Origin of the sequence: Pseudomonas sp. TKO26, from assembly GCF_003225665.1 — a bacterium.
In the GTDB taxonomy this organism is placed as follows: domain Bacteria; phylum Pseudomonadota; class Gammaproteobacteria; order Pseudomonadales; family Pseudomonadaceae; genus Aquipseudomonas; species Aquipseudomonas saponiphila.
Window position 1 is genome coordinate 169,153 of record NZ_QKLN01000003.1, and the last position, 55,003, is coordinate 224,155.

The 55,003-nt window shown below is 63.2% G+C and carries 53 protein-coding genes and 1 tRNA gene (2 of these 54 running past the window's edge); 19 read left to right on the top strand and 35 right to left on the bottom strand.

Going from position 1 to position 55,003, the window contains the following annotated elements:
- Together DNK59_RS06060 and DNK59_RS06065 are read right to left on the bottom strand one after the other, a co-directional pair.
- Positions 1-518, bottom strand: partial view of an FdhF/YdeP family oxidoreductase gene (locus DNK59_RS06060; RefSeq protein ID WP_110722599.1) — the start only. The gene continues 1,831 nt to the left of window position 1, outside the view; only the first 518 of its 2,349 coding nucleotides appear in the window; its start codon is at positions 516-518; its stop codon lies beyond the left edge, outside the window.
- A 269-nt stretch (positions 519-787) separates the two neighbouring features.
- The gene (locus DNK59_RS06065; RefSeq protein ID WP_110722600.1) at positions 788-1,675 is read right to left on the bottom strand and encodes a LysR family transcriptional regulator; all 888 of its coding nucleotides are present in this window, start codon (positions 1,673-1,675) and stop codon (positions 788-790) included.
- A gap of 136 nt (positions 1,676-1,811) precedes the next feature.
- Here DNK59_RS06065 and lysM point away from each other — a divergent pair, with 136 nt between their 5' ends.
- Complete coding sequence (lysM, locus tag DNK59_RS06070; RefSeq protein WP_092318650.1) at positions 1,812-2,252, top strand: peptidoglycan-binding protein LysM; 441 nt, start codon at positions 1,812-1,814, stop codon at positions 2,250-2,252.
- A 72-nt stretch (positions 2,253-2,324) separates the two neighbouring features.
- On the opposite strand, the gene yrfG is transcribed toward lysM, so the two are convergent.
- Complete coding sequence (gene yrfG, locus DNK59_RS06075; RefSeq protein WP_092318652.1) at positions 2,325-2,987, bottom strand: GMP/IMP nucleotidase; 663 nt, start codon at positions 2,985-2,987, stop codon at positions 2,325-2,327.
- A gap of 65 nt (positions 2,988-3,052) precedes the next feature.
- On the opposite strand from yrfG, the gene nudE reads away from it, so the two are divergent.
- Both nudE and cysQ read left to right on the top strand, forming a co-directional pair.
- A complete protein-coding gene (nudE, locus tag DNK59_RS06080) occupies positions 3,053-3,619 on the top strand; it encodes an ADP compounds hydrolase NudE (RefSeq protein WP_060837055.1) in 567 nt (188 codons plus the stop codon).
- An 11-nt stretch (positions 3,620-3,630) separates the two neighbouring features.
- A complete protein-coding gene (gene cysQ / locus DNK59_RS06085; protein ID WP_110722716.1) occupies positions 3,631-4,458 on the top strand; it encodes a 3'(2'),5'-bisphosphate nucleotidase CysQ in 828 nt (275 codons plus the stop codon).
- 141 nt (positions 4,459-4,599) lie between these two features.
- Here the strand turns inward: cysQ and DNK59_RS06095 are convergent, their stop codons facing one another.
- From DNK59_RS06095 to rfbB, 7 genes are all read right to left on the bottom strand, one after another.
- Positions 4,600-5,055 (bottom strand): YiiD C-terminal domain-containing protein, encoded by a 456-nt coding sequence (locus DNK59_RS06095; RefSeq protein ID WP_110722601.1) that lies wholly within the window; start codon positions 5,053-5,055, stop codon positions 4,600-4,602.
- Between the two features lie 37 nt (positions 5,056-5,092).
- Positions 5,093-6,499: a sigma-54 dependent transcriptional regulator gene (locus DNK59_RS06100; protein ID WP_110722602.1), complete on the bottom strand. Its 1,407-nt coding sequence runs from the start codon at positions 6,497-6,499 to the stop codon at positions 5,093-5,095.
- 74 nt (positions 6,500-6,573) lie between these two features.
- A complete protein-coding gene (locus DNK59_RS06105) occupies positions 6,574-8,382 on the bottom strand; it encodes an ATP-binding protein (RefSeq protein WP_110722603.1) in 1,809 nt (602 codons plus the stop codon).
- A 34-nt stretch (positions 8,383-8,416) separates the two neighbouring features.
- A complete protein-coding gene (gene rfbD, locus DNK59_RS06110) occupies positions 8,417-9,298 on the bottom strand; it encodes a dTDP-4-dehydrorhamnose reductase (protein WP_110722604.1) in 882 nt (293 codons plus the stop codon).
- On the bottom strand, positions 9,295-9,840 hold the full coding sequence (gene rfbC, locus DNK59_RS06115; RefSeq protein ID WP_092318664.1) for a dTDP-4-dehydrorhamnose 3,5-epimerase: 546 nt from the start codon (positions 9,838-9,840) through the stop codon (positions 9,295-9,297). Before rfbC ends, rfbD begins: the two co-directional genes overlap by 4 nt.
- Positions 9,837-10,712: a glucose-1-phosphate thymidylyltransferase RfbA gene (gene rfbA, locus DNK59_RS06120; RefSeq protein WP_110722605.1), complete on the bottom strand. Its 876-nt coding sequence runs from the start codon at positions 10,710-10,712 to the stop codon at positions 9,837-9,839. The genes rfbC and rfbA overlap by 4 nt, the downstream gene beginning before the upstream one ends.
- On the bottom strand, positions 10,709-11,791 hold the full coding sequence (gene rfbB / locus DNK59_RS06125) for a dTDP-glucose 4,6-dehydratase (RefSeq protein WP_110722606.1): 1,083 nt from the start codon (positions 11,789-11,791) through the stop codon (positions 10,709-10,711). The genes rfbA and rfbB overlap by 4 nt, the downstream gene beginning before the upstream one ends.
- 239 nt (positions 11,792-12,030) lie before the next feature.
- Between rfbB and DNK59_RS06130 the strand changes: the two genes are divergently transcribed.
- The 4 genes from DNK59_RS06130 to DNK59_RS06145 all read left to right on the top strand — a co-directional run bounded on the left by DNK59_RS06130 (position 12,031) and on the right by DNK59_RS06145 (position 17,645).
- A complete protein-coding gene (locus DNK59_RS06130) occupies positions 12,031-14,949 on the top strand; it encodes an aminotransferase (protein WP_110722607.1) in 2,919 nt (972 codons plus the stop codon).
- Positions 14,950-15,215: 266 nt separating this feature from the next.
- Positions 15,216-16,094 carry an N-carbamoylputrescine amidase gene (gene aguB, locus DNK59_RS06135; RefSeq protein ID WP_110722608.1) on the top strand — a complete coding sequence of 293 codons (879 nt, stop codon included), beginning with the start codon at positions 15,216-15,218 and terminating at the stop codon, positions 16,092-16,094.
- Positions 16,095-16,099: 5 nt separating this feature from the next.
- The gene (gene aguA / locus DNK59_RS06140; protein WP_110722609.1) at positions 16,100-17,206 is read left to right on the top strand and encodes an agmatine deiminase; all 1,107 of its coding nucleotides are present in this window, start codon (positions 16,100-16,102) and stop codon (positions 17,204-17,206) included.
- A 238-nt stretch (positions 17,207-17,444) separates the two neighbouring features.
- Positions 17,445-17,645, top strand: a complete 201-nt coding sequence (locus DNK59_RS06145) for a hypothetical protein (RefSeq protein ID WP_092318676.1) — start codon at positions 17,445-17,447, stop codon at positions 17,643-17,645.
- Positions 17,646-17,705: 60 nt separating this feature from the next.
- Here DNK59_RS06145 and DNK59_RS06150 read toward each other — a convergent pair whose 3' ends face one another.
- Complete coding sequence (locus DNK59_RS06150) at positions 17,706-19,805, bottom strand: TonB-dependent siderophore receptor (protein WP_110722610.1); 2,100 nt, start codon at positions 19,803-19,805, stop codon at positions 17,706-17,708.
- A gap of 261 nt (positions 19,806-20,066) precedes the next feature.
- On the opposite strand from DNK59_RS06150, the gene DNK59_RS06155 reads away from it, so the two are divergent.
- From DNK59_RS06155 to DNK59_RS06165, 3 genes are all read left to right on the top strand, one after another.
- Complete coding sequence (locus tag DNK59_RS06155) at positions 20,067-20,762, top strand: DsbA family protein (RefSeq protein ID WP_110722611.1); 696 nt, start codon at positions 20,067-20,069, stop codon at positions 20,760-20,762.
- A gap of 27 nt (positions 20,763-20,789) precedes the next feature.
- Positions 20,790-21,179 carry a nuclear transport factor 2 family protein gene (locus tag DNK59_RS06160; protein WP_060842195.1) on the top strand — a complete coding sequence of 130 codons (390 nt, stop codon included), beginning with the start codon at positions 20,790-20,792 and terminating at the stop codon, positions 21,177-21,179.
- 238 nt (positions 21,180-21,417) lie between these two features.
- Complete coding sequence (locus tag DNK59_RS06165; RefSeq protein WP_092318682.1) at positions 21,418-22,707, top strand: OprD family porin; 1,290 nt, start codon at positions 21,418-21,420, stop codon at positions 22,705-22,707.
- 79 nt (positions 22,708-22,786) lie between these two features.
- On the opposite strand, the gene DNK59_RS06170 is transcribed toward DNK59_RS06165, so the two are convergent.
- On the bottom strand, positions 22,787-23,635 hold the full coding sequence (locus DNK59_RS06170) for a hypothetical protein (RefSeq protein WP_110722612.1): 849 nt from the start codon (positions 23,633-23,635) through the stop codon (positions 22,787-22,789).
- A 125-nt stretch (positions 23,636-23,760) separates the two neighbouring features.
- On the opposite strand from DNK59_RS06170, the gene DNK59_RS06175 reads away from it, so the two are divergent.
- Positions 23,761-23,997 carry a hypothetical protein gene (locus DNK59_RS06175; RefSeq protein ID WP_256596299.1) on the top strand — a complete coding sequence of 79 codons (237 nt, stop codon included), beginning with the start codon at positions 23,761-23,763 and terminating at the stop codon, positions 23,995-23,997.
- A gap of 46 nt (positions 23,998-24,043) precedes the next feature.
- On the opposite strand, the gene DNK59_RS06180 is transcribed toward DNK59_RS06175, so the two are convergent.
- Positions 24,044-25,174, bottom strand: a complete 1,131-nt coding sequence (locus DNK59_RS06180) for a lysozyme inhibitor LprI family protein (protein ID WP_110722613.1) — start codon at positions 25,172-25,174, stop codon at positions 24,044-24,046.
- Between the two features lie 31 nt (positions 25,175-25,205).
- Positions 25,206-25,592, bottom strand: a complete 387-nt coding sequence (locus DNK59_RS06185) for a cytochrome c family protein (RefSeq protein ID WP_092318690.1) — start codon at positions 25,590-25,592, stop codon at positions 25,206-25,208.
- On the opposite strand from DNK59_RS06185, the gene DNK59_RS06190 reads away from it, so the two are divergent.
- From DNK59_RS06190 to DNK59_RS06200, 3 genes are all read left to right on the top strand, one after another.
- On the top strand, positions 25,582-25,779 hold the full coding sequence (locus tag DNK59_RS06190) for a hypothetical protein (RefSeq protein WP_146249883.1): 198 nt from the start codon (positions 25,582-25,584) through the stop codon (positions 25,777-25,779). The genes DNK59_RS06185 and DNK59_RS06190 overlap by 11 nt on opposite strands.
- Before the next feature lie 139 nt (positions 25,780-25,918).
- Complete coding sequence (locus tag DNK59_RS06195) at positions 25,919-26,317, top strand: carboxymuconolactone decarboxylase family protein (protein ID WP_092318694.1); 399 nt, start codon at positions 25,919-25,921, stop codon at positions 26,315-26,317.
- A gap of 43 nt (positions 26,318-26,360) precedes the next feature.
- Entirely contained in the window at positions 26,361-26,609 is a 249-nt protein-coding gene (locus DNK59_RS06200; RefSeq protein WP_256596300.1) for a hypothetical protein, read from the top strand.
- A 211-nt stretch (positions 26,610-26,820) separates the two neighbouring features.
- On the opposite strand, the gene DNK59_RS06205 is transcribed toward DNK59_RS06200, so the two are convergent.
- Positions 26,821-26,896, bottom strand: a tRNA-Thr gene (locus DNK59_RS06205).
- A gap of 382 nt (positions 26,897-27,278) precedes the next feature.
- Between DNK59_RS06205 and DNK59_RS06210 the strand changes: the two genes are divergently transcribed.
- A complete protein-coding gene (locus tag DNK59_RS06210; RefSeq protein WP_092318696.1) occupies positions 27,279-27,548 on the top strand; it encodes a hypothetical protein in 270 nt (89 codons plus the stop codon).
- Between the two features lie 147 nt (positions 27,549-27,695).
- Here DNK59_RS06210 and DNK59_RS06215 read toward each other — a convergent pair whose 3' ends face one another.
- The 3 genes from DNK59_RS06215 to DNK59_RS06225 are packed head-to-tail and all read right to left on the bottom strand — an operon-like array spanning position 27,696 to position 30,972.
- Positions 27,696-29,249 carry an aldehyde dehydrogenase gene (locus DNK59_RS06215; RefSeq protein ID WP_110722616.1) on the bottom strand — a complete coding sequence of 518 codons (1,554 nt, stop codon included), beginning with the start codon at positions 29,247-29,249 and terminating at the stop codon, positions 27,696-27,698.
- A gap of 50 nt (positions 29,250-29,299) precedes the next feature.
- Positions 29,300-29,644: a cupin domain-containing protein gene (locus tag DNK59_RS06220; protein WP_092318700.1), complete on the bottom strand. Its 345-nt coding sequence runs from the start codon at positions 29,642-29,644 to the stop codon at positions 29,300-29,302.
- Complete coding sequence (locus tag DNK59_RS06225; protein WP_110722617.1) at positions 29,641-30,972, bottom strand: glycosyltransferase; 1,332 nt, start codon at positions 30,970-30,972, stop codon at positions 29,641-29,643. Before DNK59_RS06225 ends, DNK59_RS06220 begins: the two co-directional genes overlap by 4 nt.
- 505 nt (positions 30,973-31,477) lie before the next feature.
- Here DNK59_RS06225 and DNK59_RS06230 point away from each other — a divergent pair.
- The gene (locus DNK59_RS06230) at positions 31,478-32,122 is read left to right on the top strand and encodes an amidase (protein ID WP_110722618.1); all 645 of its coding nucleotides are present in this window, start codon (positions 31,478-31,480) and stop codon (positions 32,120-32,122) included.
- A 49-nt stretch (positions 32,123-32,171) separates the two neighbouring features.
- Here the strand turns inward: DNK59_RS06230 and DNK59_RS06235 are convergent, their stop codons facing one another.
- The 9 genes from DNK59_RS06235 to DNK59_RS06275 form a co-directional block, all read right to left on the bottom strand.
- Complete coding sequence (locus DNK59_RS06235) at positions 32,172-32,393, bottom strand: formate dehydrogenase subunit delta (protein ID WP_110722619.1); 222 nt, start codon at positions 32,391-32,393, stop codon at positions 32,172-32,174.
- Positions 32,390-35,287 carry a formate dehydrogenase subunit alpha gene (fdhF, locus tag DNK59_RS06240; protein ID WP_110722620.1) on the bottom strand — a complete coding sequence of 966 codons (2,898 nt, stop codon included), beginning with the start codon at positions 35,285-35,287 and terminating at the stop codon, positions 32,390-32,392. The genes DNK59_RS06235 and fdhF overlap by 4 nt, the downstream gene beginning before the upstream one ends.
- Positions 35,284-36,843, bottom strand: coding sequence for an NADH-quinone oxidoreductase subunit NuoF (locus tag DNK59_RS06245; protein ID WP_110722621.1), 1,560 nt, complete (start codon positions 36,841-36,843; stop codon positions 35,284-35,286). Before DNK59_RS06245 ends, fdhF begins: the two co-directional genes overlap by 4 nt.
- A complete protein-coding gene (locus DNK59_RS06250; protein ID WP_092318712.1) occupies positions 36,843-37,319 on the bottom strand; it encodes a formate dehydrogenase subunit gamma in 477 nt (158 codons plus the stop codon). The genes DNK59_RS06245 and DNK59_RS06250 overlap by 1 nt, the downstream gene beginning before the upstream one ends.
- A gap of 524 nt (positions 37,320-37,843) precedes the next feature.
- The gene (locus DNK59_RS06255) at positions 37,844-38,659 is read right to left on the bottom strand and encodes an ABC transporter permease (RefSeq protein ID WP_110722622.1); all 816 of its coding nucleotides are present in this window, start codon (positions 38,657-38,659) and stop codon (positions 37,844-37,846) included.
- Positions 38,660-38,666: 7 nt separating this feature from the next.
- On the bottom strand, positions 38,667-39,503 hold the full coding sequence (locus tag DNK59_RS06260) for an ABC transporter permease (protein WP_110722623.1): 837 nt from the start codon (positions 39,501-39,503) through the stop codon (positions 38,667-38,669).
- A gap of 10 nt (positions 39,504-39,513) precedes the next feature.
- Positions 39,514-40,626 (bottom strand): ABC transporter substrate-binding protein, encoded by a 1,113-nt coding sequence (locus tag DNK59_RS06265; protein ID WP_110722624.1) that lies wholly within the window; start codon positions 40,624-40,626, stop codon positions 39,514-39,516.
- A 91-nt stretch (positions 40,627-40,717) separates the two neighbouring features.
- Complete coding sequence (locus DNK59_RS06270) at positions 40,718-41,809, bottom strand: ABC transporter ATP-binding protein (protein WP_110722625.1); 1,092 nt, start codon at positions 41,807-41,809, stop codon at positions 40,718-40,720.
- A gap of 149 nt (positions 41,810-41,958) precedes the next feature.
- The gene (locus DNK59_RS06275) at positions 41,959-42,876 is read right to left on the bottom strand and encodes a LysR substrate-binding domain-containing protein (RefSeq protein WP_110722626.1); all 918 of its coding nucleotides are present in this window, start codon (positions 42,874-42,876) and stop codon (positions 41,959-41,961) included.
- A 293-nt stretch (positions 42,877-43,169) separates the two neighbouring features.
- Between DNK59_RS06275 and DNK59_RS06280 the strand changes: the two genes are divergently transcribed.
- Positions 43,170-44,753, top strand: coding sequence for an amidohydrolase (locus tag DNK59_RS06280; protein ID WP_110722627.1), 1,584 nt, complete (start codon positions 43,170-43,172; stop codon positions 44,751-44,753).
- A gap of 369 nt (positions 44,754-45,122) precedes the next feature.
- On the opposite strand, the gene DNK59_RS06285 is transcribed toward DNK59_RS06280, so the two are convergent.
- The 6 genes from DNK59_RS06285 to DNK59_RS06310 form a co-directional block, all read right to left on the bottom strand.
- Positions 45,123-46,754: an FAD-binding protein gene (locus DNK59_RS06285; RefSeq protein ID WP_110722628.1), complete on the bottom strand. Its 1,632-nt coding sequence runs from the start codon at positions 46,752-46,754 to the stop codon at positions 45,123-45,125.
- 192 nt (positions 46,755-46,946) lie between these two features.
- Complete coding sequence (locus DNK59_RS06290) at positions 46,947-48,158, bottom strand: methyltransferase (protein ID WP_110722629.1); 1,212 nt, start codon at positions 48,156-48,158, stop codon at positions 46,947-46,949.
- Positions 48,159-48,208: 50 nt separating this feature from the next.
- Positions 48,209-48,898 (bottom strand): ABC transporter permease, encoded by a 690-nt coding sequence (locus tag DNK59_RS06295; RefSeq protein ID WP_060837084.1) that lies wholly within the window; start codon positions 48,896-48,898, stop codon positions 48,209-48,211.
- On the bottom strand, positions 48,898-49,590 hold the full coding sequence (locus DNK59_RS06300; protein ID WP_092318718.1) for an ABC transporter permease: 693 nt from the start codon (positions 49,588-49,590) through the stop codon (positions 48,898-48,900). The genes DNK59_RS06295 and DNK59_RS06300 overlap by 1 nt, the downstream gene beginning before the upstream one ends.
- 65 nt (positions 49,591-49,655) lie before the next feature.
- Positions 49,656-50,408: an ABC transporter substrate-binding protein gene (locus DNK59_RS06305; protein ID WP_025128410.1), complete on the bottom strand. Its 753-nt coding sequence runs from the start codon at positions 50,406-50,408 to the stop codon at positions 49,656-49,658.
- A 13-nt stretch (positions 50,409-50,421) separates the two neighbouring features.
- Positions 50,422-51,195: an ABC transporter ATP-binding protein gene (locus tag DNK59_RS06310; protein ID WP_092318720.1), complete on the bottom strand. Its 774-nt coding sequence runs from the start codon at positions 51,193-51,195 to the stop codon at positions 50,422-50,424.
- A 565-nt stretch (positions 51,196-51,760) separates the two neighbouring features.
- Here DNK59_RS06310 and gabP point away from each other — a divergent pair.
- Positions 51,761-53,152 carry a GABA permease gene (gene gabP / locus DNK59_RS06315; protein WP_110722630.1) on the top strand — a complete coding sequence of 464 codons (1,392 nt, stop codon included), beginning with the start codon at positions 51,761-51,763 and terminating at the stop codon, positions 53,150-53,152.
- A 385-nt stretch (positions 53,153-53,537) separates the two neighbouring features.
- Positions 53,538-53,858 (top strand): hypothetical protein, encoded by a 321-nt coding sequence (locus DNK59_RS06320; RefSeq protein WP_092318725.1) that lies wholly within the window; start codon positions 53,538-53,540, stop codon positions 53,856-53,858.
- An 82-nt stretch (positions 53,859-53,940) separates the two neighbouring features.
- Here DNK59_RS06320 and DNK59_RS06325 read toward each other — a convergent pair whose 3' ends face one another.
- Both DNK59_RS06325 and DNK59_RS06330 read right to left on the bottom strand, forming a co-directional pair.
- Positions 53,941-54,351, bottom strand: coding sequence for a hypothetical protein (locus DNK59_RS06325; protein ID WP_092318727.1), 411 nt, complete (start codon positions 54,349-54,351; stop codon positions 53,941-53,943).
- A gap of 125 nt (positions 54,352-54,476) precedes the next feature.
- Positions 54,477-55,003, bottom strand: partial view of an alpha/beta fold hydrolase gene (locus DNK59_RS06330; protein WP_110722631.1) — the 3' portion only. The gene runs 442 nt beyond the window's last position; the window shows 527 of its 969 coding nt (coding positions 443-969); its start codon lies off the right edge, out of view — the gene reads right to left on this strand; its stop codon occupies positions 54,477-54,479.

Here is a 55,003-nt window from a genome sequence, read left to right on the forward strand (position 1 = left end):
TACAGGTAGGCCGCTTCGTTGCTGGCTCGGCCCGAGGTATAGAACTCGGCCATGTCCGGGCTGGGCAGGTTGTGCAGGTGTTTGGCGATCAGGCTGAAGGCGTTGTCCCAACTGATGGGCTGGTAGCGGTCGGTTTCGGCGTCGTAGCGCATCGGCTCGGTCAGCCGGCCCTGGTACTCCAGCCAGTAGTCGCTCTGCTCCAGCAGCGAGGTGACGCTGTGCTTGGCGAAGAAGGCCGCATCCACCCGGCGCTTGGTGGCTTCCCAGTTCACCGCCTTGGCGCCGTTCTCGCAGAACTTGACCATGCCGCTTTCCGGCGAGTCGCCCCAGGCGCAGCCCGGGCAGTCGAAGCCGCCGTTCTGGTTGGTCTTGAGCATCATGCGGATGTTCTTCAGCGCGTTGTCGCTGGTCAGCCAGGCCTGGGCCACGCTGATCAGGGCACCCCAGCCACCGGCCGGTCCCTTGTAGGGCTTGTAGCGGGCCACGGGTTTCTGATCGGCTTGGTTGTGTGTACTCACGGGCGACTCTCCATCGCGGGCTGTGGACCCGCAGCGCACTCTCAGGCGGCAGGTGGACAAGGTTGAGACGCTGTTGGCGCGGCCAGCCCATGGCCAGGCAAGCGCGGTGGCGTACTCGCGTTCGAAGGGTGTTGTGGGGCTGGCTGGCAGCGGGGCGGGTGCCCGTTTCGCCGAGGCTGGGCGACCAGTCGCGTAACGGCTCACAAGACTAAGCGCGGCAATCTGTCGCGTCTAATTGCTAGTGCCGATCCATTGATAGATGGCGTCGATCAACAACGGCTGAAGGACTGCTGGTAGAGGGCAAAGCAGGCTTGCGCCAGGGCCGAGCGTGGCGCGCTGCGGCGCATGATCAGGCCCAGTCGGGCCAGGGTCTGGGCGTCTTCGATGGGGTGCAGGCGCAGGTGTTCGGTGAGGGTTTCCAGGCTGCTGTCCAACGGCATCACCGCGCAGCACAGGCCGCCATGGACCATCTGCACCAGTTGGTGGACGGCGTCGGTCTGCAACACCGGTTGTGGTTGCAGGCCGCGAATGTGGAAATTGTGGTCGATGGACTGGCGAAAGTGCATGCCGCTGGTGAGCAGGCCCAGGGGCAGTTCGATCAGCGCCTCCCAGCTCAGAGGTTGCTCGCCGAAGCTGAAGTGTCGCTGGTCGTAGAGCAGACCCATGTAGGTGGGCTCCAGGGGCAGCGAGTCGAAGTGCTCGCCGTCCAGGCGCTCCAGATAGGAAACCCCCAGGTCCAGGCGGTTGCTCGCCAGTTGTTCGAGGATCTGCTCCGAACTCAATGACGACAGTTCGAAGCGCAGGTTCGGGTGTTCGGCGTGCAGGCGCTGCAGCAATGGCTGCGGATTGAAGCTCGACAGCGGCACGACGCCCATCCGCAGAGTGCCCACCAGGTTGCCGCGGCAGGCGGCGGCCTCGGCGAGCAACCCGTCATGGGCGGCCATGACCGTGCGGGCCCAGGCCAGGACCCGTTCACCGGGCGCGGTGAAGCCTTCGAAACGCTGGCCACGGTTGACCAGAGGCAGGTCGAGTTCTTCCTCCAGGCTGCGCAGGCGCATGGACAGGGGCGGCTGGGTGATGTGGCAGCGCGCGGCGGCCTGGCCGAAGTGGCGGGTTTCGTCGAGGGCGATGAGGAATTTCAGCTGCTTGAGGTCCATCTTCGCTCCTGAGCGGCAAAAGGCCGGGATTCTACCGCGCCGCTGCGCCCCCGGGTCACTGGTCGCCCGGGAACCTCACCCGGTCGTGCTGGTCTAGTCTTTCGCGTCTGGATCTATCAACCAAGGAGTGTGCGACATGAGCATTTTCAGCTTTGTGAAGGAAGCCGGAGAGAAACTGATCGACCTGTTGACCCCGGGTAACGCCAATGCCAGCGAGCAACTCAAGGAGCACATCGAAAAGGTCGGCCTGGGCAATCCCAACGTCCATGCCACGGTGGAAGGCGACAAGGTGATCGTCAGCGGTGAAGTGGCGAGCCAGGAAGAGAAGGAAAAAATCCTCCTGGCCCTGGGCAACATTGCCGGCGTCGGCAGTGTCGAGGACCAGATCACGGTGACCGGTCCAGTGGTGGTGTCCGCGGTGTTCGTCACCGTGAAGAAGGGCGACACCCTGAGCGCCATCGCCAAGGTGCAATACGGCGATGCCAGCAAGTACCACAAGATCTTCGAGGCCAACAAGCCGCTGCTGTCCCACCCGGACAAGATCTATCCAGGCCAGGTGCTGCGTATCCCTGAATGATCGAGGCTGTTCTTTCGCGGGCAAGCCCGCTCCTACGGGATGGTGTGGGAACGGGCTTGACCGTGAAGGGCCTCACAGCCCTTCGAGCAACGCCCGGTAATCTTCCAGGGCCGCGAACTCCGCAGTGTCCTTTGGTCCTTTGCGACTGTCCGGTCGGCTGACCGCCAGCAACTGCGCCACACCGAAATCCCGCGCACTGCGCAGGATCGGCAAGGTGTCGTCGATGAACAGGCTGCGGGCCGGATCGAACTGGATATCGGCCCGCAACGCGTCCCAGAACTGTGGATTTTCCTTGGGGAACCCGTAGTCGTGGGAGCTGATCAGGCGCTCGAAGTAAGGTGCCAGCTCGACCCGCTCCAGTTTCAGGGACAAGGAATCGCGATGAGCGTTAGTGATCAGGATCACCCGCTTGCCAGCGTTCCTGATGGCGGCGAGAAAGGTGTCGGCGTCCGGGCGCAGGGCAATCAGGTGGGCCGTTTCCAGCTTCAGCTCGCGTACCGGGAGCTTCAGTTCGGCACTCCAGAAGTCCAGGCAGTACCACTGCAGCTGCCCGGCATTGCGTTCGAACAGCGGTTGCAGCTCAAGCTCGGCCATGGCCCGGCTGACCCCATGCAATTCGGCGTAGCGCTGGGGCAAATGTTCCATCCAGAAGTGGTTGTCGTAGTGCAGATCCAGCAGGGTGCCGTCCATGTCCAGCAGGACGGTATCGATATCGCGCCAGGGCAGCAGGGCCATTGAACACTTCTCCAGCGGTAAGAAAACAGCCTGTATAGTAACCCGCTATCGCCAAGGAGCCCGCTATGCGCCAGAAACCCACTGTACTCGCCCGCGAGATCGTCGCCACCAGTCGTCTGTTCTGTGTCGAAGAGGTGCAGTTGCGGTTTTCCAATGGCGTGGAGCGCACCTATGAGCGCCTGGTGGGCAAGGGGGCGGGTTATGGCGCGGTGATGATCGTGGCCATGCTCGATGCCGAGCATGCGGTGCTGGTGGAGGAATATTGCGGCGGCACCGACGCCTACGAGTTGTCCCTGCCCAAGGGCCTGATCGAGCCGGGGGAAGATGTGCTGGCGGCGGCCGAGCGTGAACTCAAGGAAGAAGCCGGGTTTGGCGCGCGGCAACTGGAGCATCTGACCGAGCTGTCGTTGTCCCCGGGCTACATGAGCCAGAAGATCCAGGTGGTATTGGCCACCGATTTGTATGAAGAGCGCCTGGAGGGCGATGAGCCGGAACCGATGCGGGTCGACAAGATCAACCTGCGCGAGCTGGCCAGCCTGGCGCAAAATCCTCAGTTCAGCGAAGGCCGAGCCCTGGCCGCGCTGTACCTGACCCGCGACCTGCTGAGCCAGCGCGGAGCCTTTCCAGCATGAGCATGACCTCGATGAATTTCCCCCATCCTTTATTGGCCCCGGTGGCTGAGCTGGCCTTGCGCGCTGGCGAGGCGATCGTGCCGTTCTGGCGCACCGAAGTGGCGGTCAACCACAAGGCCGACGAGTCGCCGGTGACCGCCGCCGACCTCGCCGCCCACCACTTGATCGTCGCTGGACTCAGGGCCCTGGATCCCAGCATCCCGGTGCTCTCCGAGGAAGACGCCGACATCCCCCAGGACATCCGCGCCGGCTGGCAGCGCTGGTGGTTGGTGGATCCGCTGGACGGCACCAAGGAGTTCATCTCCGGCAGTGAAGAGTTCACCGTCAACATTGCCCTGATCGAACAGGGACGGGTGGTGTTTGGCGTGGTGTCGATGCCCACCAATGGCCGTTGCTATCTGGGTGGCGCTGGCCTGGGCGCCTGGCGCGTGGATCCGGGGCAGGCGCCGCAAGCGATCCGGGTGCGTGAGCAGCCGGCTGTTGGCGAGGCCTTTACCGTGGTGGCCAGCCGGCGCCATTCGAGTCCGGAGCAGGAGCGTCTGCTGGGTGGCTTGAGCGCGGCCCTGGGTGAGTTGCAATTGGCCAATATCGGCAGCTCGCTGAAATTCTGCCTGCTGGCCGAAGGCGCGGCCGATTGTTATCCGCGTCTGGCACCGACTTCCCAATGGGACACCGCTGCGGCCCAGGGCGTGCTCGAAGGGGCAGGTGGTGAAGTGCTGGACCTGTCCGGTGCGCCGTTCTGCTATCCACCTCGGGAGTCGTTGCTCAACGGCTTTTTTCTCGCACTACCGGCCAAGGCTGCATGGCGCGGCAAACTGTTGGAACTGGCACGCGCCTGATCGCCCTGTGGCGATTGCCTCTGCAACCTCTTGTGTAGGAGCCGGCTTGCCGGCGAAGGGACCCTTGAGCCCTGTGCAAGGGTTTCTGGCCTCTTCGCTGGCAAGCCAGCTCCTACAGATTTGCGCTGGTTCCGAAACGGGTCAGCGGTGCAGGACGTACTGGCCGGCAAAGCGGACCGCGTCCGCTTCGCTGCCGACGTTGACCACCCGGGTGTGCAAGGTCAGGCGGGCACGACCGTAGCGCTGGTACATCGAAAGGAATTTCTTCCAGACCTTGTCTTCCGGCGCCGGGCAGATGGCCACGGCATCGCCGGTGACCGGGAGCGGGTAGCTGATCTGGCCTTCCTGGATGACGATATGCCCGTCATCAATTCCTTCTTCCTTGAGCCGCAAATGCAGCCAGCCCCAACCGGCCAGTACCGCGCCGCAATACAGGCTGCCGCCGAACATGGTGCTCTTGTGGTTGACGTTGGCCTCCAGCGGCAGTTGCAGGCGCAGTTGTTGCGCCTGCCAGTCGAGCACCTTCAGGCCCATGTCCCGGGTCAGGGGAATGTCGTGGTGGAGGATGGATTCCAGGTATCGACTGTCGCGGTTCATGCACGGGCCTCTAGGGTGGAAGGGTGGCTGCTGCGGTTCATTCGGATTCATCGCCGGGCTGGCTGGCACCGTTGTCGGCGAAGCTCAGGCCGTGTTTGCGCAGCTTGTCGTGCAGGGTCTTGCGCGGAATGCCCAGGGCTTCGGCAAGGCTGCGCATCGAGCTGTGGGGCTGGGCCAATTCGGCGGCGATCAGGCTCTTTTCGAAGTGTTCCACCTGCTCGCTCAAGCCGCCGCTGATCAGTGTCGGGACGGCGACCGGGCCCTGTTCCGGCTCGTTGTTGTCCAGGGCCAGCTCCAGGCCCAGGGCAAAGCGCTCGGCGGCGTTCTGCAGCTCGCGCACGTTGCCCGGCCAAGGGTGTCTCAACAGCAGGGCACGATGCCCGGGTTGCAGTTCCTGGCGCGGCAGGCCGTGGCGAGTACTGGCCTCGTCGGCAAAGTGCTGGAACAGCATCAGTACGTCCTCGCCTCGTTCGCGCAGTGGTGGAATGCGCAACGGGGCGACGTTCAGGCGGTAGTAGAGGTCGGCGCGGAAGCGCCCCTGGTCCGCGGCCTGGCGCAGGTCTTCCTTGGTGGCGGCGATGATGCGGATATCCAGGGGGATCTGCTGGTTGCCGCCCAGGCGCTCGACCACCCGCTCCTGGAGCAGGCGCAGCAGCTTGACCTGGACATCCAGGCTCATGCTTTCGATTTCATCGAGGAACAGGGTGCCGCCGTTGGCGAATTCGAACTTGCCGATGCGGCGCTTCTGCGCGCCGGTAAAGGCCCCGGGTTCATGGCCGAACAGCTCGCTTTCCACCACCGACTCGGCCAGGGCCCCGGCATTGATCGCCACGAAGGGCCCGTTGCGCCGCGCGGAAAGGTCGTGCAGGGCGCGTGCCACCACTTCCTTGCCGGCGCCGGTCTCGCCGAGGATCAGCACATCGGCGCGGGTCGCCGCCAGCGCACCGATCTGCTGGCGCAGGCGCAGCATCGGCGCCGATTGGCCCACCAGCCGCGCACTCAGTTCCTGGCGGTCGCTGAGGGCCAGGCGCAGGCTGCGGTTGTCCAGCACCAGGCGCCGCCAGTCCAGGGCGCGGCGCACGCTGTCCAGCAGGGCGTCGCTGGCGAAGGGCTTTTCCAGAAAGTCATAGGCGCCGGCGCGCATCGCCTGCACAGCCAGGGGCACATCACCGTGGCCGGTGATCAGCAGCACCGGCAGTTCCGGGTCCTGGGCATGCAGCTGGTTGAGCAGTTCCAGGCCATCCATGCCGGGCATGCGGATGTCGCTGACCACCACCCCGGGCCAGTCTCGCTCAAGACGCGGCGCCAGGCCCTGGGCTTCGGCCAGGGACAGCACCTTGAGCCCGGCCAGGTCCAGGGTCTGGCTCAGGGCCTGGCGCAGGTGCGGATCGTCGTCGATCAACACCACTTGCAACTGAGGGTCGAGGCTGTCGGGACGGGTCATCGCTCACTTTCCAGGTCGTGTCGTGGCCGGCAACGCCGGGCCGGGCGTGGTTGCTAGGTGATTGCCGCTGCGCTTCATACCCCGCGATCCTCGGAGGGCTGCAGGCTGACTCCGGGGGCGCCGGCGCGCAGGCGCAGGGTGATCAGGGCGCCGCCTTCGCGGTGATTGGCGAACGACAGCTCACCGCCGAAGGCGCGCATCAGGGTGTCGCAGATCGCCAGCCCCAGGCCCAGGCCCTGGGTCCGTGTCTTGGTGGTGTAGAACGGCTCTCCGGCGCGGCCCAGGGCTTCCATGCAGAAGCCCGGGCCGTTGTCGCGGATGTACAGGTTGACGCCCGTGGCGGTGGATTCGGCACTCAGCCAGAGCTTGCGCGGCGGGCCTTTTTCGGTCAGGGCGTCCAGGGCGTTGGCCAGCAGGTTGCCCAGCACCTGGCGCAAGCGGGTTTCCCCGGCCTCGACCCACAGGGTGGCCGCCGGCAGGTCGCGGATCAGTTCCACTTCCATGGCCCGGCGCCGCTTGGCCAGCAGGGCCAGGGCGTCATCCAGGGCCGGCTGCAGGGCCACGCTCTCCGGGGCGTGATGATCGCGTCGGGCGAAGGCCCGCAGGTGGGCGATGATCGAGGCCATGCGCCCGGTCAGTTCGCTGATCAGTTTGAGATTGCCCCGGGCATCATCGGTGCGCTGATGGTCCAGCAGCACCTCGGCGTTTTCCGCGTAGCTGCGGATCGCCGCCAGGGGCTGGTTGAGTTCGTGGCTGATGCTCGCGGACATGGTGCCCAGGGCCGAGAGCTTGCCGGCCTGGACCAGATCGTCCTGGGCGCGTACCAGTTCCTGCTGGGCGGTTTCACGCTCCAGCACTTCCTGTTTCAGGCGCCGGTTGAGGCTTTCCAGGTCGCTGGTACGCTCGGCCACGCGCATTTCCAGTTCACGCCGGGCCTTGGCTTCGAAGGCGATCCGTTCCAGATAATGGCGGCGGCGCTGCATCATCAGCCCCAGCAGCAGCATCAGTACCAGCAGCGCCGCTGCGCCGACCGCCACCACGGTGCGCACCGGGCGATCGATCAGGGTGCGCGGAGCGAGGATGCTGACGCTCCAATGGGTTTCCTCGATCTGCTGGGTCTGGGTCAGCCAGGCATCGGGATTGAGGTTCAGCGGGCGTGGGTCCTGGGTCGGGTAGGGCTGGATGGCGACGATCGCCTGGCGTTCTTCATCGCTCAAGGGACGGGTCGCGCGAAAGCGCCATTCGGGGCGCGAAGTGATGATCACCACGCCATTGTGGTCGGTCAGCAGCAATTGCTCCGGGGTCCGGCCCCAGAGGCTTTCGGTGTGGTCCAGGTCGACCTTGACCACCAGCACGCCGAGAATCCGCTCACCGTCGCGCACCGCGGCGGCGAAGAAGTAGCCGCGTTTGGCCGAGGTGGTGCCCAGGCCGAAGAAACGTCCGAGGCGCCCGGCCATGGCTTCGCTGAAATACGGGCGGAAGGCGAAATTGCGGCCGACGAAGCTGTCGCGCTTGTCCCAGTTGGAGGCCGCCAGGGTCTTGCCGCTGGCGTCCATCAGGTACATGACTTCGGCCCCGGTCTGGGCGCTGATGTTTTTCAGCAGGCGGTTGGCGTTGCCCTGGGTCACGCCATCGTCGGGCGCGCCGAGCACGGCACGCAGGGCCGGCAGGTCGCCGAGAATCTGCGGCAGCACTTCGTAGCGGTGCAGGGTGCCCAGCAGGTTGGCCACGTACAGGTCGAGGGTCTGGCGATTCTGGCTGGTCAGCTCGTTGCGGTAGTAGCGTTCGGCCAAGTGTTGCAGCGGCCACAGCAGCGGCGCCAGGCACAGGGCCAGCAAGGCCAGGCTGCGCCAGCGGGGACGACGGGGAAGGGGTGCGGTCATGGAAATGGCGCCTGTGGATACAGGCGCATTATGCCTAGCCCTGCTCGGCAAGACACTCGCGCAGTGCGCTGTGCCAGTCTGGCTGGGTCACGCCCCATTCCCGAGCCAGGCGGCTGCAGTCCAGGCGCGAGTTCAACGGCCGCGGGGCCGGTGTCGGGTAGGCGCTGGCGGGGATGGCTTGCAGAACTGCGCAGGGTTTGCCGTTGGCCAGCAAGTGCTCGCCGATGGCCTGGGCGAAACCGAACCAGGAAGTCTCGCCCTGGGCGCTCAGGTGGTAGGTGCCCCAGGCACCCGCTCTGCCGGCCAGCCAGCGTTCGATCAGGGCCCGAGTGCTGTTGGCAATGCTACCGGCCCAGGTCGGCGCGCCGATCTGGTCGGCCACCACCCGCAACTCGGGGCGCTCCTGCAGCAGGCGCTGCATGGTCAGCAGGAAGTTCTTGCCATGGCTGGCATAGACCCAGCTGGTGCGCAGGATCAGGTGCTGCCCCTGAACCTCACGAATGGCCCGCTCGCCAGCCAGTTTGCTCTGGCCGTAGACCCCCAGTGGATTGGGCTCGTCGTCCTCCACATAGGGCGTGTCCTTGCGCCCGTCGAACACGTAGTCGGTGGAGTAGTGGATCAGTGGCACGCCCAGGGCCTGGGCTTCTTCGGCGAAGATCCCGGGGGCCCTGGCGTTGATTGCAAAGGCCAGCTCCGGCTCGCTTTCGGCCTGATCGACCGCGGTGTGGGCGGCAGCATTGATGATCAGGTCCGGTCGCACGGCGCGTACTTGCTGGCGGATCTGCTCCGGGTGGCTCAAGTCCAGCTGCCCGCGGCCCAGGACCACCAGCTCGCCCAGGTCGCCGAGTCGCTGCTGCAGCTCCCGGGAAACCTGGCCGTGCTGGCCACTGATGAGGATTTTCAAGGGGGTGGTCATGGGAAGACTTCAGCCTCTGCCAGTAAGGTACCTGCCTGATCCTTGGCGGACAGTTGCGGTGGCTCGGTGAGCTCCCAGTCAATGGCGAGCGTCGGGTCGTCCCAGCGAATGCTGCGCTCGGCGGAAGGTGTGTAGTAATCAGTGGTCTTGTAGAGGAACTCGGCGAAGTCGCTGAGCACCACGAAGCCATGGGCAAAGCCTTCCGGCACCCAGAGCTGGCGATGGTTCTGGGCCGACAGCCGCACCGCGACCCATTGGCCAAAGTGGGGGGAACTGCGACGGATGTCGACCGCGACGTCGAGCACCTCGCCCTGGGTGACGCGCACCAGTTTCCCCTGGGTGTTCTGCAACTGATAGTGCAGGCCGCGCAGCACGCCTTTTTGCGAGCGGGAGTGATTGTCCTGGACGAAATCCACGCGAACACCAGTGGCCTCTTCGAAGGCTCTGGCATTGAAGCTCTCGTAGAAGAAACCGCGCTCATCGCCAAACACCTTGGGTTCGATGATCAGCACGCCGGGCAGCTTGGTGGGGATGACCTTCATTGCGCTTCCCCGGCCAGGGTGAACAGGTACTGGCCATAGCCGGTCTTGCCGAAATAGGCGGCGCGCTCCAGCAGGTGCTCGCGGCTGATCCAGTGGTTTTCGTAGGCGATTTCTTCCAGGCAGGCGACTTTCAGGCCCTGGCGGTGCTCGATGGTCTGCACGTACTGCGAGGCTTCCAGCAAGCTGTCGTGGGTGCCGGTGTCGAGCCAGGCGAAGCCCCGGCCGAAGCGTTCCACATGCAGGTCGCCACGTTTGAGGTAGGCGTTGTTGACGTCGGTGATCTCCAGTTCGCCGCGGGGCGAGGGCTTGACCGCCTTGGCGATCTGCACCACGTCGTTGTCGTAGAAATACAGGCCGGTGACGGCGTAGCTGGATTTCGGCTTCGTGGGTTTCTCTTCGATGGACAGGGCACGGCCTTCGCTGTCGAAATCGATGACGCCGAAACGCTCCGGGTCCTTGACCCAGTAGCCGAACACCGTGGCCCCGGAGCTGCGCTTGGCGGCGTCGCGCAGTTGTTCGCCGAAGTACTGTCCGTGAAAGATGTTGTCACCGAGGATCAGGCACACCGGATCATCGCCGATGAACGCCTCGCCGATCAGGAAGGCCTGGGCCAGGCCATCCGGCGAAGGCTGCTCGGCGTAGCTGAAGCGCACCCCGAACTGGCTGCCATCGCCCAGCAGGTTGCGATACTGCGGCAGGTCCTGGGGGGTGGAGATGATCAGGATGTCCTGGATGCCGGCCAGCATTAGCACCGAGATCGGGTAGTAGATCATCGGCTTGTCATAGATTGGCAGCAGTTGCTTGGAAACGCCGAGGGTGATGGGGTGCAGACGGGTGCCGGAGCCCCCCGCCAGAACAATGCCTTTGATCATGCAATCAGATCCTTGATGTCGGTGGCGCCCAGGCGTTCGCCCTGGTAGCTGCCGTCCTGTACCCGGCGGCACCACTCGAGGTTTTCCAGGTACCACTGCACGGTCTTGCGCAGGCCGCTGGTGAAGGTTTCTTCCGGTACCCAGCCCAGCTCCCGTTCGATCTTGCCGGCGTCGATGGCGTAGCGCAGGTCATGGCCGGGGCGGTCCTGGACGAAGGTGATCAGGTCGGCGTAGTGGGCGACGCCCTGGGGTTTGTGTGGTGCCAGTTCTTCCAGCAGGCTGCAGATGCCGCGCACCACGTCGATATTTTTCTGTTCGTTGTGGCCGCCGATGTTGTAGGTTTCGCCGACCACGCCCTCGGTCACCACCTTGAACAGCGCCCGGGCGTGATCCTCGACATACAGCCAGTCGCGCACTTGCAGGCCATTGCCGTACACCGGTAGCGGCTTGCCCGCCAGGGCATTGAGGATCACCAGCGGGATGAGTTTCTCGGGGAAGTGGAACGGGCCGTAGTTGTTGGAGCAGTTGGTGATCAGCACCGGCAGGCCGTAGGTGCGCTGCCAGGCGCGGACCAGATGGTCGGACGCGGCCTTGCTGGCGGAGTAGGGCGAGCTGGGGGCGTAGGGCGTGGTTTCGGTGAACAGGTCATCGACGCCGTGCAGGTCGCCATAGACCTCGTCGGTGGAAATATGGTGGAAGCGGAAAGTGGCTTTTTCTGCTTCGGGCAATCCATGCCAGTAGGCGCGGGTGGCCTCCAGCAGGCTGTAGGTGCCGACGATATTGGTCTGGATAAAGTCGGATGGCCCGTCGATGGAACGATCGACGTGGGACTCTGCGGCCAGGTGCATGATTGCGTGGGGCTGGAAGCGTGCGAGCACGGCGCTGACGGTGGCCTGGTCGACGATGTCCGCCTTGACGAACTCATAGCGGCTGTTGCTGGCGATGCTCTGCAGCGATTCCAGGTTGCCTGCGTAGGTCAGTTTGTCCAGGTTAAGCACTTCGTGTTCGGTGTGCTGGATCAGATGGCGGACCAGAGCCGAGCCGATAAAACCGGCTCCGCCAGTAACGAGAATGCGCATGAGGGGTGGCCTGTTTCCTAAAAACGGTCATTTACCGCAAAAAATGCAGCATAGCTTGTCGGCAACCTGCCCCAGGTGCAATAGGCGCTGCTTGATGAGCCACTGTCGTCAGTCGGTTGTGGTGCGTTCACTGGCATCTATCGTGGATCGGAGTCTTCCTTTGTGTCGTGTGCGGGGCTTGCACAACACCCTGCACAATGGCGATATAAGCGCCCGATAACAATTCCAGGGGTCGTGGTATGTTGCTCGCCACCTTGATCCACCGTGCCAGTCTGCCCAGTCCCCAGGTTAGCGCGCAGCAAGCGCTGGACCTGCTGGAAACCCATTACGGCCTGCAGGGGACCCTGCAGTCCCTGGGCAGCCAGCAGGACCTCAACTATCGCCTCGACTGTCCCCAGGGGCGCTTTGTCCTGAAGATCTGTCGCGGCGACTATTCGGTCCTGGAGTTGCAGGCGCAGCACGCGGCGCTCAAGCATCTGCAGCAACATCCCGAACTGCGAGTGCCGAGGGTGATTGCGGCGAAGAACGGTGCGGACCTGCTGTCCCTGGAGATCGCCGGGCAAGCGCTGCACGTGCGTCTGCTGGACTATATAGAAGGGCGCTCCCTGACCCACCTGCCGCACCTGGGCGGGGAACTGGTGGCGGGCCTGGGTCGGCTCTGCGGGCAGATGGACCTGGCCCTGGCGGATTTCCAGCACCCGGGCCTGGAGCGCACCCTGCAATGGGATGCGCGGCATGCCCAGGCGCTGATCGGGCATTTGTTGCCGGTGATCCGCGATCCGCAGCAACGGGCCTTGATCGCCGACAGCGCACAGCGGGCCGAGCGACGGCTGCAACCTTTGCTTGCGCAGTTGCCGGTGCAGGCGATCCATATGGATATCACCGATGACAACGTGGTCTGGCAGCGCGATGCCCTGCGTCACTGGCAGTTGCAGGGGGTGATTGATTTTGGCGACCTGATCCGCACCTGGCGCATCACCGATCTGTCGGTGACCTGCGCGGCACTGCTGCATCACGCCGAGGGCGATCCGCTGCGCATCCTGGCGGCGATCCAGGCCTACCATCAGGTCAATCCGTTGCAACGGGCGGAGCTGCTGGCGCTCTGGCCTCTGATCGTGGCGCGTGCCGCCGTGCTGGTGCTCAGTGGCGAGCAGCAGGTCAGCATCGATCCGGGCAACGACTACTCCCGCGCGAACCTGGCCCATGAGTGGGAAATTTTCCGGGTGGCCAGTTCCGTGTCTTTCGAGTTCATGGAAGCGGCCATCCTCAGCGCCGTCGGCCAGGCGTTGCCAGCCATCGGTAGCGAGGGTTTCGCCCCGCTGTTGCCGAGCCTGGTGGGCCGCGAGTTTGCCCTGATCGACCTGGGCGTGCTCAGCCCGCACTTCGAAGCCGGCAACTGGGAACAACCGGGGATCGATGATCGGCTGCTGGCCGAAGCCGGCGCCGCCCATGGCCTGGCCGCCAGTCGTTATGGCCAGTACCGCTTGTCGCAAACTCGTCCCGACAGTGCCGAGGAACCTTCCACCTGCGCCCTGCACGTGCAACTGCAAGTACCGGCGGGCACTGCGGTGGAAGCGCCGTTCGCCGGAGTGCTGCACCGTGGCGAGCAAGGCCTGTTGCGCCTCGATGGCCCGACCCTGAGCGTGCACCTGTGGGGCGTCGAGCCTTCACTGCACCCGGGGGCGGCCCTGGTCAAGGGCCAGGTGCTGGGCGCAGTGGCGGCGGATGGCCGGCTCAAGGTCCAGCTGTGCCGGGGAGCCGAACTGGACCCGCCGCTGTTTTGCAGCCCGTCCCGGGCCCCGGCCTGGCAAGCCCTGTGCCCCTCGCCAGCGGCGCTGCTGGGGCTGGCCTGCGACGCCGAACCGGAGCTGGATCCACAGACCCTGCTGGAGCGCCGCGATGCCAGCTTTGCGCGCTCGCAGAAGCACTACTATGTCGACCCGCCGCGGATCGAACGCGGCTGGCGCAATCACCTGATCGACATGCAGGGGCGTTCCTACCTGGACATGCTCAACAACGTCGCGGTGCTCGGCCATGGCCATCCACGCATGGCGGCCGTGGCGGCACGGCAATGGTCGCTGCTCAATACCAACTCGCGTTTTCACTATGCCGCGATCGCCGAATTCTCCGAGCGCCTGCTGGCCCTGGCGCCGGACTCCATGGACCGGGTGTTCCTGGTCAACAGCGGCACCGAGGCCAATGACCTGGCGATCCGCCTGGCCTGGGCCTACAGCGGTGGGCGCGACATGCTCAGCGTGCTGGAGGCCTATCACGGCTGGTCGGTGGCGGCCGATGCGGTATCCACTTCCATTGCCGACAACCCCCAGGCCCTCACCAGTCGCCCGGACTGGGTGCACCCGGTCACGGCGCCCAATACCTATCGTGGCGAGTTCCGCGGCGCGGACAGCACACCGCAGTATCTGCGCAGCGTCGACCAGCAGTTGCACAAGCTGGAGCAGCAGGACCGCCAGTTGGCCGGCTTCATCTGCGAACCGGTGTATGGCAATGCCGGGGGCATCTCCCTGCCGCCGGGCTATCTGCAGGCCGTTTACGAACGGGTCCGGGCTCGGGGCGGAGTGTGCATCGCCGATGAGGTCCAGGTCGGTTACGGGCGCATGGGCCGGTTCTTCTGGGGCTTTGAGGAGCAGGGCGTGGTGCCGGACATCATCACCATGGCCAAGGGCATGGGCAACGGCCAGCCTCTGGGCGCGGTGATCACCCGGCGCGAGATCGCCGAGGCGCTGGAGGCCGAAGGCTATTTCTTTTCCTCGTCCGGCGGCAGCCCGGTCAGTTGCCGCATTGGCCTCGCGGTGCTGGATGTGATGCAAGAGGAAGGGCTCTGGGACAACGCCCGGGTGGTGGGCGAACACTTCAAGCAACGCCTGGAGGCGCTCAAGGAGCGGCATCCGCTGGTGGGGGCGGTGCACGGTTCCGGTTTCTACCTGGGGCTGGAGCTGATCCGCAATCACCAGACCCTGGAGCCGGCCACCGAGGAAACCACCCTGCTGTGCGATCGCCTGCGGGAACTGGGGATCTTCATGCAACCCACCGGTGATTACTTGAACATCCTCAAGATCAAGCCGCCGATGGTCACCAGCCGGCAGAGCGTGGATTTCTTCGTCGACATGCTGGACAAGGTGCTGGGCGAGGAGCTGTAAGGGCTCGTCGTTCGCTTGCGTTTCTCTCCATTCGCCGGCAAGCCGGCTCCTACACCCCCTCTGTAGGAGCCGGCTTGCCGGCGAATGTGTTTATGAATAATCGATTGTTATCGGCTTTTTATCGGAAATTATCCACGGATACGATTTTTTAAGCTTCTAAAGTCGATATTTATCGGATATAAAGTGGCCGTCGCCGGGCACGGCCCTACCCTGTCCCGACCTTTTCCCATTGTCATCGACCGCGTCCATTGCCCGGGAGTTGTTCCATGAGCCGTATCGTTACCGTCGCCGCTACCCAGATGGCCTGTTCCTGGGACCTTGAGGCCAATCTCGAAACCGCCGAAAAACTGGTCCGTGAAGCCGCCGCCAAGGGCGCGCAGATCATCCTCATCCAGGAGCTGTTCGAGGCCCCGTACTTCTGCCAGAAGCCCAACCCGGACTACCTGCAACTGGCCACCACGGTGGACCGCAACGTCGCCATCGCGCATTTCCAGAAAGTTGCCAAAGAGCTGCAGGTGGTGCTGCCCATCAGCTTCTACGAGCTGGCCGGGCGGGCGCGCTTCAACAGCATCGCGATCATCGATGCCGACGGCAGCAACCTGGGGATTTATCGGAAAAGCCACATCCCGGACGGCCCCGGCTACCACGAGAAGTACTACTTCAACCCGGGCGATACCGGCTTCAAGGTGTGGAACACTCGCTACGCGAAGATCGGCGTGGGCATCTGCTGGGACCAGTGGTTCCCCGAGTGCGCCCGCAGCATGGCCCTGCAAGGTGCGGAGCTGCTGTTCTATCCCACCGCCATCGGCAGCGAGCCCCACGACAGCAACATCTCTTCCCGTGATCACTGGCAGCGCGTACAGCAGGGCCATGCCGGGGCCAACCTGATGCCGCTGATTGCCAGCAACCGCATCGGCAACGAAGAGCAGGACGGTTACGACATCACCTTCTACGGTTCGTCCTTCATCGCCAATCAGTTCGGCGAGAAGGTTCAGGAGCTCAACCAAACTGAAGAAGGTATCCTTGTGCACCGCTTCGACCTCGACGAGCTCGAACACATCCGCAGCGCCTGGGGCAGTTTCCGTGACCGCCGTCCTAACCTCTATGGCGCATTGAAAACCCTCGACGGTTCCCTGGAGTCCTGAACACTATGAGCACTTTGCACAGCACGCCGCGCGCCGACGGTTTCTACATGCCGGCCGAATGGGCGACCCAGACCCAGACCTGGATGATCTGGCCCGAGCGTCCGGACAACTGGCGCCTGGGCGGCAAGCCGGCCCAGGCCGCCCACGCCGCGGTGGCCAAGGCCATTGCCCGTTTCGAACCGGTGACCGTGGCGGTGTCCGCGGCCCAGTATGAAAACGCCCGGGCGCGCCTGGACGTGCCCAATATCCGCCTGGTGGAAATGTCCAGTGACGATGCCTGGGTCCGCGACACCGGCCCGACTTTCGTCATCAACCACAGCGGCGAGGTGCGCGGTGTGCACTGGGGCTTCAATGCCTGGGGCGGTTTCGAGGGCGGTTTGTACTCGCCGTGGAATCGTGACGAACAAGTGGCCAGCAAAGTGTTGGAAATCGAGCGTTGCCAGGAGTACCGCACCGAAGGTTTCGTGCTTGAGGGCGGCTCGATTCACGTCGACGGCGAAGGCACCCTGATCACCACCGAGGAGTGCCTGCTCAACCACAACCGCAACCCGCACCTGTCTCGCGAGCAGATCGAGGCGGTGTTGCGCGAGCACCTGGCGGTGGAGCGGATCGTCTGGCTGCCGGACGGCCTGTACAACGACGAAACCGATGGTCATGTGGATAACTTCTGCTGCTACGTGCGTCCGGGTGAAGTGTTGCTGGCCTGGACCGACGCCCCCCAGGACCCCAACTATCCACGTTGCCGGGCGGCCATGCAGGTGCTGGAAAACACCCTCGACGCCAAGGGGCGCACCTTCAAGGTGCACAAGATGCCGATTCCCGGCCCGTTGTACGCCACCGCAGAGGAATGCGCCGGGGTCGATGCGGTGCAGGGCAGTCAGGAGCGCAATCCTTCCGTGCGCCTGGCCGGTTCCTATGTGAACTTCCTGATCGTCAATGGCGGGATCATCGCCCCGAGTTTTGACGATCCGATGGATGCCCAGGCCAAGTCCATCCTCCAGGCGCTGTTCCCCGAGCATGAAGTGGTGATGGTGCCGGGGCGCGAACTGTTACTGGGGGGCGGCAATATCCATTGCCTTACCCAACAGCAGCCTGCGCCACGGCGAGTTTGAGTGCCGTTGTAACAGCGACCGCGCAAGGCCGGTCGCTGTATCACTCCTGAGGCTTTTCAGCGAGCCCGCAGCCCAGAAGGGTTGCGGGCTTTTTCATGGCCGTATGTCGGCACACCAGACACGTTGGCATAGCTCTTGTATCTGCCATGAAGTGATTCTGAGACATGTGGAACTTATGTTGTTCTGTCATAAACCTTGGATAAGTTAAGTCGCTCAGGAACCAGGAGAGAGCGCTGGAATGAACATGGTCAGCGAGCGTGCATCCCATCCCTTGGCAATGAGTAACGAGTCGCTGCAGGCTCTGGCGCAATGGTTGAAGTCCAATGGAACGCGTCAGATCAGGGAACCTGATCCGCGCCGGATCATCGTTGAGCGTTACCCCGCTGGATTGCTCAGCGAGGCGGAACTGCAGGCACTGTGGGATGTGGTCAAAGGATAGAAAACGACGGATTGTAAAAAGCGCTGCCGGGATGGCAGCGCTTTTTTTTCGCCGGTCGTTTTAGAAGCGGTAGTTGCCGGTAACCACCAGGCTACGCGGTTCGCCCGGCTGGATCTGAAAGGCGCTGGTGGCGGAGCTGTAGTACTCGCGGTCGGCGATGTTGTTCAGCGCCGCGCGCACGTCCCAGTCCTTGTGCCGGTAGCCGGCCAGGGCATCCCAGCGGCCGTAGCCCGGCAGCACCACGGTATTGCTGCTGTCGGCGTAGCGGTCGCCCACCAGGGTCAGGCCGGTTTCGGCGTACCAGCCCAGTTCCGGCTTCCAGGTGATGAACAGGCTGCCATTGCGCTTGGCCACGTTGTTCACCCGCTTGTCTTCGAAGCCGTTGTTGTCCTTGACCACCACCGCGTCCTGCAAGCCGATGCCGCCACGCAGGTACCAGTTGCCGACGAGCTTGCCGCTGGCGGACAGCTCGATACCCCGGGAGCGTTGCAGGCCGGTCATGAGGATGATGTTGCGGTCCAGTGGGTCGGTGGTGCGACGGTTGTAGAGCTCCAGTTCGTACACCGCCAGGGTGGTGCTCAGGCGTTCGTCCAGCCAGTCGCTCTTGACCCCGACTTCCTTCTGCCGGGTCAGCTCCGGGCTCAGGTCGTTGCCGTTGCCAGCAGCGTTCGGGGTGATGCCGATCAGGCCACCGCCCACCGGCGCGAACGACTTGCTCCACGAGGCATAGAACGAGTGGTGCTCCAGCGGCGTCCAGACCACCCCCAGGCGCGGGCTGACGCTGTGGCTGTCGCGGCTGTCGGAAACCCCGGTGCGACGGTTGGTGGTCTGCACCTCGAAATTGTCGTAACGCAGTCCGGCCAGCAGTTGCCACTGATCGTTCAGGCGCAGTTGGTCCTGCACGTAGAGCGCCCGGCTTTCCACCTCGGTGTGGTTGTTGCTCCAGACCTGCATGCGCCCGGTATGGCTCTGGTACGGGTTGGGGTTGTACAGGTCCACGGCAGGCACTTCCTGGTTGCCGGGGCCCGAGGTGGCGGCGTTGTAGAGGATCGGGTCGCGGCGCTGGCTGCCGAACTCCAGGCCGGTGAGCAGGCGGTGCTCCAGGCCGAAGGTGTCGAAGCGGCCTTCCAGTTCGCTGTTGTTGTAGATGTTGCGGGTCTTCAGGTCTTGCTGCCAGCGTTGGCGCTGCACCTTGCCGGTGCTGGCGTTGTAGCCGGTCTGGTAGGTGTTGTCGAAATCGCTGTCGAGCTTGAACAGCCCCAAGGTGTGGCGCAGTTGCCAGCTGTCGTTGAGCTCGTAAGTCAGCTTGGAGCGCAGGGACTGGGCCTTGTCATCGATGTAGTCGCGGTGGTCGCCGTAGGTGGTTTCCTTCCCGACGTTCGCCGGGCGGCCGTTGAGGCTGGTGATGCCGCGGTCCGGGGTGCGGTTGTAGCGGCTGTATTCGTACTGCACCAGCCAATTCAGCTCCGGGGTGAGTTGCCAGCTCATGGACGGTGCGAACAGCTGGCGATTGCCGCTGACGCCGTCGCGGAAACTGTTCTGGTCCTGGTTGCCCAGATTCAGGCGCAGGCTGAGGTTCTCCGTCGGGTCGGCGCTCAGGTCGGCGTACAGGCTGCGCAGGTCCTGGCTGCCGCCCTGGACTTCGACGCTGGAACGACGGCCGAACTCCGGCAGCTTGCTCACTCGATTGACGATACCGCCCTGGCTGCCACGGCCGTAGAGCACGGCTGCCGGGCCCTTGAGCACTTCGATGCGCTCGATGTTGTGCAGGTCGCGCACGTACTGGCTGTCGTCGCGGATGCCGTCCAGGTAGAAGTCGTTGCTGGCGTCGAAACCGCGAATCCGCAGGCTGTCGAAGCGGGTGTCGGCACCGCTGCTGACGTTGGGAATGCCGCTCAGGGCGCTACCCAGATCGTTGTGGCCGTAGTCCAGCACGTTGGCGGTCTTGATCGTATCGATGGCCTGGGGCACATAGCGCGCAGCGGTGGCGGTGCGAGTCGCGGTGCTGACTTCCTTGACCCGGGGATCGTCGGGATCGGCCTCGGCTTCGACGCTGATGGAGGTGGTTGGCAGGGAGGTGCTGGCGGCGCAGGCAAAACCGGCGGTCAGCAGGGTGCAGAGTCCCAGGGACAGGGGCGTAAGGCGGAAATGGGCAGGCATCTGAAGCGCATCCGAAAGGCAGGTGAGTCGATGGGCGCGAATGATAATGCGTGCTATTTGCTAACGTTAATTATTATCTAAAGGTTCCCTTGCTCTATTGTTTCTAATTATGTCGCTGCCGTATCTGCCCGCATACACGGACTAAACAAAGGGATTCGTCCGGTTCGCGCAACAGACTAAAAACCATTTCGAGGTTTTTCCCCTGGCGTCCGGGGCATAGTCTGCATGCCATCGAACACTCAAGATCCTGTTGGAGTCCCCATGTCCTCGGCCACCCTTCACTACATCTATGACCCGTTGTGCGGCTGGTGCTACGGCGCCAAGCCGCTGGTGCAGGCGGCCCTGGCCGTGTTGCCGGTGCAGGCCCATGGGGGCGGCATGATGACCGGCCGCAACCGCCAGCCGGTGTCGCCACAGCTGCGCGATTACGTCATGCCCCATGACCGGCGCATTGCCGAGTACACCGGGCAACCTTTCGGCCAGGCCTATTTCGAAGGCCTGCTGCGCGACCACTCGGCGGTATTCGATTCGGCGCCGCCGATTGCCGCCGTGTTGGCGGCCGAGGCCCTGGATGGGCGCGGACTGCAATTGCTGGGACGCCTGCAGACCGCCCATTACCTGGAAGGCCGGCGGATTGCCGATCGCGAAGTCCTGCTGGAACTGGCGCAGGGCCTGGGCTTGGCTGTCGAGGCATTTGCCCCGGCTCTCGATCGGGCTACGGCCACTGAGCTGGATGAGCATATAAAGGCCAGCCGCGCGCTATTGGCCAAAGTCGGTGGTCAGGGTTTTCCGACCCTGGTGCTGGAGCGCGATGGTCGCTATCAGTTGCTCGATATCAGCCCCTGGCTGGGCAAACCGGAGGCTTTTGCCCACTGGCTGAAAACCTCCCTGGGCGCTGGTTCCGGCCCGCAAGACGGCGCCGTCCAGGCCTGTGGCCTGGACGGTTGTGCGCTCTGATCTCACCTGACCTGCATGGAGTCACCCATGGATAACCTCGCGTTGATCAAGAGCACCTACGAAGGTGCCAACTCCCAGGAAAATGCGCGCAACACCGCCGCGGCCCTGGCCCCCGATGCACGTTGGACCGAAGCGGCGGGCTTTCCCTATGCCGGCACCTACGTCGGCTTCGAGGCGGTGCTGGAGCATGTCTTCAAGCGCCTGGGCTCGGAATGGCAGGACTTCACCTTCAAGGTGGAAAACTACGTGGCCCAGGGCGACAAGGTCTTCGCCTATGGCAACTACCAAGGCATCTATAAGGCATCGGGCAAGCCGATCGATGTACGGGTGGCCCATTTATGGACCCTCAAAAACGGCAAAGTCACCCACTTCGAACAATTCGTCGACAGCCACAGCGTGCAGCTGGCAATGCTCTAGCACGCAGTTCTTAGAATATTTTCAGCTATTCAAAGACGATTCACGAAATTGACACGTTGTTCAGGGCGCAGATAGGATTCGCCCCCAACGCCTGTGGCCAAGAGCCATATTTCAGAATAATAAAAGGCCCGCCGCGATCCCTCGTGGGCGGGTCTTTTGTTTCGTCGGTAGAAGAGCGTTTAAACGCCATAGCCGTGAGTGCTCACAGCGCGTCTCTAACCGTAATAAGGAAAATAAAATGTTGAAACAGCGGATCTGCCTGATTGCACTGGGGATTTTGAGCGCTACACAAGCCATGGCCGATGGCCAGGCCGACGCCAAGGGTTTTGTTGAAGACAGCAGTCTGAAAGTGCTGCTGCGCAACGCCTACATCGATCGCGACAAGAAAGACGGTAACCGTGACCAGAGCGAGTGGGGCCAGGCGGCCATCGGCACCTTCTCCTCGGGCTTCACCCAAGGCACCGTGGGCGTGGGCGTGGATGCCTTCGGTCTGTATGCACTGCGCCTGGACAAAGGCAGCCACAGCGGCGGCCAGGGCATCGACTTCTTCAAGCGCAGCGAGCACGGCAACCAGACCCCAGCAGGCGACCTGGCCAAGGCCGGCGCCGCGGTCAAGTTCCGCCTGTCCAACACCGTCCTGACCTACGGCGACCAGATGCCGTCCCTGCCGGTCCTGAACTACGACAACGCGCGCCTGCTGCCGGAAAGCTACACCGGTACCCTGATCACCTCCAAGGAGATCAAGGGCCTGGAGCTGAACGCCGGTCGCTTCACCGCCGAATCGCGCAAGAGCGCCGAAGGCCGTGACAGCGGTGGCCTGAAGTCGATCAACGTATTGGGCGGTAGCTACCAGTTCACCGAGCAGTTCAAGGGCGCGCTGTACGCTTCCGACGTCGAAGACGTGCTGAAGAAGCAATACGTCAACCTGAACTACGTGTTCCCACTGGCCACCGATCGCTCCCTGACCCTGGACTTCAACGGCTACCAGACCAAGCTGGACAAGGCCTATGCCAAAGATGCCGGCGCCGGCGGCCAGGACAACAAGATCTGGAGCCTGGCGGCCACCTACGCCATGGGCCCGCACTCGTTCACCCTGGCGCACCAGCGCAGCACCGGCGACAGCCACCTGGGCTACGCCTACGGCGGCTACCAGCGTGGTCAGAACCGCGTGGGCGATGGCGGCGGCACCATCTACCTGGCCAACTCCTACTGGTCCGACTTCAACGCTGAAGACGAGCGCAGCTGGCAGCTGGGCTACGGCCTGGACTTCGGCGCCTTCGGCGTACCGGGCCTGACCTACAACGTGGCCTACGTGCGTGGCGACAACATCACCACCTCGACCTCCACCGGCGGCACCGAGCGGGAAATCTTCAACCAGCTCAAGTACGTGGTGCAGAGCGGCCCGGCCAAGGACCTGAGCGTCAAGGTACGCAGCTCGATCCTGCGCGTATCGCAGAAATCCAGCGAGTACAACGACAGCGGCAACGAACTGCGGGTGTTCGTCGACTACCCGATCAACGTGTTCTGATGAGCGTTTGATCACCACCTGATTCTGGGTGGTTGTCGTGCAAAAAGCCCCGACTGGTTCGGGGCTTTTTCATGTTCGCTTATCGCTTGCGGGATTTTGCCTGGGAGGGCAGGTGGGTGTTTTCGTACCAGTGTCTTTTTAAGGCGTCGCCTTCACGCTTGTAGGCAAACATTTCTTGCCAATGCTCACTGGCGAGCTGGAGCATTTTCCCTGGAATGTGTTCCGTCAGAAGGGTGAAGTAGCGCAGGTGATCGGCACCCAGAACCTTTATGAGTTCATTGAGCTGTAGGGTCTTTGCGCTGTCGGGTTTGCCTTGCAAGGCTTCATTCAAGATGAAGGTCGGGATCACCATGGTGTAGGTGCCGGTAGCGCCCGTGAAGTCCGGTATACCGTCGTCGAGTTGGTAGAGGATATAAACGTAGAGGTCTGCCCAGCGTCGTTTGAGCTGATTACTGGTTAATTCCTCGCCGTTGCGGGTCTGCATCCAGGCGGCCTTGGGAGACACCGGCAGCGCGGTTTTCAGTTCGTTGGCATAGGCCATGTGACGAAGAGGTCGCTCTGTCCTGTCGACGAGCTTGGTTTTGACCTCCACCGCCCAGCCGTTCCAGGTGGTTCGGCAGAACCAGTCTTTGTCTTCGTTCAGGGGATCAGTGGTGACCTTGCACGAATCCAGGAGTGGTTGCGGATAGCCAAAGTAAATATCCGCCACGTCGGTTTCGCCATTGTCTTCGCTGACCGGGTCGAACAGCTTGTTGTGCCAGTAACCGTAAGGCCGCTGGTTGGTCGCTGGATCGAAGTCGGGGCTATGGGCCGGTGGATTGTTGCGCTCGAAGTCCTTGATCGCCGAAATGATGAATGACTCATACACCCGCCCGATCCAGCTGGGATTGTTCTTGAGGATTTTCAGTAGTCTTTCTGACAGTTCCATCTGCGGGTGGTCCTTGAGGGCAGGGCAGAGATTCTCGGCAAGTGCTTGGCCGATATCAATCTTGTTACAGTTCGCCTCTCCTTTCTGTCACGGATCATGTCGATGTTCCGTACCCTGCTTCGGGCATGTGCCTGCTGAGCGTCGCCAGCATCGCCCACGGCCAGCCAGCGATGAACCCCTTGCAGGAAGGCGGCCACTATCAGGCGTTCGAACAGCCGCTGCTGGTCAACGGTGTGCGCTTGCTGGGCTACTACAACGAAGCCCGGTCGCTGAAGTCGGTGGGTAACCTGCTGTTCTGGGGGGGGGGGGTATTGCCGAGGGTGAGCCCCATGAAGTGGCTGCAGCGCTCAAACCTCTGTTAGAAAGGCTCGTCGCATGGCGAGCCTTTTTGTTCAATAACCTTGCCCGTCAGTCATCCGGATTGATCGCCAACTTCAGCTGATCGCCTTCCAGGTACACCACCGCCTCACGGCCATGGATATCCACGGGACGGGCTGAAATCGCCTCATGCTCCGGGACGATCTTGGACAGCACCTTGTACTGCACGTCGACCCGCCAGATGCAGGCCCGCGGCCCCTCGTTATCGAAGTACATCACCGGGCGGGTTTCGCTCCAGGTGGGATTGACGATGCTCCAGCCGGCTTCGACTTCATTGTGCTCGGTGACGTTCTCGGAGTAGGTGTTGTTGCTCTGCCGGTCGTAATCCAGGGACAGGCTGTAGTTCTCCTGATTGAGATCCTGGCCGACCCTTGCCCGGGCATGGCGCAGGGTGTTGGAGGGCGACTGGAACACCTGCTGGCTGGCTTCGGGCGCACTGCGCGAGCCCAGGCGATAGCGCATGCTGTGCTGCAACTCGCCGCTGCTGCGCTGGCGGAAATAGAACATCCCGTCGACGATGCCGGCGAAGCGCTGCCCCTGATCGTTGGCCCCCGGAGTGGCCCAGCCGACAAAGCCGATATCCCGGGCAATGGGGTACAGGCCGGGCTGGTCATCAGCGTATTCGTAGAGGGTGCCGACATAGCCTTCCTGCCCTCTCTGGTACTGACCGACGAACAGCACCACATGCAGCACGCCATCCAGCACCTGGGCGTCGACGACCTGCTGATCGCCCTGGGGCGGGGCGGCGGTGAACCTGGCCAAGGTGAAGCGCTGCCAGTCATCAGGGTCCTGCAGGCGGTACTGACGGGTGGGGTCCATTGGCAGCAAGTCGCCCTTGGCGGGTGCCGGAGGGATCGGCAACAGCGTGAGCATTTTCACCTGGGCCCGATAGGCCGACTCCAGGCAGTCGCTGTCGATGCAGGTGTCGCGCACTTCCCGCAGCCACTGGGTTTGCAACAAGCGAAACACCTGCAGGTGCTTGAGCGTCTTGTAGCGGCGGTTCAACTCATCGTCCTGGGCGGACAGGGTCGGCGTGGCGCAGACGGTTTTTTCCACCAGGGTCGAGGCCTTGGCGCAGTCGAAACCGGCGGCCTGCACCTGGGACATGCACGCAGCCAGGGCCAGGCCCGTAACGACAAGCGACGGCAGAGGAAACTTCATCAAAACATCCTTGTAGGCAAGCGAGCGCAGATCAGGGGGCGGGGAAGGTTTGCAGATAGGCCAGCAGATTATCGATTTTTTCCTCATCGCTCAGTCCCCAGAAAATCATCCGCGTGCCGGGCACCACGGCCTTGGGGTCTTCCAGGTACTGGATGAGCTTGTCCCGGGTCCAGACAATGCCCGATGACTTCATGGCGGTTGAATATTGATAGTCCGCGGCGCTGCCGGCCGGTCGATCGATGATGCCGTTGAGCTGCGGCCCGAATGAGCTGCGCACTGAAGGGCCGATGTTATGGCAGCCGCTGCACAGGCGCTTGAACAGCTTGGCACCGGCCTCGGCATCGCCGGCCATGGTCGGCGCGCTGAACAGCAGGGAGTGGAGCAACAGGGTCAGGATCGATACGGCGATGGGCTTCATGTTCTGTCTGCATGCAGCGGAAATCGGCGGCTATTTGATCATGAAGAGCCTCTGTTCGGGAGAACGTGCGGCAATTTTCTGTGACGCCGCTGCAGGCACCCGAAACAACAGGCGCCTCGTGTTTCTGCCGACCGGCTTGAGAACCTTGGGTGCTGAGAGGGCGCTCATCGCAGCAGAAAAAATCTAAATCCATCCTCTTGTTTTTACGAGGTTTAAACCTGCACCGCGGGTTCAGTCCTGCTGCCGGCGCTTGTGTCACTGGCGGAGTACTAGACTGAATCTGTACCTCTGAAGCACAGATCGTTGCAGAGGCAAGGAGGTGTCAAGTGGATGTTCGTGATACCTATCGGGAAATTGAGCAGGCCCTGGGCCAGGTACCTGAGTGGATCAAGCAGATGCCGGAAGGCGGGGCGAATGGATTCTGGGGAATGGCACGGGATTTTTGGCTGGCTGAGACAAAAATTCCTAATAAATATAAAGAGTTGATAGGTCTGGCAGTGTCCGGGGCGACTCGCTGCAAGTACTGCGCCCTCTTCCATACGGAAGCTGCGCGGCTGTTTGGCGCCAGCGACGAAGAAATATCCGAAGCCAGCTTCATGGGGGCATTGACCATGATGGGCAGCACTTTCATTAATGCCCAGCAAATTGACTATGAGCAGTTCCAGCAGGAAACGTTGAGTATCGTCCGGTATGTCAAAGACCACTCACAAGCCAAGGCCGCCTAGGCCGCTGCAGGAACCCGCCCTGCGTCAGCTGGTAAAGGATCAGTTGCTTGTCACCACCGGCGATGGTCCGAGGACCACCGCTCGGTGGCAAGCGGCTGTACTGCGAGCCATCGGCGAACTGATGCAGGACGGCGAAAGCGCCCGCGAAGAAAACCAGGACCTGCGCATCCCCTTCGCCAAAGCCCTGCATGGCCTCTATGGAGGCCGCAAGTCCGATGCCGAGTTGACTGAAATGGTTTTGCTGATGCTGGAAGTGGAAACCGTCCCCCTGCTTGGCAAAGGCGGGCAGTGACCGTTCCTGGCGCTGTATGGTGGCAGGCGTTGTCGGTAAGGGGTGCTGTTGTGCGAGCCATAAGGGTACTTTCCAATATCGAATTGGTAGGTACCCTTATCAGCGCTGGCTACCCTCGGAATCCGACGGAACGCCGAAACGAAAAAACCCGCCAGAAGGCGGGTTTTTCGGGGGTTCCAGAGATTTTGAAAGCCTTCTCTGGAACCTTGTATGGTGCCGGCACCAGGAATCGAACCCGGGACCTACTGATTACAAGTCAGTTGCTCTACCAACTGAGCTATACCGGCGTGTCAGGGCGACGATTATAGCGATTGGCGGGGTTCTGTAAACCCCTGAAATCTGACTATTTTTATCTGGGCACCGGGTTTTCGTCCGTGAGCCAAAAAAACGGGGTAGGTCGCTGCTCAAGGAACGTCAGGGCCGGGTGGGGCGCGGAGGTATCTCTCGGGCTTTGATCGTGGAGGTGGCGGCAGGTTTATCGCGTTGTGCTGTTGTTGCTTGCCAATTATTAATTGGAATATGCCCAGTCTCTCAAGTTCTTGTAAAACATGACCGTATATCCCGACAGGTTGAATTAAAAAATAACTGGTCTAGGTTTGATTGGAGCCCCGTTGTAGCAGGCGGCTAACTTGTCGGCCTATATGGCCTGTGCAAAAAATGGAGAGAGTCATGTCGAAGGAAGCTATCAAGCACCATCATCTAACGGCTATCCAGCATCATGAGGCAGCGAAAAAGCACGAGGAGGCGGCGATTCACCATAAACACCTGGCTGAGCGCCACCAGTCCGCGGTTCAGGCCCATGAAAACTCGAGGGATGGTGTTGTTTCGAAACTCAAGGGCGACTGGCGCAAGCATTTGGACGAGTCCAAGAAAAAAGTTGAGTCTGCGTATAAAACCTCGGCGCGGGCACACAAGAAAACCAGGGAAGTTGCCAAGTAACAACCCTGCTTGAAACTTGAACCTGATGACTTGTCTATTTTAAAGGCAACTTTCAGATCAAGTCTGAAACAGATTGGCTATCTGTGGCGTATCCCCCCTCAAGTCATCGTGAAGTGTATGGGCACGATTATATGAGGGGGGATATCTTTAATTAACGTTGCTGTGGCTGGTTATGAAGTCCGTGTTTTCCGGCTCGCCCTGGGCGTTGTGAAACACGCTGTCGGGATAGGGGTACCACCAGCTCTGAATACGTGGCTTGTGGTCGATGATGACCATCTTCGAACGGCGAAACGCGTCCAGTCCCTGGCGGCCCAGTTCGCTGCCGATCCCTGACATTTTCCAGCCGCTCAATGGCAGGGCGTCGTTGTCCACCAAGGGGTTGTTGATCCATACCATCCCCGCTTCAAGGCGCTCGGCCGCCTCCATCGATTCGGTCAGGTTGGTGGAAAACAGTGAGGCTCCCAGGCCGAATGGCGAGTCGTTGGCGCGGCGGATGGCCTCGTCGAAATCGGCGACGCGACACACCGCCGCCACTGGCCCGAAGCATTCTTCCTGGAGAATCGCCATGTCACCGGTGACGCCACTGAGGATGGTCGGCTCGTAGAACCAGCCGACAGGGCGGTGCGGTGGGATGCGTCCGCCGCAAAGCACTCGGGCGCCTTTGGACACGGCGTCTTCCACCAGGCGTATGACTTTGTCCCGTGCTGCTTCGCTGACCAGCGGTCCGATCTCGGAGCGCTCCAGACCGTGGCCAATGCGCAGTTGGCGGGTCTGCTCGACGAAGCGGGTGACAAATGCCTCATAGATGTCATCGACCACGTACAGGCGTTCGGCCGAGGTGCAGATCTGCCCGCTCAGATGAAAGGCGGCGGTCACTGCGCCTGCTACCGCGACGTCCATGGGTGCGTGTTTGGAGATGATCATCGGATCGCTGCCACCGGCCTCGATCACGCAAGGCTTCATCAGGTCGGCACAGGTCACGGCCACGGCGTGGGCAGCGGCGATACCGCCGGTAAAGGCCACCGCGTGGGTGCCGGATGATTGCACCAGCAATTGGGCCGTGAGGGCGTCTCCCGGTACGCAACACACCAGGCCCGGCAGCAGACTGGTGAAGTGACTGAGAAATTTCAGGGTGCAGAGGGTGGCGCTTTCCGCCGGCTTGATGATGCAGGCGTTGCCCGCTGCCAGGGAGGCCGCGACGGTCCAGCACATCAGCAGAATGGGGTAGTTGAAGGGCATGATGTGCACGCTGACCCCGTAGGGTTCATAGCGCACATGCTGGAGTGAGCCGGTTTGCGTGGTGCCTGCCACTTTGCCGGCCTCGTCCCTTGCCATCTCCGCGTAGTAGCGGAAAACCGATGCACAGTTGGCCAGTTCGCCCATGGCTTCCGGAAAGGGTTTACCGGTTTCCAGGGTCATCAGTCGTGCCACTTCACGGTTGAGTCCGACCGCTTTCTCTATGCTTTCGGCCAGTTCGTGCAGGCGTGCGGCCCGGCTTCGGGCATCCACTCTGGCCCACTGCTGTTGCGCCGTATTGGCGGCATTCACGGCTGCTTGCACATCAGCCTTTTCGCCGAGGCTCATGCGGCCGACCCGTTCCAGGGTCGCCGGGTCGAAGATTTCTCGGAGCCGGCCGCTAGCAGGCGTCAGGTAGTGGGGATTGATAAAGTGCAAAGCGCTTTCACAGGTAAAACGGGTCATTGTTCTGTCCTTGAAACCCAGCGTGAATGAAGAGCCCTCAGTAGCGGCTTTCAGCGAATCATGTAGACCTTCTTGACGGTCTGGTGGACGGTGCAGGTGCCTTTCCAACCCTGGCCAAAGAAAGCGCTGCTGCCCGGTCGGATCTCGATCACTTCCCCAGACTCATGGACATAGGTGCAACGCCCTTCAAGAAAGTGACAGAACTCATCCCGGGTCACGTGGCACCTCCACTTGCCGGGAGTGCAGCGCCACAGGCCGCATTCCGACTGGCCTTGCGCGCCCTTGTGCAACAGCACGCCGGCAACCCGTGACTGGCCTTCCAGCATCTCTGGTATCTCGCCCCAATCCTGCAGGTCGGTGATCTGCAGCGGGTCCTGTAGCAGTGGTGTATTCATCGGTCACGCTCCTTGTGTTGCACGCCCTTTTGAGCGTTGGGCCGGGTCTTGCGCTTGAGAAGGTTGTCGAGCAGGTGTGCCGCTTCTTCGGTGCCCTGGCGCGATTGCATCTGGGCGCTGGTGCGTTGCAGGCGTTGGCGCAGCAGGCTGTCGTTGAGGCAGGCGTGCAGGGCTTCGGCCAGCTGTGCCTCGGTCCATTGGTAGCGATCGAGCCTGAAGCCATGGCCGGTTTCCTGGGCCCGCATGGCGTTGTCATGGCCGTCCCAGACATAGGGCATGACGATAGCCGGCTTACCGAAGTACAGGCACTCGGTGAAGCTGTTGTTGCCACCGTGGTGGATGACCACGTCCACTTGGGCGATCACCGAAGGCTGTGGCAGCCAGTCGGCAATCTGCACGTTGTCCGGCAATACCGGGTACTGGTCCAGGTGCTCGCCGACATTGACCAGGGCTCGGTAGGGCAGTTTGCCGAGGGCGTTTATCAGGCGCTTGAGCAAGGGGATGTCACTGCTGCCCAGGCTGCCGAAGCTCACGTACAGCAACGGCTGGTGGCGTTGTGCGGGGAACTTGGGAATTGCATAGGGACTGTCCTGGCGCACGCTGCCTTGCAGGTAGTGGAAGCGTTCGGCAGGCAGGGGATGGCGTCGCTTGAACCTGACGGCATCGGGATAGAGCAGCAGGTTCATGAATGGCGAAGGTTCACAGAAGGTGCCCAGGGGATAGGGCTGCTCGCCGTGGGCCTGGAGGAAAAGGTTGAAGTCCTCGTGGATCGGGCGGATCACCTCCTCGAAACGCGCTCGGAAACGCTGGTGCCCGGCTTTGTCCTGAACACTCATCCCGGACAGGTGCGGCGGGATGTCCGGATCGCCGATTTCGTTTTCCGAGCAGGAGATGATGCGCACCCAGGGCGCCTGGTATTGCTTGATCGCGGGAAACATGACGACGTTGTCCACGCAGACCAGATCGGGCTGGAGCCGCTGCAGAACGCCCGGCAGCTCCTTCTGTGCCCATTTCGCAGTGTCGACGATCGCCGCCCAGCATTCCTTCACATAGGTATCGATCTGCTCCAGGGGCGTCTTGCGAAAGTTCGGCAGGTGGCCGTTGATGAAATCGACCCAGTACCGGGCCATGTCCTCGGCCGGCATCGGTGCGGACATGTTCACCGGGTGTTCCTCAAAGCCAAACCGGGCATACACGCCTTGCATGCCGGGGTCCGTGAGAAATACGGCCTTGTGCCCGAGTGCCTCGCAGGCCTGGGCAATGCCGACAGAGTTCAAGGCCGGCCCATAGGCGGCCTCAGGAAAAAAGGCGATGACTTTTTGTGACATGGATAGAGGCTCCCGCCCGGGCTTCAGCCGGGCTCGCTAGTCCATTAGGGGTTTCCTATCGCGCACAGCAGCGCTCTTCAGAGCGAAGCGTTCCAGGTGTGTAAACGAAGATCGGTAAGACGCAGGAACGAACACGCGTGAGGTGTTCGGCACGGGGCGCTTAATAGGGCGGGACGAGCGTGGGCAGCGATCTGTTGATGCCACGCCGGCACACTGGGCGCAGCAGGCGTCGAGTGCTGATTGGCTGGGGAAGGCAGGCCGGTTGCAGGGGACGCATCGAAACCCGCGGAGGGGGCTGGTTGTGGTGCAGGGGATTGGGCTTGTTCACTGGGTTTACCTGAGTGTTTGCTGGCTGACTCAAAGGCACGGCCTTGGAAGCTAGTGCCGACTCAGGCGACTGTCAAACCGCGGCTGCCTGAGACAGATGTTCCAGTGAAGACCGCCACCACTCGGCCGATAGCCTGCTCAGCCGCTCATGCCGCTTCGAATAAAGGAAAAATCAGTTATGCAACTCAGAAATATCGCCTCGCTGGCGCTGTTGTCGTTACTTGGAGCCTGCAGCGTCAAACCGGTGCTGCCTTACTCGGAACCGCCCCTGAATGTGCCCACCGCGCAGTTGCGGGTGATCACCAATGGCGAAGTGCGTGGAGAGGCTTATGCCGGTTGCCTGGGGGACAGCAAGCGCCTGGCCAAGGCCGGGCGTTTTGGCAGTAATCAGCAATCCAATGTCAATTACCCGCAGTTCCCGTTGCAGCCACGGCAGATCGACATGCAGCCGCGTTTTGCGCCGAAGCTGCCGGCCTATATCGGCTCGATCCGCATGGGCGAGGGCGCCTACCACGAGATCGTTACCGAGTATCGGGTGCCGGCGGGGCGGCCTTTTATGCTGGAAGGAGGTGGGGTGTCGGCCGCTGGATCCGGCAGCAGCTATCGCACCTGTCCCGAGGTGAAGAAGGTGGTGGTGTTCGAGCCGGGCAAGAGTTACGAAGCCTACGTGGGCCTGAACTACATTCCCCAGGCCAGTGGCGAAGCCGAAGCGATGTGTGTCTTTGCGGTGTACCAGCTGTTGCCGCTTGGCAAGCCGGGAGCGGTGATGCCGCTGGCGCTCCAGACCAAGCCGCCAGCGGACAGAACGTGTCCGGGTAACTGAGCCGTTGCGGGGTTCCCCGGCCTGTTGCAACAGGCCGGGGCGTGCCGGTTCAGGCCTCCCAGCCGCTGTCGCTCAGCGCTTGTTGCACCAGTGGGTGCAGTTCGGCGCCTTGCTGCTCGGTCTGCCAGGCCAGCAATTCCTTGCGCATGGCCGGGGTCCAGAACAACTGCATGTGGTTGCGCACGCTGAGCGCCGCCTGCACTTGGTTTGGCTCGTTGGCAAAGTAGGCGGCGATCTGGTTGGCCATCTTGATCAGGTTGGCGGTGCTCATCGGCGCACCTCCGCCTTGCCGCCCCGGGAGCGCCGGCGTTCATCCAGCAGGCGATGCTGTTCGTCGCTGAAGGCCTGGTAGCGCTTCTGCCATTCGGAAGGATGGTAGACGCGGCTGACTTCCACCGCCGTGACCTTGTATTCCGGACAGTTGGTGGCCCAGTCGGAGTTGTCGGTGGTGATCACGTTGGCCCCCGACTCGGGGAAGTGGAAGGTGGTGTAGACCACCCCTGGCGCCACCCGCTCGGTCACCCGGGCGCGCAGCACGGTCTGCCCGGCGCGGCTGCCGATGCCCACCCAATCGCCTTCGTTGATGCCCCGGCTCTCGGCGTCGGTGGGGTGGATTTCCAGACGGTCCTCGGCGTGCCAGGCGACGTTGTCGGTGCGCCGGGTCTGGGCGCCGACGTTGTACTGGCTGAGGATCCGGCCGGTGGTCAGCAACAGCGGGTAGCGGCCGTTGACCTTCTCATCGGTGGGCACGTAGCCGGTGAGCATGAAGCGCCCCTTGCCACGCACGAACTCGTCGATGTGCATGGTCGGCGTGCCGTCCGGCGCGGCGTCGTTGCACGGCCATTGCAGGCTGCCGTGGCGATCCAGGCTGGCGTAGCTGACGCCGGTGAAGGTCGGGGTCAGGCGGGCGATCTCATCCATGATTTCCGAAGGATGGTTGTAGTGCATCGGGTAGCCCAGGGCCGCCGCCAGGGCCAGGGTGCCTTCCCAGTCGGCCTTGCCGCCCAGGGGTTCCATGACCTTGCGCACCCGCGAGATACGCCGCTCGGCGTTGGTGAAGGTGCCGTCCTTTTCCAGGAACGAGCTGCCCGGCAGGAACACGTGGGCGAACTTGGCGGTTTCGTTGAGGAAGATGTCCTGCACCACCACGCATTCCATGGCCGACAGCGCCGCGGTCACGTGCTGGGTGTTGGGGTCGCTCTGGGCGATATCCTCGCCCTGGCAGTACAGGCCCTTGAAGCTGCCGCCCAGGGCCGCTTCGAACATGTTGGGAATGCGCAGCCCGGGGTCGGCTTGCAGGGTGACGTTCCAGGCCTGCTCGAACTCCTGGCGCACCGCCTGGTTGGAGATGTGCCGATAGCCCGGCAGCTCGTGGGGGAAGGAGCCCATGTCGCAGGAACCCTGGACGTTGTTCTGCCCCCGCAGCGGGTTCACCCCCACCCCTTCGCGACCGATGTTGCCGGTGGCCATCGCCAGGTTGGCGATGCCCATCACCGAGGTACTGCCCTGGCTGTGTTCGGTCACTCCCAGGCCGTAGTAGATTGCTGCGTTGCCGCCGGTGGCGTACAGGCGCGCGGCGGCGCGGATATCGTCGGCGGGAACACCGCAGATGGCGCCGAGCACTTCTGGCGAGTTGTCGGCGCGGCTGACGAAGGCGCTCCATTGGGCGAAGGCTTCAGGCTCGCAGCGGGCGTCGACGAAGTCCTGGTTGACCAGGCCTTCGGTGACGATCACGTGGGCCAGGGCATTGAGCATGGCCACGTTGGTGCCGGGGCGCAGGGCCAGGTGCAGTTCGGCGCGGGCGTGCACCGAGTCCACCAGATCGATGCGCCGTGGGTCGATGACGATCAGCTTGGCCCCTTCACGCAGGCGCCGCTTGAGCTGGGAGCCGAACACCGGGTGGGCGTCGCTGGGGTTGGCGCCCATCACCAGGATCACGTCGGCCTGCATCACCGAGTCGAAGCTCTGGGTGCCGGCGGATTCCCCCAGGGTCTGCTTGAGGCCATAGCCGGTGGGCGAGTGGCAGACCCGGGCGCAGGTGTCGACGTTGTTGTTGCCGAAGGCCGCCCGTACCAGCTTCTGCACCAGATAGGTTTCTTCGTTGGTGCAGCGGCTGGAGGTGATGCCGCCGATGGAGTCGCGGCCGTACTTGAGCTGGATGCGTCGCAGCTCGCTGGCGGCGTAGGTCACCGCTTCATCCCAGCTGACTTCCTGCCACGGGTCGCTGATGTGCTTGCGGATCATCGGCTTGGTGATGCGGTCCGGGTGGGTGGCGTAGCCCCAGGCGAAGCGGCCCTTGACGCAGGAATGGCCGTGGTTGGCCTGGCCATTCTTGTCCGGGACCATGCGCACCAGTTGCTCGCCCTTCATCTCGGCGCGGAACGAACAGCCGACCCCGCAGTAGGCGCAGGTAGTGATCACCGCGCGTTCCGGCTGGCCCATTTCCACCACGCTTTTTTCCATCAGGGTCGCGGTGGGGCAGGCTTGCACACAGGCACCACAGGACACGCATTCGGAGTCGAGGAAGTTGTCGCCACCAGCCGCCGCGACCCGAGACTCGAAGCCGCGGCCGCTGATGGTCAGGGCGAAGGTGCCCTGGGTTTCCTCGCAGGCGCGCACGCAGCGGTTGCAGACGATGCACTTGCTCGGATCGTAGTCGAAGTAGGGGTTGGAGGTGTCTTTCTGATCGTCCAGGTGGTTGGCGCCGTCATAGCCGTAGCGCACTTCCCGCAGGCCCACCTGGCCGGCCACGGTCTGCAGTTCGCAGTTGCCGTTGGCCGAGCAGGTCAGGCAATCGAGCGGGTGATCGGAGATGTACAGCTCCATCACGTTGCGTCGCAGGGTCGCCAGTTTCGGCGTTTGCGTGTGCACCACCATGCCTTCGCTGACCGGGGTGGTGCAGGAGGCCGGGTAGCCGCGCATGCCGTCGATCTCCACCAGGCACATGCGGCACGAGCCGAAGGCTTCCAGGCTGTCGGTGGCGCAGAGTTTGGGGATGGTGGTGCCCATCAGGGCCGCGGCGCGCATCACCGAAGTGCCCTGGGGCACGCTGATGCTGCGACCGTCGATGCTCAGGCTGACCTGCACCTGGCTGTCGCGGGCCGGGGTGCCGAAGTCCACGGCATTGAGGTCGATGTCTGTGGCTGGGTCGAAAATACTGATCATTGCTCGGCCTCCGAGGGCGCCAGACCGAAGTCGGCGGGGAAGTGCTTCAGGGCGCTGGCCACCGGGTAGGAGGTCATCCCGCCCAGGGCGCACAGCGAGCCGTATTGCAGGGTGTCGCACAGGTCCTTGAGGATGATCGCCTGCTCATCGCGACGGCCTTGATCGGGCGCCGCCAGCAGGCGGTCGATGACCTCCACGCCGCGGGTCGAGCCGATGCGGCACGGGGTGCATTTGCCGCAGGATTCCTCGGCGCAGAATTGCAGGGCGAAGCGCGCCATGTGGGCCATGTCCAGGCTGTCGTCGGCCACCACCACGCCACCGTGGCCGAGCATCGCGCCCATGGCGGCGAAGGCCTCGTAATCCAGCGGCGTATCGAACTGCGCCGGCGGCACCCAGGCACCCAGCGGGCCACCCACTTGCGCGGCCTTCAGCGGCCGGCCGCTGGCGGTGCCGCCGCCGTAGCCTTCCACCAGTTCGCGCAGGGTCAGGCCGAAGGCCCGTTCCACCAGGCCGCCATGACGCACGTTACCCGCCAGTTGGAAGGGCATGGTGCCCAGTGAGCGGCCCATGCCGTAGTCGCGGTAGAACGCTGCGCCCTTTTCCAGGATCAGCGGCACCGAGGCCAGGGTCAGCACGTTGTGCACCAGGGTTGGCTGGCCGAACAGGCCTTGCAGCGCCGGGATCGGCGGCTTGGCGCGAACGATGCCGCGCTTGCCTTCCACGGAGTCCAGCAGGGCGGTTTCCTCGCCGCAGATATAGGCCCCGGCACCGACCCTCACCTCCATGTCGAAGGCCTGGCCACTGCCGCCGACATTGGCCCCCAGGTAACCGGCATCCCGGGCGATATCCAGGGCCTCGCGCAAGGTGGCCACCGCTTGGGGATATTCCGAGCGCACATAGATGTAGCCATGGCTGGCGCCGACCGCGAGGCCGGCAATGGCCATGCCTTCGATCAGCAGGAACGGGTCGCCTTCCATCAGCATGCGGTCGGCGAAGGTGCCGGAGTCGCCTTCGTCGGCATTGCACACCACGTACTTCTGCTGCTGCGGGGTGTCGCGCACGGTGCGCCATTTGATTCCGGCGGGGAACGCCGCGCCGCCCCGGCCACGCAGGCCAGAGTCGAGCACCGCGGCCACGGTCTGGTCACCGCCCAGGGCGATGGCGCGGCTCAAGCCCTCGAAACCGCCGTGGGCCCGATAGTCCGCCAGGGACAGTGGCCGGGTGATGCCGGCGCGGGCGAACAGCAAGCGTTGCTGGCTTTTCAGGTAGGGCAGGTCTTCCACCCGGCCCAGGGCCAGGGGATGGCTGGCGGCGCTGTCTTGCAAGGCGTCCAGCAGCGAGGGCACATCGGCGATGCTTACCGGACCAAAGCCCAGGCGGCCGTCCGGGGTGTCGACTTCCAAAAGCGGCTCCAGCCAGTACAGGCCACGAGAACTGGTGCGTTGCAGTTGCAGCGGCAGTTGGCGCTGCTCGGCCTGGGCAGCGATGGCCTCGGCCACCGCGTCGGCGCCCACGGCCCGGGCCAGGGAATCACAGGACAGATAGAGGCTTGGCATCACGCGTCCTCCCGGCAGCTTTCCAGCAGGGCGTCCAGGCGTTCGGCGCTGACCCGGGCATGCAGTTGCCCGTCCAGCTCCAGGGCCGGCGAACAGGCACAGGCGCCCAGGCAATACACCGGACGCAAGCTGATGGAACCGTCGGCGCTGCTGCCGTGGTCATCCAGTTGCAGGCGCTGGCGCAATTGCGCCGCCAGTTGCTCGGAGCCGCGGCTCTGGCAGGACTCGGCACGGCACAGGCGCAGGATGTGCCGCGCCGGCGGTGCGGTACGGAAATCATGGTAGAAGCTGATCACCCCGCGCACTTCCGCCTGGCTCTGATTGAGCGCGTGGGCGATCTCGGGGATGGCCAGATCGGGGATGTAGCCGAGCTCTTCCTGGATCTGGTGGAGCAGGGGCAACAGCGCACCCGGGACGCCTTTGTGGCGCTCCAGCAGGGTGTGGATCAACGGCAGATGCAGCGTTTCATCAGGCATACAGCAATTCCTCACGGTCACGGACACACCTGATGGTTGTCGGCTGTCCGAAAGTGTCGGCTGCGGCACTGTTTGCCACGTCACGGTAGCGCGGCGTTTCAGGCCGTTGGCCATGCACCCTGAATGGGCATCTTGTTGGACCCGGTGCGGTCGTTGCCGCACCTGTTCAGGGCATAAAGGGCAGCTTGACACGCTGCCTCTGATTGAACCGCACGAAAACGACGTGTCCGGTTCCGAATGCGACCACCCAATGAGTCTAGAAGAGCCAGGGCAAGCGGGTGGAGCGAGCTGCGCACTATCGGATAAAACGCAGGGAGGGGGGCATGACTTCGGTCAGCTTGAAGGCGAATAGTCGGATGCGGGGGACGTCTGTGAAGGGGCTGTGTGGCGAGGGAGCTGGTTCCCGCTCGGGCGCGCAGCGGCCGCAAAGCCTGAGCCCGCGACTTGTCGGTGGGAACCGGGGCTCAGGTATTGGGCTGGCTTCGCCAGCCAGTGGGAGCAAGCTCCCTCGCCACAGGGGGCTGTCAGGAGCGTGCGCGGCGTTGGGCAGCGTACTGCAAGGCCAGGCGGCCCATGAGCACCAGCAGGGTCAGGCCGATCAGCAGCACCGAGATCGCCGCCACGCTGGGGTCGACGTTATCCCGCAGGCCGCTCCAGATCCGCCGGGGCAGGGTGTTGACGTCGACGCTGGTGATGAACAGGGTCACCGCTACCTCTTCCCAGGACAGGGCAAAGCTCAGCAGCGCGGTGGAGAAGATCCCCAGCTTGAGGTTCGGCAACATCACCAGGAAGGTGGTCTGCATCAGGCTCGCGCCCAGGTTGCGCGAGGCCAGTTCGATGCGCCGGTCCACCTGGCTCAGGGCCACCAGCATGGTCACCACGCCGTAGGGCACCACCATCACCACGTGGGCGATCACCACCCCGGGCAGGGTGTCGTAGCCCCAGCCCGGGGCGAGGCGTCCCAGGTTGGTTTCCATGAAGTACAGCACCAGCGCCGAGATCACCGGTGGAATGGCCATGGGCAGCAGCACCAGGCCGATCAGCAGGGTTGCCAGGCGCGAGCGCAGGTACCAGATACCGAGGCTGAAACTCACTGCCAGCAAGGTGGCGATCAGGCTGGTGGCGCTGGCGATGGCCAGGCTCTGGCCGATGCTCGACAGCCACTCGGGGTTGCTCAGCAACGCCTCGTAATGGCGCAACGACCAGTTGCCGTCGGGCATCGACAGGTAGCGCTTGGCGGTGAAGGACACCGGGATCACCGTCAGCAGCGGGAACAGCATGAAGGCCATGGCGACCACGGCGATCAAGCGGGTACTCAAGGCAGTGCGATGTGTATTCATAGTGATTTCAGCCCACCAGTCGATTGACACGGGTAACGCGCAACAGCAGCCAGATCAGCGCGCTGACCAGGGTCAGCAGCACCAGGCTCAGGGCCGCGCCCAGGCCCCAGTTGCTGGTCTGGAACATCTGCAGGAACACGTACTCGGCGATCATCACTGTCTGCCCGCCACCCAGCAGCACCGGGGTGATGAAAAAGCCCAGGCAGAACACGAAGACCATGATGAAGGCACCCAGCAGCCCCGGCAGGGTCTGGGGTAGCAGCACCTGCCAGAAGGTGCGCAGCGCGCCGGCGCCCAGGCCGCGGGAGGCCAGCAGTACCCGTTGATCCAGCTGACGCATGCTCGACAGCAGCGGAAACAGCGCATACGGGATCATGAAGTGCAGCATGCCGATCACCACCCCCAGTTCGTTGCGGGTCAGCTGCAACGGATGCTCGATCCAGCCCAGGGACAACAGGCTGTCGTTGACCACGCCGTTGCTGCGCAGGGCAATCAGCCAGCCGAAGGCCCGTACCAGCACCGAGATCCAGAACGGAATGAACACGCAGATTTCCACCATGCGCTGCCAGAACGGCGGGCTGAACACCCAGCAGTAGGCCAGCAGGTAGCCGATCACCAGGGCCAAAAGGCTCACGGTCAGGCACAGGCGCAGGGTGCGCAGGAGCATGTCGTGGATCGCCGGATCGGTGGCGATGCGCTGGTATTGCTCGATCCCGGGCTCGGGCAGGGTGAAGCTCCAGCTCACCACGCCGAAAAACGGCAACAGGTAGAACACCACCAGCAGCAACGGCAGGGGAAACAGCAGCAGGCTGCGCTCCAGGCGTGCGGTTCGGGTTGCACTCATGGTCGACGGCTCACTTGGACAGGTGGGTCAGGTACTGCTCCAGGGTGCTGGAGTAGTGGTCGGCGTACCACTGGGTATCGAGGAAGATCTGCTTCTTCATGTTGGCTTCGGAGGCGCAGTTGATCTCCCGCTGTTCGGCGCTCATCAACTGCTGGGTGGCAGCGTTGGACGGACCGTTGCCCAGGGCTTCGAACAGCTTCAGTTGCCCGGCCGGCTGCAAGGCGTGCTGGATGAACTGCATGGCCGGCGCGCTGCCGGCCGGGTTGTCCTTGAGCACGCCCCAGCTGCTGGCGTTGAGGAAGGCATTGTCGAAGCTCCACTGGATGCGGCCCTCGCTGTCCTCGTGGAGCAGGGTGGCGCGGGTGTGCCAGATGGCGCCCATTGAGGCTTCGCCTTCGATCATTAGTTGCTGGCTTTCCGCGCCCGAACCCCAGAATGACAGGACGTGGGGCTTGAGCTCGTCGATCTTGCGCAAGGCCCGGGGCACGTCCAGCGGGTACAGCTGGTCAGCGGCCAAGCCGTCGGCCAGCAGCGCGGCTTCGAGCATGCCGTTCATCCACTTGTAGAGGGTGCGCTTGCCGGGGAATTGCTCCACGTTCCAGAAATCCGCCCAGGTTTTAGGGCCGTTGTCGCCGAACTTCTGGCTGTCCCAGGCGATCACGTAGCTGAACAGGTAGCCGGCGATGCCGTGCTCGTGGGACAGCGACGGGGCCACCAGATCCCGTTGCACCACGCTGTAGTCCAGGGGCTGGAGGACCTTATCGCGACCCAGGGTCATGGCGCTGTAGCTGTCCACATCCACCACGTCCCAGCTCGGCCGGCCGCTGGCCAGCTGCGAGCGGATCGCCCCTTCGGTGGGGCCGGCGCCGTCGATGCGTACCGGGATGCCGGTGCTTTTAGTGAAGCTGTCGGTCCAGGCGCTGCGAAACGCGTTGAGTGCGTCGCCGCCCCAGTTGACCACCACCAGGGGCTTGTCCGCCGCCCAGCTGATGCCGCTGCGCAGCGCCAGCGGCACCGCCGCCAGCAGGCCCATGGCCTGGAGGAAGGTGCGGCGGCTGACCTGCCCGCCACGGGCTTTTTCGATGAGGATTTCGATGCAGTCGCGTTGATGGTGCTGGCTCATGGGGCAAGTCCTCGCGAGGCCGACGTGCAGGGCACCGGCCGATGGTGTGATTGGCTTTCTACGCAAACGCTCGACAGCGGGTGGGCTTGGCTCAGGCTTCCAGCAGGAAGCTGTGGCGCACCGGCCAGCTCAGCCATACCGGTGTGCCGCTGGGCAAGCGGGCACCGGGGTGATCGCCGGGCACCGAGAGGTTCACCGGTGCCAGTTCCGGGCTGATGTTCAGCGCCAGATGAGTGCTGGCCCCCTGGTAGATCCGTTCGCCAAGGCAGGCGGGCAGGACGTTGTGTTCGCCGGCTTGCGGGCGCTCGGTGTGCAGGGTCATGTGTTCCGGACGCACCGCCAGCAACTGCGGCTGGTTGCTGATCTCCCCGGTCGTGGTGGCGTGCAGCGGGCTGTCGCCAAAGCGGCCGCTGGCCTGGCTGCCATTGCGGGAAAGACCTTGTAGGGGGAACAGGTTCATCTTGCCGAGGAACTCGGCGACGAAGCGGTTTTTCGGCCGGTCGTAGATGCTTTCCGGGGTGTCGATCTGCGCCAGCCGTCCCTGGTTGAAGATGGCGATGCGGGTCGACAGGGCCAGGGCTTCACCCTGGTCGTGGGTGACGAAGACGAAGCTGGTGCCGACCTGGCGGTGGATGCGTTGCAGCTCGGTCTGCAACTGCTCGCGCAGGTTCTTGTCCAGGGCCGACAGCGGTTCGTCCAGCAACAGCATGTCCGGCTCGAACACCAGGGCCCGGGCGATGGCCACCCGTTGCTGCTGGCCGCCGGACAGCTCGGAGGGTTTCTTGTGCAGGTGAGCCCCCAGGCCGACCACCTCAAGGATGTGCTTGACCCGGCGCTGGCGCTCCTCGGCCTTCACCCCGCGAATGCGCAGCGGATAGGCCACGTTGTCGGCCACGCTCATGTGCGGGAACAGAGCGTAGCCCTGGAACACCATGCCGTAGTTGCGTTTCTCTGCCGGGCGCCGGCTGATGTCCTCGCCGCGCTCCAGCAGCTTGCCGGCGCTGGGGCTGAGAAAGCCGGCGAGGATCATTAACAAGGTGGTCTTGCCTGAGCCGGAGGGGCCCAGCAGGGTGAGGAATTCGCCTTGGCGAACGTCCAGATCGATGCCGTCCAGGGCGGTGAAGTTGCCGTAATACTGGCTGATTCCTTGGGCACTGAGTTGAGTCGAGGGGCTGCTGGACACTACAGAGATCTCCCGGAAACCCACCTGCACGATTGAGTTTTTATTGTGAGTGCAGCAGGTGGTGGATTCATTATTGTGAAAAGCAACGCCACATCAATGGAATAATTTTTGCCTCATTGGTGAGTGAAATTTCCCATTCGACCCGGCTTTCAAGGCTCGATCGGCGAGCTGTCGCTGATGCTTTGGGCACTGAGCTGCAGCTGGTTTTTCAGCCACTCGCTGAAGGCCTGGACCGCTGGTCGCTCGGCCTTGGCCGGATCGAGCACCAGGAAGTAACCGCGCAAGGCGCTGATGCTGATGTCGAATGGGCGCACCAGCAGGCCCCGGGCCAGGGCATCGCCACTGAGCAGGTTGTCGCCAATGGCCACGCCCTGGGCGGCGATGCAGGCTGACTGCGCGCAATGGGCGTCGGAGAAGGTGATGCCGCGGTCGGGGTTGACCTGGCTGGCGCCTGCGGCCGCCAGCCAGACCCGCCAGTCGCTGGTGTCGCTCATGTGGATCAACGGAAAGTCCTTGAGGTCCAGCGGGCTCTTCAGGCCGCCGATGGCGTTGATCAGACGCGGGCTGCACACCGGCGAGAAGCGCAGGGTGACGATCTGCTCCACCAGCAACCCCGGCCAGTCGCCGATGCCGTAGGCAATGAACAGATCAGCCTCGGCGTCGCTGGTGTCGTCCTGGGCGCGCGGGCTGACCACCTGCAATTGCACCTGGGGATATTGGCGCAGGAAGCCGTTGATGTGGTTGCACAGCCAGAAACTGGCGAAGCCCGGATTGCAGCTGATGCGCAATTTGCCCGACACCGCCTGGCCGTCGAAACGCCGTCCGGCGTCCTGGATATCGGCCAGGATGCGCCGCACTTCCCGGGCATAGCACTCGCCCTGATAAGTCAGGCCGATGCCGCGCCCCACCCGTTCGGTGAGGGCAAAACCCAGGCTCTGCTCCAGGCTGATGATCTGGTGGCTGATGGCGCTGCGGGTCAGGCTCAACTGCTGGGCCGCAGCGGTCACGCTACCGAGCCGGGCCACGGCGTCGAGGGCGCGCAGGGCGGTGATCGAGGGATAACGCATACAACCTCCGAATCAAGCAAACCTGTGTACGACGGCCCCAGGCAGGGCACCGAGGTGCGGCTGGCCGCGTCGCAGTATGGGCTGCGACGGCAGCGTATTGGTCAATTTTCTTTGACATAGCTGGCGAAAAAATTCGATTGATGTCGCAGCCGCTTCACCAATACTGGACCTCGATCCGGGCTGCAATCGACCGGACCATCCCTATAACAACAAGAGGTCCTGCAGGTCTTGCGCGGGCGCCAAGGCGTCTGGGCAGCGGCCGGCCGGAACCTGGATAATCAGGAGTGCCGCACATGTCCCGCTACAAAGCATTCGCTCTCGATTGGGTTGAACGTCACCGCCAGCAACTGTCGGACTGGCACCAGATCATCTGGCATTACGCCGAGCCGGCGTTCCGTGAATACAAGTCCAGCGCCTGGTATGTGCAGTTGCTGGAAGCCGAGGGCTTCACCGTCGAACGCGCCAGCGGCGGCATGCCCACGGCTTTCTGCGCCACCTTCACCCAGGGCCGGGGCCCGCTGCTGGCCACCTACGGCGAGTACGATGCGGTGCCCGGCAACTGCCAGGCGGCCACCACCCGCAAGCAGCCGCGCGATGGCCTGTCGCGCTTCGCCCCGGGGCACACCGACCCGCACTCGGCCCTGGGCATCAGCGCCCTCGGTGGGGCCCTGGCGGCCAAGGCGACCATGGTGGAGTTCGGCCTGCAGGGCAGCATCAGGTTCTTCGGCGAGCCGGCAGAAAAGCTGCGCGCCTCCAAACCGGTCCACGCCGCCAAGGGCTACTACGACGACCTCGATGCCGCCATCAGCTTCCACCCCACCTACATGCTGCCGTTGAACAACACCACCACCTGGGACACGCACTGCGGCATCGCCTACGCCTACATCTACAGCTTCACCTGCGAGGACCCGCAGAACTGGATCGCCGCCGATCGCTACAGTCCGATCCCGCAGAACCATCTGGCGGCCCGGGCCCCGGGGGCCAACGATGCCCTGGTGCATTTCTACACCCTCAACGAAAGCCTGCGCCGCTCGACCCTGCCGTTCACCGGCCTGTGGAGCTACAACGAAGCGATCCTCACCGCCGGTCAGGCCACCGCCGACAACCTGCCGCCGCACCTGTCGCAGATCCAGTACCTGCTGCGTTGCGACTCCATCGAGCAGGCCGAAACCATCTCCCAGGTGATGGACAACAACGCCGCGGCGGCGGCCATGGCCACCGGTTGTCGCTGGAAAAAGACCTGGGTCTGCAAGTCCCGGGGCGGCCTGCCCAATCACGTCATGGCCCAGGCCACCTATGACAACCTGGCAGCGGTCGGCGCTCCTCGGTGGGATGAGGAGGCTCGGGAAATCGCCCGCGAGATCCAGCGCAACCTCGGCCTGGAAGCCATGGACCAGCCCTTCCTGCCGGCCACCGAAGAACTGATCGAGCCCCGGGAATGCGAGCGTCAGATGCGTCTGCAGATGCCTGCCTGGCAGAACTACCTGACCTCCGACGACTACCCTGAATACACTTGGCACTGCCCGACCGTGCGCCTGCTGGTGGCCCGGCCGATGCTCAGCGCGCCGCCGGGGACGGTCTATCCGGACTGGGTGTCCAACGCCCTGGGCGGTATTCGCCAGACCATCGACCCGATGATCGAGGTGGCGGCCAAGACCATTGCCGCGACCCTGGTGGACCTGCTGACCGATGAAGCGCTGCTTGGCGCGGCCAAGGCCGAGTTCCTCGAGCGTACCGGCGGTGGTATTGGCGGCAGTCGCTGGCAGGCGCCGCTGCTGCCCAAGGATTTCCAGGTGCCCCATGATTTTCGCTGGCCGGAGTACATCTGCACCGCCCGGGGCGAGGAGTGGTGGATTCCGGCACGGGCGGATGAGTAGGGGGAGCCACTGACAGGCCCTTGCCCGAGGTCGCTCCCAGGCTTATGCCCATTCGCTCAAGTGTTTATGCACAACGGATGGGCTGCCGGGGCGAGAAACCGCCGGATTTGTGCAGTTGTTCTCATCTTTTTGCAACTGGCTGTTTTTTCGGGATTTTATTGTATGAACAAAAAATGACCAGTTGCGGATTGCGCTTGCGCGTCCTGCAATCCCTGGCCTTCTCAAGATTCCATCAACAGACTTATCCACAGGTTGCGACGCCCTGTCGCAGAGGCGTGCAGCCTGCTCGTCAAGCCGATGGCGCGGGCCGCCGGAAGGCTTGATCGAGCACGCTGTGGTCATGCCGGTGCGGTGTGTCGAGGCCGGAACCTACTCGGTCCTTGTGGGCGCAATGGACAGTTCATGACGAAACAGGTTGTGCGGGTCAATGGCGGCTTTGAGGTTGGAAAGCCTGGTGATGAGCTCGCTATTCCAGCCGTAGTACAGGTTCAGCCAGTTGGGGTCTAGCGCGCCGGTGTCGGTGTACTTCATGTCGACATCGGGGTAGTTGATGTAGCAGCCATCGTAGGCGGGTCTTTGCGGCTTGCCGCCGTGCACGGCAGTGAAGATGTTGCGAATCCAGGCCAACTGCACCGCGTCATCGGCGGCATGAGTCCAATAGGTCTGGTATTGGGCTTTGAGCAGCGAGCTGCGTTGAGGAACAGCGGTGGTGCCCATGCCCTTCTTGTTGATGGCCCCGCCGTAGGAGTCGATCTGCACCAGCGACTGGCTGAAGCGTTTGTCTGGAGTGGCTTCGGTCAAGTGCGTCAGCAATGCGTTGCAGGCCTGCTCGGAGAACTGTTCGACCTGATAGTCGGACTTGTATTTGCCCCGCTGGTTGTTGCCCGAGCCGTTGATCATTTGCGTGACGTACAGCCAGTCCATCGCCGTGTGTTGAGCCGCAGCCCCTTTGAACTTCCTGCCCGCATGCGGGTGCCTGAGCGGGGCAATGTTGGGCGCGATGAAACCGTCATGCAGGGTCGGCGTCAGGCCCGCCGCGGCGTTCATCTTGTTGATGAAGTCGTTGAGCGGTATGTCGTTGGCGCCGCCGACCCGGCCATTGGGGCCGGTGTACTGGATTGCCAGCACCACGTGGTCGGAGGTGTCCACGTGGTTGAGTTTCAACAGGGTGAACAAGCCGCCGTTGCCAATGCCCTCCACCGTGCTGGTTGCAGCGGCGTCGTTATCGGCGAACCACTGCCAATAAGTTCGCAGGAAGTTCGAGAAGTTGGGAATCAGCTCTTTCCACGGGTAGGCCAGGGGAATCCAATAGGCTTTTTGCGGGGCTTGGGGCAGTTGGTCGAAGTAGTAGCCGATGATGATGCCGAAGTTGCCCCCGCCGGCTCCGCAACAGGCGGTGAACAATGCCTTGTCTTTGTCTGATGGGCTGTCCGCGCGAACATGCCGGAACTCCAGTTGCCGCGAGTTTTCCACAGGCACAAGAATGTCGACGCCGGTGACCCAGTCCACGGTCAAGCCCTGCAGGCGCGATAACAACCCATAACCGCCGCCGCTGATATGCCCGCCCACGCCGACCGAATAACACGAGCCGCCCGGAATGGTGCGCCCGGCCTGCTTGTACAGCGACAGGTAGCCGTCCCAGTTCTGGTTGCCGGTCAAGGTCATGAATCGATACTTGTTGTTCCGGCTGTCCCAGGGAGAAGTGATGGAGGGGCTCTCGTCGTATTTCAGGCCTTTCATTTCCCCCAGGTCGATAATCGCCAGGCTTTCTGTCTCGCCGCTCAACTTGTTGGATACAAAGCCCTCGTAGCAGTGGCCGCCACTGCGCACCGTGATGCGATAGCCCTCACGCAGTGCGCTATTGGCTGCCGCCAGGACCTCATCGGGGGTTGTACAGACATAAATCCGCTGTGCGCCCTGTTCGACACTGGGCGGCCAGCGCAGGTTGAAGCCCTTTTGCAGGGTTTCATAAGTGTGGGCCTGGTGGTCTATGACGTTCATGGATAACTCCCTGTAAGTGATGGTGAACCTGGCGACTTCCTGTCGAAAAATGACCGCCCTGTTGCGCCGGATCGGTTGCCCGAGTGCTGCTTGTGGCCGGCACGCCTAGAGACTAGTAGCAGTCACGAACTTGGTTTTTCTTTCGTGGGGGTGAGCGCAACCGGCAAGGGGCGGGGCAGGCCCAACGGCGGGTTATCGGCGTTCTGCCAGCAACAGCAGATTGCGCGGGGTCAAGGCGGCCTCGCAGAAGGTTCCCAGGCGCACGGCATAGCCCTGCTCTTGCAGTAACAGCGCCCGGTCCAGCACCAGCCACAACTCCAGCGGGCGGCGGAACAGGCCGCGCAGCAGTTCCAGGTTGCGCACCTGGGCCAGGCGCTGCCAGCCGGCGGCTTCAAGGGCCGCCCAATCCTGGCAATCGACTGTGGATAAGTCCTTGAGGGCGGCGAGGTGGCGGCAGTAGTCGGCGAACGGTTCGTCCAGCCAGTGGCTGGGCAGAGAGGGCGTGGGCAGGTATTGGTCGATGCCCCGCACTTGTCGTTGCAGCAGGTCGAAGGCCAGGCGCCGGGCCATGGAGGCGTCGCGCTGGCGCCGCACCCGGGCGCCAGCGGTGACGGTTTCGCTCATGGGCAGGGCCAGGTCTTCCAGGGACAGTTGCAGGCGCGAGGCCTGGGCCGCTGTGGATAAGCCCTGGTAGTGGCTGGCGCGGGTGCGGTTGTAGCAGCAGGGGGCAATGGCCAACTGTGGACAACCCTGCTGGCTGGCCAGCTGGATCAGGCGCACATGCAGATCGCCGCAGGCATGCAGGGCCACCGGGGTGCATTGCAGGTTCAGGTGCGAGGCGGCGTCTGCCGCCAGCACATCCTGCTGTACATGGCGGGCGGGCAGGCCGTGGTGTCGGCTCAGTTGCTCGCCGCTGGCCACCAGCGCCGGGTCGTATTCCAGGCAGGTCAGTTGCTGCCCGGCTTGCAGCAGGCGCCGGCCGAGGTGGCCCTTGCCGGAGCACCAGTCGAGCCAGTGAGTGGGTGTGCGGTGGAATTGCAGGCTGGCGGTGAAGGCTTCGATCTGTTGCCATTTGCGCCCGGGCACATCGACATTGAGGCGCGGGTGCAGCGCCGGCCCAGCTGCGGCGGGCAGTTCAGCCACGGTGCCGAGTATCCGGGAGCGCTCCGCCAGCTGGGCAAAAGGAGCCGGCGCCTGCAGTTGCTCCGGCTGGTTGTGGGCCGCTTCGGCGTCTTCCAGGGAGCGTTGGCGCAGCCACTGGGCCAGTTCGGGATGGGCTGTTTCCCACGGCAGTTGCAGGTGGGTGAAGGGGCGCGGGCGCCAGAGCGCCTGGTGTTCAAGCAGGAAGCCGTCCAGGGCCTGGAAACGATCGAGCAGCGCGGGGCCTTGGAGGATCGAGGGCATGGGCGGCGAGTCCGGGGCAGGCCCGCTCCCTGGCGGGAGCGGGGGGAAGATCAGCGTCCCTGGCAGGCGTCGACCCGCAGCCAGCGTTCCAGTTGGCGGAAGGCCTGGACCAGGATGAACGACATCAGCAGGTAGAACACCCCGGCGGTGAAGAACATGTCCACCGTCAGGTAGTTGCGGGCAATGATGGTGCGCGCCATGCCGGTCAGTTCCAGCAGGGTCACGGTGCTGGCCAGGGAGCTGGCCTTGAGCATCAGGATCACTTCGTTGCTGTAGGCCGGCAGGCCGATGCGCGCCGCCCGCGGCAGGATGATGTAGAACAGCGCCTTGGGCCGGGACATGCCCAGGGCCCGTGCTGCTTCGATCTCACCGGGGGGAATGGCCTGGATCGCGCCGCGCAGGATCTCGGCGATGTAGGCCGCGGTGTGCAGGGTCATGGTGGCGGTAGCGCACCAGAACGGGTCGCGCAGGTAGGGCCACATGAAGCTCTCGCGCACCGCATCGAACTGCGCCAGGCCGTAATACACCAGGAACAGCTGCACCAGCAGCGGCGTGCCGCGAAAGAAGAAGATGTAGGCGTAAGGCAGGGCGCGCACGTACCAGAGCTTGGACGAGCGGGCGATGCCCAGCGGGATGGCCAGCAGCAGGCCGAGAATCACGGCGATGCCTACCAGTTCCAGGGTCAGCGTGGCGCCCTGGATGAACTTCGGCAGCCATTTGTAGATGACTTCCCATTCCATTACGTCGTCCTCACAAAGCCGCGGGCGGCGCGTTTTTCCAGGAAGTGCATGCCGATCATGGACAGCACGGTCAGGCCCAGGTACATGACGGCCGCAACCATGTAGAAGGTGAACGGGTGCCGGGCGAAGGTCACGGCGTTCTGCGCCTGGCGCATGATTTCTTCAAGGCCGATCACCGACACCAGGGCGGTGTCCTTCATCAGGATCATGAACAGGTTGCCCAGGCCCGGCAGGGCGATGCGCCACATCTGCGGCAGGATCAGGCGGCTGAAAATCCGCCATCTGGAAAGGCCCAGCGCGACGCCGGCTTCGCGGTGGCCCTTGGGAATGGCCAGGATCGCGCCACGAAACACTTCCGTGGCATAGGCACCGAAGCACAGGCCGAGGGCGATCACCCCGGCAACGAACGGGCTGAGGGCCAGGTCGGGGTTGCCGAATTGCTCTCCCAGCGCGTTCATCATGTTCACCGTGCCCAGGTAGATCAGCAGCACCCACAGCAGTTCCGGGACGCCGCGCACGATGGTCGAATAGGTTTCGCCAAGCCAGCGCAGTGGCTTGTACGGGGAAGTCTTGGCCAAGGCGCCGAGCAGGCCGAGCACCAGTCCCAGGCATAACGCCGAGAGGGCCAGCTTGACGGTCATCAGCGCGCCGGCGGCGAGCACCGGGCCGAATCCGAAGAGATCGATATTCATGGGGTCTGGATGGCTTTGCTAAGGACCGGCGCCCAGGGGGCGGGCACCGGTCAGGCAAGTCAGTATCAATAGATGCTGAACGGGAAGTACTTGTCGTTGATCTTCTTGTAGGTGCCGTCGGCCACGATTTCCTTCAGGGCGGCGTTCAGCTTCTCGCGCAGAGGATCTTTCTTGCGCACGGCAATCCCGATCTTGTCGCTTTCTACCATCGGCTCGCCCTTGAACTCATAAGGCTTGCCGGCGTCGCTCTTGAGCCACTCGTAGTTGACGTACTTGTCGGCCAGGATCGCGTCCAGGCGGCCGGAGGTCAGGTCCAGGTAGGCGTTTTCCTGGGTGTCGTAGAGCTTGATGGTGATGTCGTCGCCCAGGTTGTCTTCCAGCCAGGTGCCGGCCAGGGTCGCCCGTTGCGCGCCGATGATCTTGCCCTTGAGCGAGGCCTTGTCGGTCTTGAACTCGGTCTTGGCCTTGGGCGCGATGAACTGCAGCTTGTTGGAGTAGTACGGGTCGGTGAAGTCCACCGCCTGCTTGCGCTCGTCGGTGATCGACAGCGAAGAAATCAGGAAGTCGAATTTCTTCGCGTTCAGGGCCGGGATGATGCCGTCCCAGTCGGAGGTGACCACGGTGCATTCGACTTTCATCTTGGCGCACAGGGCGTCGCCGATGTCCTTGTCGAAGCCGACCACTTGGCCGCTGGCATCCTTGTTGTTGAACGGTGGGTAGGCGGCCTCGATCCCCATTTTCAGGGTCTCGGCGGCAGCGCTGGCGCTGAATGCCAGGGTGACGGCAGCGGCCAGGAGGATTTTCTTATAGCTCTGCATGCGTGTAGCTCCGTTAGCGGTTGCTGGACATGAATTGTTTGCAGCGTGCCGAAAGCGGGTTCTCGAAGACCTGCTGTGGCGATCCCTGCTCCTCGATCAGGCCCTGGTGAAGGAACACCACTTCACTGGAAACCTGGCGGGCAAAGCTCATTTCATGGGTGACCAGCAGCATGGTACGGCCTTCTTCGGCCAGGGCGCGGATCACGTTGAGGACTTCCTGGACCATTTCCGGGTCCAGGGCCGAGGTCGGTTCGTCGAACAGGATGACCTTGGGTTGCATCGCCAGGGTGCGGGCGATGGCGGCGCGTTGCTGCTGGCCGCCGGACAGCTGGGCCGGGTAAGCGTGGCGCTTGTCGGCGATACCGACCTTGGCCAGCAGCGCCTCGGCCACTTCAGTGGCCTCGGCCTTGCTCTGGCCCAGCACCCGACGCGGCGCCTCGATGATGTTGTCGAGCACGCTCATGTGGGGCCAGAGATTGAAATTCTGGAACACGAAGCCGATTTCGCTGCGCAGGCGGTTGATCTGCTTGCCGTCGGCGGCCACCAGCTCGCCGTTTTTCGCGGCCTTGAGCTTGAGCTCTTCGCCGGCCACCAGGATCTGCCCCTGGTGCGGGTTTTCCAGCAGGTTGATGCAACGCAGGAAAGTGGATTTGCCGGAGCCGGAGGAACCCAGGATCGATATCACGTCACCGTCGCGTGCGGTCAGCGAAATACCCTTGAGTACCTCCTGAGAGCCGTAGCGTTTGTGCAAGTTGCGGATTTCAAGCGCGGGCGTGGCCTCAGCCATGTGCGGTCCTCATAGAGTTCATTGTGCTCCTGCTGTTGGCGGCCTTCCTGGCGAGGCGCCAAGCTAGCATAGGGTTCCAAGCGCAGCCAACAGCGCTACCGGAGGTAAACAGACGGCGTGTGGCAGGTTGTCGCATCAGCACAGAAGACTGTCGCCCCATCAACAACCGAACGCCCGTTTGAACCCGGAATCCGCCTGGAATCCGGTAGGTGTCGCGTAAAAAAAGGCGCGATGGTGCCAGCTTTGGCCGGGTGTTGGAAGGGTTAACGGGCCAAAGGTCATGGATCCGCCCTCTAATTGTGCATCGGGCACTTTCGGGGTGTGTTTCTGGTGCGCGGTTTCGTCCTACAAAGTGAGTCGGCCAGTAACGAAATGGCGAAATGCCATTGAACTCAATGACTTGAGATTCCCGCCGGTCGGTTCGCCAAGCCTTGTTCCCCGGGACTCTGTAACATTTTGGCGCAAATCTTGCGTGCGAAATAAAGAACGCCCCGTTGAATTCTTTTTACGAGAACGAATGCCGACCGGGTGGAGTGACTCTTTTTTCGTTGCAAAGGTGCTTTTCATGAGCGGTACGCAACTCTCCAATGACCTCGAACAGGGGCTCAAACCACGGCATGTGACCATGCTGTCGATTGCCGGCGTGATCGGCGCGGGTCTCTTCGTCGGCTCCGGCCACGCCATCGCCGAAGCCGGCCCGGCCGTTCTCCTGGCCTATGCCGCTGCCGGCACCCTGGTGGTGCTGGTCATGCGCATGCTGGCGGAAATGGCCGTCGCCTCGCCGGACACCGGATCGTTTTCGACCTACGCCGATCGGGCCATCGGCCACTGGGCCGGCTTCACCATCGGTTGGCTGTACTGGTGGTTCTGGGTGTTGGTGATCCCGCTGGAGGCCAACGCCGCCGCGACCATCCTGCATGCCTGGTTCCCCAACGTGGCGATCTGGGTCTTCACCCTGGTGATCACCCTGCTGCTGACCGCCACCAACCTGTTCAGCGTGAAGAACTATGGCGAGTTCGAGTTCTGGTTCGCCCTGATCAAGGTAGTGGCCATCATCGGTTTCGTGATCCTTGGCCTGGCGGCCATTTGCGGCTTGCTGCCCAACAGTCAGGTCAGCGGTGTCTCGCATCTGGTGGACACTCATGGCTTCATGCCCAATGGCTTGGGCGCGGTGTTGGCGGCCATGCTGACCACCATGTTCTCCTTCATGGGCACCGAGATCGTCACCATCGCCGCGGCGGAATCCCACAACCCGGGCAAGCAGATCTCCAAGGCCACCAACTCGGTGATCTGGCGGATCGGCCTGTTCTACCTGGTGTCGATCTTCATCGTCGTGGCCCTGGTGCCGTGGAACGACCCGAGCCTGGCCCAGGTCGGTTCCTACCAGACCGTGCTTGACCGCATGGGCATCCCCAACGCCAAGCTGATCGTCGATCTGGTGGTACTGGTGGCGGTGACCAGCTGCCTGAACTCGGCGCTCTACACTGCCTCGCGCATGCTGTTCTCCCTGGGCAAGCGTGGCGACGCCCCGGCCGCGGCCAAGCGCACCAACGCCAGCGGCACGCCTTACTGGGCGGTGATCCTGTCCACCGCGGCGGCCTTCCTGGCAGTGTTCGCCAACTATGTGGCTCCGGCAGCGGTGTTCGAGTTCCTGCTGGCCAGTTCCGGTGCCATTGCCTTGCTGGTGTACCTGGTGATTGCCGTGTCGCAACTGCGCATGCGCCAGAAGCGCGTGGCCGCTGGCGAGAAGATCGCCTTCCGCATGTGGCTGTTCCCGGGCCTGACCTACGCGGTGATTGTGTTCATCGTGGCGATCCTGGGCATCATGCTGTTCCAGGAAGAGCACCGGGTGGAGATCCTCGCCACCGGCCTGCTGAGCATCCTGGTGATTGCCGCCGGCCTGCTGGTGGCTCGTCGGCGCAAGATCGAGGGTAAGGCGGCCCTGGTACTGAACTGACGGTTTGACGCTTTGCCATACAAAAAGGCCGCCGTCAGCATTGACCGCGGCCTTTTTTATCGGATTTGTGAATTGTTACCTGGCGTTTCGTGGACAGCCCGCTGGTGAAATAGTAGCCTGCGCGCTCTTCGATAAGAGCTCTTGCGTGCCTGCGTGAGAGGAGCTATGGAATAGCGCTGTCATGTCAGGGATTGAACGCTTGTCGGGACTCCGAATCCGTCTTCCGCTTCCCACCCCCTGATTCATCCGCGCCGACCCATGCTCCTGATTGTCCGCACTTGCCTACGGCATGGCTGACGGTCCCGGCTCGAAGAATGAGCATTCAGGGTCCAATGGCGATCGCCCGGTCGTTGGTTCCTCAAAATGGGGCGGCAAGGAGACGCGCATGGCGTTCACTAAAATCATCTTCAAAAACCCGAACACCGGAGCCATCAAGGAAGCGCCAGTTGGTTTCTCCTGGACCGTGTTCTTCTTCGGTTTCATCCCGGCCCTGTTCCGCGCTGACTGGAAATGGGCGGCCATCATGTTCCTGCTGTCGATGTTCACTTTCGGCCTGAGCAACCTGGTGTTCATGTTCATGTACAACAAGCTGTACGTGCGCGACCTGATCGGCGCAGGCTTCAAGGCCCAGTCCATCGCCAGCGGCGACCTGAACTTCGCCAGCTCGCGCATCGGCATGGAAATCCCTCGGCTGGAAGCGGCCTGAGTCTCGGCCCGGCTTTTTCAGCGTGAAACAAAAAGGGCGCATTCATTGCTGAATGCGCCCTTTTTTAATGCCTGTCTGCGGCTCAGCCCTGGTTGCTGAACAGCGCTTGGGACGCGGCCATGTAGTCGTTGCGGAAGGCTTCGGACTCGATCCACTCCAGCGCTGCCGCCTCGTCGGCCTCGGTGGACCAGTTGCGGTACTCGATCAGCGCCGCAAGGATGAAGTCCGTGGCGCCTTCGTCGCCCTCCTGCTCATACACCAGCTCCAGCAACGGGTCCGAGAGGAACACCGTGCACATGGCCTGCAGGCTGGTTTTCTCGGCGTCGCGCATTTTCACGAACAGCTCGGTCAGGTCCACCGACTCGAAGTCGATGCGGCTGTCGTTGGGGTCCAGTTCCAGTTCCGAGGTGGGGGCTGTGCGCTTGGCGCGGTTTTGCTTGGCCTTGGTTTTCGCCCGCTGGGCCCTTTTGTGTTGCTTGTTCGCAGATGCCATGGGCGCCTTACCTTGATGCTGGGAGGTGTATCGCGTGGGTCGCCGGCCAGCGGCGACCTTTTCAGGCGGCCAAGGATGCCAGCAAATCGAGGCTGGAGCACCTGCCGCCGGGCGAGCGGGGCGGCTCAGGCGCGCGGTACTACCCGTCCCGGGCAGCTGGTGTCGAGCTCGCCGTGGCGCAGCCAGCCCAGGATGATGGGCCAGAGCCGGGTGTCGAAACGGCTATGGAAAAAGGCGAAATGCCCGATCTCGGTTTCGCCGATATCCTGCGGGGCGATGCGCAAGTGGGTGCGCGGACTGTTGCTGAAGTAAGCCAGCAGGCGCTCGATGGCCGCCACCGTGCCGAAGGGGTCGTCGCTGAGGCTGATGGCGAGCACGGCGGCGCTGACCTGGGTGAAGGGCTGGCCATTGCGCTTTGCGGCGAGCCTGCGGCCGCTGGGCCGGCCTTCATAGCGTGGGTGCGGGGTGGCCCAGTCGCGGACCACGCCGGCGGGTGTGTCCTCCATCCAGCCCAGGCGCTTGCCGGGGAAGTAGCCATACAGGCGGGTCAGCAGGGGCATCAGCACGTGCCATTTGCCCAGCATGCGCCAGCGCAGCCCGGGCGCGTAGTCGCACCAGTAGGCGAACTGTGCGCCCATGGTCGCCACGCGGC

Excerpts from the sequence above, each read along its gene's own strand:
- DNK59_RS06065 (WP_110722600.1), bottom strand. The coding sequence starts at position 1,675 with ATGGACCTCAAGCAGCTGAAATTCCTCATCGCCCTCGACGAAACCCGC.
- lysM (WP_092318650.1), top strand. The coding sequence starts at position 1,812 with ATGAGCATTTTCAGCTTTGTGAAGGAAGCCGGAGAGAAACTGATCGAC.
- yrfG (WP_092318652.1), bottom strand. The coding sequence starts at position 2,987 with ATGGCCCTGCTGCCCTGGCGCGATATCGATACCGTCCTGCTGGACATG.
- nudE (WP_060837055.1), top strand. The coding sequence starts at position 3,053 with ATGCGCCAGAAACCCACTGTACTCGCCCGCGAGATCGTCGCCACCAGT.
- cysQ (WP_110722716.1), top strand. The coding sequence starts at position 3,631 with ATGAATTTCCCCCATCCTTTATTGGCCCCGGTGGCTGAGCTGGCCTTG.
- DNK59_RS06095 (WP_110722601.1), bottom strand. The coding sequence starts at position 5,055 with ATGAACCGCGACAGTCGATACCTGGAATCCATCCTCCACCACGACATT.
- DNK59_RS06100 (WP_110722602.1), bottom strand. The coding sequence starts at position 6,499 with ATGACCCGTCCCGACAGCCTCGACCCTCAGTTGCAAGTGGTGTTGATC.
- DNK59_RS06105 (WP_110722603.1), bottom strand. The coding sequence starts at position 8,382 with ATGACCGCACCCCTTCCCCGTCGTCCCCGCTGGCGCAGCCTGGCCTTG.
- rfbD (WP_110722604.1), bottom strand. The coding sequence starts at position 9,298 with ATGACCACCCCCTTGAAAATCCTCATCAGTGGCCAGCACGGCCAGGTT.
- rfbC (WP_092318664.1), bottom strand. The coding sequence starts at position 9,840 with ATGAAGGTCATCCCCACCAAGCTGCCCGGCGTGCTGATCATCGAACCC.
- rfbA (WP_110722605.1), bottom strand. The coding sequence starts at position 10,712 with ATGATCAAAGGCATTGTTCTGGCGGGGGGCTCCGGCACCCGTCTGCAC.
- rfbB (WP_110722606.1), bottom strand. The coding sequence starts at position 11,791 with ATGCGCATTCTCGTTACTGGCGGAGCCGGTTTTATCGGCTCGGCTCTG.
- DNK59_RS06130 (WP_110722607.1), top strand. The coding sequence starts at position 12,031 with ATGTTGCTCGCCACCTTGATCCACCGTGCCAGTCTGCCCAGTCCCCAG.
- aguB (WP_110722608.1), top strand. The coding sequence starts at position 15,216 with ATGAGCCGTATCGTTACCGTCGCCGCTACCCAGATGGCCTGTTCCTGG.
- aguA (WP_110722609.1), top strand. The coding sequence starts at position 16,100 with ATGAGCACTTTGCACAGCACGCCGCGCGCCGACGGTTTCTACATGCCG.
- DNK59_RS06145 (WP_092318676.1), top strand. The coding sequence starts at position 17,445 with ATGAACATGGTCAGCGAGCGTGCATCCCATCCCTTGGCAATGAGTAAC.
- DNK59_RS06150 (WP_110722610.1), bottom strand. The coding sequence starts at position 19,805 with ATGCCTGCCCATTTCCGCCTTACGCCCCTGTCCCTGGGACTCTGCACC.
- DNK59_RS06155 (WP_110722611.1), top strand. The coding sequence starts at position 20,067 with ATGTCCTCGGCCACCCTTCACTACATCTATGACCCGTTGTGCGGCTGG.
- DNK59_RS06160 (WP_060842195.1), top strand. The coding sequence starts at position 20,790 with ATGGATAACCTCGCGTTGATCAAGAGCACCTACGAAGGTGCCAACTCC.
- DNK59_RS06165 (WP_092318682.1), top strand. The coding sequence starts at position 21,418 with ATGTTGAAACAGCGGATCTGCCTGATTGCACTGGGGATTTTGAGCGCT.
- DNK59_RS06170 (WP_110722612.1), bottom strand. The coding sequence starts at position 23,635 with ATGGAACTGTCAGAAAGACTACTGAAAATCCTCAAGAACAATCCCAGC.
- DNK59_RS06175 (WP_256596299.1), top strand. The coding sequence starts at position 23,761 with ATGTGCCTGCTGAGCGTCGCCAGCATCGCCCACGGCCAGCCAGCGATG.
- DNK59_RS06180 (WP_110722613.1), bottom strand. The coding sequence starts at position 25,174 with ATGAAGTTTCCTCTGCCGTCGCTTGTCGTTACGGGCCTGGCCCTGGCT.
- DNK59_RS06190 (WP_146249883.1), top strand. The coding sequence starts at position 25,582 with ATGGGCTTCATGTTCTGTCTGCATGCAGCGGAAATCGGCGGCTATTTG.
- DNK59_RS06185 (WP_092318690.1), bottom strand. The coding sequence starts at position 25,592 with ATGAAGCCCATCGCCGTATCGATCCTGACCCTGTTGCTCCACTCCCTG.
- DNK59_RS06210 (WP_092318696.1), top strand. The coding sequence starts at position 27,279 with ATGTCGAAGGAAGCTATCAAGCACCATCATCTAACGGCTATCCAGCAT.
- DNK59_RS06215 (WP_110722616.1), bottom strand. The coding sequence starts at position 29,249 with ATGACCCGTTTTACCTGTGAAAGCGCTTTGCACTTTATCAATCCCCAC.
- DNK59_RS06220 (WP_092318700.1), bottom strand. The coding sequence starts at position 29,644 with ATGAATACACCACTGCTACAGGACCCGCTGCAGATCACCGACCTGCAG.
- DNK59_RS06225 (WP_110722617.1), bottom strand. The coding sequence starts at position 30,972 with ATGTCACAAAAAGTCATCGCCTTTTTTCCTGAGGCCGCCTATGGGCCG.
- DNK59_RS06230 (WP_110722618.1), top strand. The coding sequence starts at position 31,478 with ATGCAACTCAGAAATATCGCCTCGCTGGCGCTGTTGTCGTTACTTGGA.
- DNK59_RS06235 (WP_110722619.1), bottom strand. The coding sequence starts at position 32,393 with ATGAGCACCGCCAACCTGATCAAGATGGCCAACCAGATCGCCGCCTAC.
- fdhF (WP_110722620.1), bottom strand. The coding sequence starts at position 35,287 with ATGATCAGTATTTTCGACCCAGCCACAGACATCGACCTCAATGCCGTG.
- DNK59_RS06245 (WP_110722621.1), bottom strand. The coding sequence starts at position 36,843 with ATGCCAAGCCTCTATCTGTCCTGTGATTCCCTGGCCCGGGCCGTGGGC.
- DNK59_RS06250 (WP_092318712.1), bottom strand. The coding sequence starts at position 37,319 with ATGCCTGATGAAACGCTGCATCTGCCGTTGATCCACACCCTGCTGGAG.
- DNK59_RS06255 (WP_110722622.1), bottom strand. The coding sequence starts at position 38,659 with ATGAATACACATCGCACTGCCTTGAGTACCCGCTTGATCGCCGTGGTC.
- DNK59_RS06260 (WP_110722623.1), bottom strand. The coding sequence starts at position 39,503 with ATGAGTGCAACCCGAACCGCACGCCTGGAGCGCAGCCTGCTGCTGTTT.
- DNK59_RS06265 (WP_110722624.1), bottom strand. The coding sequence starts at position 40,626 with ATGAGCCAGCACCATCAACGCGACTGCATCGAAATCCTCATCGAAAAA.
- DNK59_RS06275 (WP_110722626.1), bottom strand. The coding sequence starts at position 42,876 with ATGCGTTATCCCTCGATCACCGCCCTGCGCGCCCTCGACGCCGTGGCC.
- DNK59_RS06280 (WP_110722627.1), top strand. The coding sequence starts at position 43,170 with ATGTCCCGCTACAAAGCATTCGCTCTCGATTGGGTTGAACGTCACCGC.
- DNK59_RS06285 (WP_110722628.1), bottom strand. The coding sequence starts at position 46,754 with ATGAACGTCATAGACCACCAGGCCCACACTTATGAAACCCTGCAAAAG.
- DNK59_RS06290 (WP_110722629.1), bottom strand. The coding sequence starts at position 48,158 with ATGCCCTCGATCCTCCAAGGCCCCGCGCTGCTCGATCGTTTCCAGGCC.
- DNK59_RS06295 (WP_060837084.1), bottom strand. The coding sequence starts at position 48,898 with ATGGAATGGGAAGTCATCTACAAATGGCTGCCGAAGTTCATCCAGGGC.
- DNK59_RS06300 (WP_092318718.1), bottom strand. The coding sequence starts at position 49,590 with ATGAATATCGATCTCTTCGGATTCGGCCCGGTGCTCGCCGCCGGCGCG.
- DNK59_RS06305 (WP_025128410.1), bottom strand. The coding sequence starts at position 50,408 with ATGCAGAGCTATAAGAAAATCCTCCTGGCCGCTGCCGTCACCCTGGCA.
- DNK59_RS06310 (WP_092318720.1), bottom strand. The coding sequence starts at position 51,195 with ATGGCTGAGGCCACGCCCGCGCTTGAAATCCGCAACTTGCACAAACGC.
- gabP (WP_110722630.1), top strand. The coding sequence starts at position 51,761 with ATGAGCGGTACGCAACTCTCCAATGACCTCGAACAGGGGCTCAAACCA.
- DNK59_RS06320 (WP_092318725.1), top strand. The coding sequence starts at position 53,538 with ATGGCGTTCACTAAAATCATCTTCAAAAACCCGAACACCGGAGCCATC.
- DNK59_RS06325 (WP_092318727.1), bottom strand. The coding sequence starts at position 54,351 with ATGGCATCTGCGAACAAGCAACACAAAAGGGCCCAGCGGGCGAAAACC.